This is a genomic window from [Eubacterium] eligens ATCC 27750, from assembly GCF_000146185.1.
GTDB classification, from domain to species: Bacteria; Bacillota; Clostridia; order Lachnospirales; family Lachnospiraceae; genus Lachnospira; species Lachnospira eligens.
Map to the genome: position 1 here is coordinate 1 of NC_012782.1, position 52,156 is coordinate 52,156.

The window sequence follows — 52,156 nt, forward strand, 5'->3', positions numbered from 1 at the left end:
TTATGCTACTAACTGCACATAAAGCCCCAGCTTTCTAGTACAGTACATATAATCCTCTAAGTAGTGGATCATACTTTCAGTATGTATCTCGGAACATTTCTCCCTAGATACATACTGAGTTTTCTCTACTACTATCCCCTCACTCAATATCGGTACTATAACTATAACCTTATCTGGGAAGATCTGTACCTGCTCTAAGTGCTCTAAGAGGTATTCTACTTTTAATTTCTCATTACCATCTACATATCTGGATACCTCCTCATCTATGTTAGCAAGTACCTTATCTATCTCTGCAATATCTCCAGAGTTAGCCTTATTCTTTTCTGTTTCTGCTTTGAGCTGGATGATCCTCTCATCTAACTCCTCTGCTTTTTTCTGGTATTCCTGTTTATTTAGGATCCCATCTAAGTAGGCATCCAGTAGCTTACTTTTTCTGGAGAGCTCACGCTGTAGATCTGCCTCTGTATGCCCTCCATTTGCCTCTAGGAGCTGTTTTCTGAGCTTAGTAAGCCAATTTATCATATCATGCTTTATTGTGTCTGTATTTGCCTGTAATCGCTCTGATACTACCCCCATTATCTCCATGAGGGAGTTATAAGAGATATTTTCATTATCACAGCCTAAAGGATTTATCTCTCCAGCTTTCCCCATCGTGCTATCTCTTTTTCTGGTTCTCCTGCCTTTAGTCTGCTTTGTACTGCATACCCAGTACTCATCCTTAGATACTCTCTGTTTCCTCCAGTAAGGAGCCCCACAGATACCACATACCAGCTTACCACTAAAAGAGTATCCGCTGGTTTTCTTGCCTCTCCTGTCGGATCCTGTGGCTATTACTCTCTCCTCATGGATCTTACAGATTAGATCCCACTCCTCCTGTGTGACTATCGGAGGGAGAGCGTTTTCTACATATACCCACTCCTCCTTAGGGAGTTTTATAGTTTGCTTACTCTCAAAATCGTGTCTTTCTTTGTTTATAATCATGGTACCTACATTTTTACAATCATATACAAATTTAGGTATATCCATAGGTTTCCACGGTTTCCCTACCGTGTTACGGTATCCAGCATCATTAAGCTCCTTAGCTATGAGGGTAGAGCCTTTTCTTGCCATAATTCCCTCACACATGAGCCTCCTTACCTTAGCCTGTTCTGGATTTATATAATACTTACCATCTTTTTTATCCCATCCATACACGTTACCGCTACCCTGTAAGGCTATCTCCTGCCCTTGTCTGGCTTTCTCTATTCTGTGATCGTGGTAATTATGGAGTTTCTTACTAAGATTTCTACTAAACTCCTCCGCTATGATCGCTCGTACACCTGTGATAAGAGCATCATCTGGGGAATAAAATTTCCCATCCATGTACATAAACAGGAGCTTTCCTGTTTGTACTACCCTGTTAATAAAGAGGTACCAATCCAGAGTATTTCTCTGGAGCCTCTCTTGATCCTTGATTACTACAATATCAAATAAATCCTCATACAGATCCTCATAGAGCCTCTGGTAATCATCTCTGCCCTTTACCATCGTACCGCTCTTACTACGATCAATATACTCTCCTACCAGTTTCCAGCCATGATCCTTAATACATCCTCTATTCTCCTCAATCTGGAGTTCTATAGCGTTTAGTTGTTCCTCCTCCGCTGTAGATACTCTGGCATAAAATACCGCTCTCATACCAATAGTATCTCTTATATCCGTTATTTTCCTGTATGCCATCCTGTTTACCCTCCTGTAATAGTCCTGTGAGCTCCTGTGTGCCTCATACAGCCACTTTTATATATTAGGTGTAGACTTCTTACCCTCGATAAAATAGAGGGCTTTATGAGGCTGTTTTTCAGTTTCTATCTATTATACACCCCTTATATACTAGATACAACTAAAAAATGAGGGCTACCAGCATTTTACAGCCAGTAGCCCTCTATATGAAAAAATATTAAGGAGTGCCTAAAGGATTAAGGTAACTTGATTACCTGTCCGATGTTAATAAGGTTTTTATTTTTGATACCATTGAGCTTAACCAGAGTATCTACAGTAGTTCCATACTTTTTAGCGATCTTGCTAAGAGTATCTCCCTTAACTACTGTGTAGGTCTTACCAGAAATATCTCCAGCATTTACCCAGCCATATACAGTAGAGCCCTTACCAGAGATAGCCTGTAAATGATACGGATGTACCGCACCCTTAGCCTTGTTAGTTACCTTAGCCTGTCCTGCCTTACAACCGTATGCAACGCCACTAGCTGTAGAGCTGGTATAGTGGAGGCATCCTGTAAAGTTTACAATATCTCCAATATTGTAAGAGCCCCCTCCGTTACCAGATGGCTTAGGAGCCTCCTCTTTAGTAGCCTTAGAGCTGTACTTAGGAGTAACAAAGCCTCTGATATACTTACCGTTTACAGCAAGCTCTCTATATCCTACAGCGTTACTCTTGTTACCCTCGATAACCTTAATAACGCCTCCAGATACAGATACTACAATACCGATATGATCCGCACTACCTGTATTATCTCCTACTCCGTTATCATCCCAATCATAAAGGATCATATCCCCAGCGGATGGAGTGTAAGCATCATTCTCTACCCAGATACCCATATTCTTAGCAAGCTGGATAAACTGATTACAGCTACACTCTCTAGGGATAATATCTGTAAGCCCTGCCTTGATACCTACAGCGGATGCAAAAGTAGCACACCACGCATCTGTATACTTTACAGCGTAACTTCTAGGGAGTGGCTTACAAGCGTTATAAGTATCAATAATCTTTTTATGGGATCCGTCACTCTCTTTACAGCCTAACCAACCCTTAGCGATCTCAACAACCTTTGATCTGATTTCTTTTTCTGTCATAATAATACCTCCGATCTAAATACTTAAAAAGGAGAGCCCTGTAAAGGCTCTCCCTGTCTGTCTGATAAATATATTTACTGTGGAGCTGTATAGCTCTTTGCTCTGGCACTATCGCCTAATCCCTTTGTAGTCGGATCGTTCAGAGTGTTCCAAACCGATACCGCCACTAAAGAGAGTACATAAGGATTAGAGACAGCTCCTACAATGAGCTCCCCTACCTTACTCCATGTGGTAAGATCCTGTGCTGTAAGTCCTGCATACGCAAGCACAGGAGTTAAAATACTAAGTACAATCTGTACCCAGAATACAGGATTTTTTACTCTAACTTTTAAATTCATACTGTACCTCCTTGTGAGTTTGTTAATAGTTGCTACGATACCTCAAAATGAGGTAAAGAGATAAACTGGATCACCTCCTTACTTTAATCCTACAGAAACCGCTAAGTATCCTAAGATAAGTGTTACAAGCCCTGTTACAATAAGCCACTTGAATTTATCCCACTTATCCCCATCCTTACCCTCCAGCTTGTTAAGCCTCTCAACGGTTTCATTCAGATCCCCACGCATATACTTAACCTCAGTAGCCAGCTCCTTTATAGCTCCGATCATCTCACTGTTACTTTTGAGTATCTCATCATGCTCATTAAGTCGATTAGTGTTACTCTTTGCTCGCTGTTCTACCTCAGTAAGTCTGTGCTCGATGTTAATATTTGCATCTGTAGCCATATCCATAAGATCCTCCTTTCCGCCATAATAAAAGGGAGAGCATTTAGCTCTCCCCATGTGGCTTACTCTGCAAGCTCTGGTAAATCAAGATCAATGAGGATCTGCTTAACCTGCTCTCTGATTACAGGCGGTGCATCATTGATCGTCTTTTTGCCCTTTACAATAAGGGTAGCGTAAATTACTGCCATAGCTTTTACCTCCTTTCTGAGTATTGTTTTTAAGATAATATTGAGTAACATACTACTCATTATCTCCGTCTAAGATTTTTTGTACGGCTTTTCTGAGATCCTTTGGTATATTATCAATAGTCCTTAACCCTTTGCGGATCAAAGTAGCGTAAACCTGTGCCATAATCTTTCTCCTCCCTCTTAGTTAGCTGATAACCCTAACATCTGCTCATACACATCTACTAAGGCTAACTGTAAATCTGTAGCCTGCTCCTCTAAGGAGCTGTTTTTCTCTGCCATTAGCTGGATGTACTCATCTTTCTCATAGATCTCCTGTGTTTCAATTTCAAACCCATCAAACCCAGAGCTAAGATCTCCCTCCTTAGCCTCCTCATGGATCTCTTTGATACCTGTATTTACATATACATGGTAATCATCAATCTCAAGAGGCTTTACGCTCTCCGCTGTAGTTCTTACGTTTACAAATTTCTGCATTACCTTTTACCTCCTTTAAGTAATAATTGTGCGTATATTCTACATTAGGCTCTACATATTTCTGGTATAGCCTAAAGCTATCACAATGCTGTAGCCAGCCCACATAGCTATTAAATGAGCACCACTCACTATAAGTAGGGCTCACATTGTTTTCTCTTTTACTGGAGATGCTAAGCATCCTACGCTTAAATGTTTTGCAAGTCGATTTTCTGAGTAAGGTATACTCTCCGAAAAATCTATAGCCTACAAAATCTACACCTCTTACCTTAGTAGGAAATACCTGCCAGTTATGCTTAAGCACCTGCTTAAGATTTACCGCCATAAACTCATCTAACTCTCTTTTGAGTTTGTGTAATTCCTCTTTACTGCTACCGAAAATAACCATATCATCCATGTATCTAAAGTAGTACTTAACGCCCTTAACCTCTTTGAGCCAGTGATCTACTACAGATAGATTAAAATTACCGTCATACTGGCTAACATAGTTTCCAATGGGAATACCTACGCCATCCACAAACTCTCTACCGTTATCGTCTATGATAATATTTACCGCCACACCTAGCCTCTGGAGGATCTCTATATTTTCCTCTGTGGCTGGACAAGTACTAATACTATCTATGATCTCATCCATTAACCAGATAAGCTCCTCATCCTTAAAGAGCTCTCTATACTTAGCCTTTAGTACATCGTGTACAATGCTGGGATAATACTTTCTTACATCCAGCTTTAAACAATACTTTGTAGCCTCTGGATCTGATACTAAAATACTGGGTATCCACTTCTCCGATACTACTTTTCCATCTTTCTTAATCTTTTTCTTATACCCTCGTAATTGATTGATAATAGGCTGGATCCCTCTGTTAGGGATTGCACTATAGGTATCTTTTGTCATGGAATTAAGTAAGTAGGGCTCTATAACCTGTAAGATAGCCCATTGACATATACGGTCTGGATAGTACGGTAACTTATAAATCTCCCTCTCCTTACTTCCCTCTTTTCTTACAAAAGTTTCATAGTCTGAGGTATGATACCTGTGTTCTATTAGATTTTCCTGTAGCCTCCTTAGGTAATGATCCAGATCTTTCTCTATACGCTTTACCTCTGCATACCACCCTTTACCTCTCTTTGCGTTCTTGTGGGCTTTTCTAAGATTATCCATATCGCATATCTTAGAAAATAAATCTCCAGTATCTTTCATGTGTTTTGGCACCCACCTTATCATAATTTTGTATGTGCATAAGAGGGAGCTAACTACCTGTTGTAGTACCCCTGTGCTATCGTTCACATAACAATCAGTTCTTAGCTTGCTAGGCTAACATGGTTTACGGATCTCCCCGCACATAAGCACCCTCTTAGCTATTTTTTACCGCTCCTCATAGAGGAGTTTTATGTTTTGGCAAGAGCCACGGTAGCTAAATCTCACTTATATAAATAAGTGTCATGGTGTAACACACTTTTACTATTTTTCTTTTTATATGCACATATAGTAAGTGACTGCTGATATTCCGATTGCGATTAGAGGAGGTATTATTCAGATTAAGATACCATGCACCACATTTAGTACCATTATTCCATTTACCACCTAATTTAGTAACACGAAACGCCTTTTAGCTACCGACAAAAAGGGTAATAAAAAAGAGCTTTACAGCCCTCTCTATTACCCTCTTTGATTTCTTTATTTTGTTGAGTTTATGATGCTATTGTTATGCACTAATCTTTGTCTGAGGCACATACAGCAAGCGACCGCCGACACTCCGAACGCGATCCGAGGAGGCATTACCCAGATGAAGAAACCATGCACCACACCTAGCACCATAAGTCCATCTACCACCCAATATAGCAACACGAAAACCATCATTGTTATTCCAATAATAATCTCCTACTGGGAGGTTAGATGCACCGTTATGCTCCGCACAAAGGAAAAGATCTGGATGATCCTCATCGTATCCAAAGCCACTAATATAGCCCTCTCCTGTGGCAATATTAAAATCTAAGGCTTTGTATCCATCGGCTGTAGTATCATCCTTACACTCTCCATAAGGCTTAACAAAAGCATTGTATACTCCGCTTGCCTTATCGTTATAAATATTGATAGCATCCAGCCAAGTCCAGATATTACCCCAGAGGTTTTCTTCTCCTCTGTAAGATACTGAGCACTTACCATCTACTCCAGCGTTAGGATCAATACCAGATCCATTACCTAAACCAGAGGTAGCACCTGTTACTACAGCCATGTTAGTAGATCCATCGTCTGTAAAAGTACTTACACCCTGTCCGATAACGCTTTGAGCGTTCATAGAGGCATACTCTACTAAGATAAGCCACTGAGTAGCTGTAAGAGCGAAAATGTTATGAGATTTCCAGCCCTTACCTCTGTTAGTACAGAGCTTTCTTACGTTTGCTCTAGTGAGGTTCTGTGTAAGTCCACTGGCTGGCTTAGCACCTGCAATAGAGGAGAGCATATCTGTAGCAAAATCCGCTACCTGCTCATCCGCCTTAAGGTATGCTCCAGCGGAGGTATCAAAGATAGATCCCTCAAAGGCTGAGAGGTAAATCTTATCCTGTAAGATACCGTTATCATCTAAGAAACCATCCACAGGCTTAAATCCTGCCTTAGGTGTAGGGCTGATATAAAATCTAGCCTTATCATATTTCTTACCTCTACCAGAGGAGGAAACGCTGGATTTTACAGGCACAACCTTAGTATAGAATAAAGGCTGTTCTACCATAGTCTGTACCTTAGTACCGCTAGGATATTCTGTAGTACCCTTTGTAATGGTAGCTGAGGTAGCTCCTGCCTCTGAGTAACCTGTTTCCCCTCTGTAGGCTACCATAACGCCCTCATTAGTAAGGTTACATCTCTTTCTACCACCCCACGGAGCGAGCTTATCAAAATCTGCACCAGAGGTAAGATTTTCTGCTCCTGCTAATCTTGTAAATTTCTTATTTACAAAATCTACCTCTACTCCGTATACATCGGAGCTCTCATAGCCTACAAAGCTCTTAACATCGTTAATCTGCTCCTGTAAATTAACGATCTGGGCTACAGTAGCTCCAGCGGTAGGATCTACGTTTACCTTTACGCTAGAGGCATTAGATACCGCTGTTACAAGATCCACCATAAGGGAGCTCACACCGATACCATTAAATGGAGGCATATAATCCGCTGTAGCGGTACTCTCATCTGCCACTGAGATACTGTAGAGGATCTCTCCAGCCTGTGGATCATTTGCATAAAGTCCTAAGTTTCTTACATAATAACCCTGCCCTAAGGTCTGATTAGAGAAACTAGCGGATACTGTAACATTAGATCCATTCTTTCTCACTACAGAGGCTACCTTTTCCTCCTGTTTGATAGTACCGATACCTGTCATACTTGCCAGATCCCCAGATAACTTAGCATCGGATACCTTGATCTTAGTAAACTCCAGCTTAGTAGTACCTGCTACCACTTTTGCTAAGAGTTCCTGTCCTTTTTTTGTGATTACTGCACTCTTAAAAGCACCCATTTTATCACACTCCTTTTCTTTAATTTATTGTAATAACTGTAGCTGTGTTTACAGGGCTTGCTACAGTAGTATTACCGCTGTTAGTTGCTTTGCTGTTAATATCGTGGGTAATGATTTTTGTAAACGCCATTCCAACGCCTACTCCCTCATAATGAGGGCTTTCTACCTCATCCTTTACAGCTATATCCATTGTGATAGCTCCAGAGGAGCCTCCTGTAGATAATGCCTGTGCTACATTGAGATCTGAGCTCTTATTTACAGTACTCTTTATATCGTGAGTGATAATGTGAGTACCAGCTCTGCCTAAGCCTACACCGTAGTACATAGGGCTCTCTGTAGCTATCTTAGGGTTAATATCGTTTGTGATCTGATACCTCATAGCCACACAGGATACTACCGCCACACTAAAAGGAGTTGTATTTCCCTCCTCCAGAGTGTTTTTAAGATCCAGCACCAGATTACAGGGGATCATATCCTGCAAAATAGAGGAGATCGTATCAAACGCCCCCTCTATCCCTAAATGAGTTATAATCTCTACAAAATAATTTTTATAATCTGGATTAACGCTAAAGTTATCATCTCCACAGATACTAATAAGCCTGTTATAAAGCTCTTTCTCCGTATAAGGTACTTTATCATTCCACTTAACCAGCACATTAAAACGCCTTGTTTCTAGGCTGGCTCCTGCCTCTGGGTAAATACCCATCATATCCTCAAAACGCTTAATACCGTACTCATCCGCTGTTTCAATAAACATATTGTTAAGAGTACGCTCAATCTGTTCTAGGATGTACTTAAGCTCTGGCGTTTCCGCCTTTGCTATCTCCTTAAACTCTTTAAGCTGTCGGAGTACAGGCATCCAATAGCCTAATAGATCAATCTCTCTAGCCAATATAAACACCTCCTAACAGAGGTATCTCCTCCTGTGCTAAGGCTAAGTTACTGGCTACATCGTTTAGCTGTGTATCCGCCACATCTAAGATCCCATCCAGATTAAGGAGCCTGTTTTCTATCTGAGAGATACGCACTACTAAGTTACCTTTCTCCCAGTTCTTACGCATTTCTAAGAAATACGCCTCCAGAGTTTCCTCCGCCTTAGGTTTTACCTGTGACCACTGGTAGCCATCATTTAGAGTTATTCTGGATTTTATGCTTACTGTCTTACCCACAGCGGATACTACTGTTACGGTATGACCTATAGGAGCTATGCCACTACCTGTACCCTGTGGATCTGGATCTATAGCCTCCTGCACCGCTTTTACCAGTGTGCTAGATGCTACTCCAAAATCACTATTGATAATGATTAACTTAACAGTGCCTCCCCCATTCCACACAGGGATAACCACTGTACCGCCTACACCATCCAGAGCATCGGTTTTCTCTACATAATCCTGCTTATTACCGCCAAAAGGGTTACTATCAAAGGAGTTAAGGTATCGTGTCCTTAGAGCCTCTGTATCCTCCTCATCCTCCGCTGGGATAAGGAGCTCTGTAAGCTCTCCAGTAAGATCCTTATCAATGTACTCAATGGAGCTAAGCTCTCCAAAAAACTTATTGCCATTAGTACCCTCTGTTTCACACTCCATCTTATAATAAAAATAGCCATCGGCACTCTCTATAAATGCTGTGGCTACATAGTTAAGCTCATTCAGATTAAATCTGGATCCTATAGGGATCTCCATATTAAATTTACCCTTTAGAGTAGCCTTAGTAGCCTCATAAGGGATAATACCTCTTTCCTTACATCGGAGGATTAGAAATTCTCTTACTGCGGTATCTGCATACCCATTATTTACGATATTACCTAGTTGGATATATACATCTGCGTGCTCTGCGGATACAGGGGCTATAGCGTTCATAATAACGGAGCCCTCACGCTTATCTACATCACTTGCCACCCTTGCTAGGGATCTATCTAATATATTTTCGTATGTCTGATCCTCATACATCCATTTCCACCTCCTTACTACCTACATCTGTTACCAGAGTAAATTTTATGTGGAGTACATCTTTAATCTGGGATACCTCCAGATCTTGTACTCCTGTTATGTGCTCATTCTCAAATAAGCACTCCTCCATATACCGCCTTACCTCGCTATTAAGGTACTCCTCACTGTAGCTATATCCGATGAGATCATAAACCTCATCCCCATAACCCCAGCTATATATAATCCAGCGGTATCTCTTAGCCTTAAGAGCTAAGTAAGCCCACACACAAAGAGCATCTACACCAGTTACAATCCTCCCTGTGAGTGTGCCTTTTTCAAAGTCGATCTCATACTCACGGATAGAGGAGGCTGTTACCTCTTGATCCGCTAGAGTAAGATCCTCTGTTGTTGCAAAAGGAAATAAACTCATTTACGCCTCCACCACCCTTGCTATGATTACATACTTGTTATTATCATTAAGTTTCTGTACCAGCACCATATCCCCAGCTTTAAGCCCATCAGTATAGGTTATCTGGCTCTGTTTCCATGCCCTAGTATCTGGATCTGGGTTATCCTTACTGGCAAAACCGTTACTCTGTGTAGTATCCACAGATACTCCAGATACATAAGGTACTTTTATTTGTCTGGTATACCCTGCTACTAAATAATCTGCTATATACAGATCCTCAGCATTGAGTACCAGATCATCTATCTTTACGCTGTTAGAGCTTTGCATTATTCCTAGCTGGGCTAAGGTAGGATTATCTTTAGCTCCCTGTGATCGCATCATCTCTAGCACTTCTGCATATTGATGATCGTTTTTCATGTTATTCCCAGTACCAGCCATGCTATCCCTCCTTAGTATCCATCATTTGTTTTAGAGTTACTGTTAAGCTCATGGTAGCTACTCCATTTTGCCATGTATGAGTATCTGCATCTATCCACACTACACCGCTGAGCCCTGTAGAGCTATCTCTCACTACCGCCCCTGCTCCTGTTACTGCCTCATTGAGGTTTACACACTCCAGAGTAAAGGTTTTCTCAACCGTCTTAAACATACTCTTAGCTGTGGTAGTAGCATCCTTGCCCTCCTCTTTAGTGTAAGTCTGCTGGAATATACCGTACTTTTTCACATCTGCATCATTTTGTACTACTCCCTGTGGTTTACCCTCTCCGTCATAAATACGAACCTTATTAACCATGTTAGTAATGCTCTCTTTATAGTTAGAGCTGGTAATATTGCTATCCTCTGTGATCTCAATACTGCATACCACCTTACCCATTTCCTCTACATTGAGGTAGCCTTTTTTAGCTACCACCCTGTAGCTTACTCCGTTCTGTTGATATGCCTGTGTATAGGCTCTCATAATAATCTCATAGATAGATACATTCTGTACTATGAGTTTCTGTGTTAGCCCTGTCTGAGCTAAGGAGCCTACAGGGATCTCCATATCATCACACACCATCTGAGTTATCGCCTCCGCTGTTTTAGAGCTAAAATTGTAAGTGGCGTTACTCTTGATGGTATAGAAAAGAAGATCATAACAGGTATAAGTAACTGTACCTGTGGTACTGCTTGCCTCCCTCTCTACTACATAGCCTCTAAAAAGCTCTGTTTTTCCATCATCCTCAAATAGATAAACAGGATCCGCTAAGTTTATGGTAAGAGGAGTAATATTTTTATCTAATGGAGCGTTTACAATGTGTAGCTCTAACTTTCTGGCTACCTCTGTTTTACTACCGCCCCAGCTCATAGAGGATACATACTCTGTTATGTCTGTATTCTTATGCACTACTATCACTCTTTACCACCTCCTAAGGGATCGTTAATACTTGATTAGGATAGATAAGATTAGGATTTTTTATCTTATCCCTGTTAGCATTATAGATCTTAGTGTACTGAGCTCCACTACCGTAAAACTGTTTAGCTATTTTCCAGAGGCAATCTCCACGCTTTACCGTGTAGGTTCTGGCTGTATTAGTAGCCTGTGGCTTTGTAGCCCTTACTGTAGGCTTTACAGTAGCTATAGTAACGGTAGCTCTCTTTGTCTTTATCTTTTTGTACTCCTTTATATTACAGGTATAATAAATATCTCCTGTAGCATCCTGCTCTCCCCACACAAAGCTCTCTACTGTAGCCTCCATGTTAAGAGTGCCTGTAATGATAACCCTAATAGGAGTACCAGACTTTCTCCAGCTCTCGATCTTCTCTACATAAGTTAAGGGCTGTTTACGCCCTGCATTATTGCTAAAGTTATAATCTTTTGCTGGAAAAAAAGACTTAAGAGAAATTTCTCTTAAGCCTGTATTACCGATAAGGTTTACATCTCCCACCTGTATTACATTGACAACCGTATTTTTATGAGCTACGGACACCGTGTAATCAGAGGGCTTAACTGGGAGTTGAAACTTATCGCTATTCTGTTGTAACCAAAATTCCATTAAGTATCCTCCTCCCTGTTAAGTCATATTAGGTAACAACTTTTTGAATTTTGCCACCATATCAGAAACAACCTTATCTGTATCTGCCTCTTTCTCAATGATTACCGTATCCGCCAATTTTTCAATCGTTACGGATCCGATACCACCGCTCTTAGGCGTATCTCCATCCTGTGGATTTCCTGTACCTCCTGTACCGCCTTTATCATCCTGTGGATCTGGATCTCTATCTATAGGCTTAACATCGCTAAGCTGTACGCCCCTTGTGCTCATAGCCCTATCATATTGATCCGCTTGATTTCTTGTTAAGACTTTCTCGCCTTGATGGAGGATAGCTGGGTAATTGTCATACGGTACTCTGTCTTTACCATAAGCAAAACCTAAAGCACTCTTAACCTTGCCTCCGATACCTCCTACAAAGTCCTTAGCCTTTGAGATTGCACCACCAATCTTATCAACAAAACCACTGATAGCATCTATCGCTCCGCTTATTACACTTGTTACGGTTCCGATCGCTGTAGATACAGCACTGGAGATACCACCGAAAATAGTGGATACCGCATCAAATAAGCCTTGAAATACACTCTTAATGGTTTCTACGATAGTGGTAATCGTAGAGCTTGCACTGTCGAAAAATCCACAGATACTACCCCAGATTTGAGAGATATATGGAGCTAAGAAATTGAATACCGTTTCAATTCCTGTAAGAAGTCCATCCACTACAGTAAGGATCACATCTACTACTGCACTGATTATAGGGGCTAAAGTCTGCCATACAGTAGATACTACTGTTACTACTACAGATACAATAGTTTGAAATAATCCCATGTGATTTCCGATCACTGTAAGTACTTGCTGGATCACATTTCCCACAAAAGTAAAGATAGAGCTCAATGTAGGCATAATAGCTACAATCGCATTTATCACTACTGTAATGATCTGTTGGATCACTGGCATAGCTGTTACGATGATATTAGTAATAGTCTGGATCACTGGCACAATATAAGGGATGATCTGAGATACACCGCTCAGAATCGTACTAATTACCTGCCCTACTACAGGAGCTATCTGTTGTACCGCTGAGATAATCGGAGGGATGATAGGTAAGATCGTATTGATCGCCTGTACTATTCCATCCTTAAGCCCAGAGAACATACTAGCAATACCGCCACCGTCTACCTTTACATTAAAAAGCTGATCGAAAATAGCTTGCAATGCTCCAGTATCAATACCGATATTACCCAGCCCTGTAAAGATTGCATCCTTGATAGATGTAAGGAGTGGTAATACATTTTCCTTAATCTGAGGAGCTACCTTTTCTACCGCTGTTCCTATTGCTGTAGGCAAGTTGCTAAAAATCGTCTGGAGCATCGGTATAAAGTTACCAAAGAAAAAGGTACTTGCACTCTCTACCAGCTCTCCCATACTTCTAGCTACTGCCTCTCCATCCCCTATAGATAAATTACCTAAGAGGTTAGTAACTGAGGCTTTCATCATCGCAAAAGATCCGCTAAAGGTCTGCTCTGCCTCTCTTGCTGTGGTTCCTGTGATATTTAGTTTATCCTGTATTACTCCGATAGCTGTATATACATCCGCTAAGTTGTTTATATCGTACTTAGTACCAGTGATAGCCTGTGCATCCTTAAGGAGCCTATCCATCTCCTCCTTAGTACCACCATAACCCAGCTTAAGGTTATCAAGCATCGTGTAATTTTGCTTTGCAAAGCCTTGATAAGCGTTCTGGATGGATCCCATATCAGTACCCATCTTGTTAGCGTTATCCGCCATATCTATCATAGCTTTGTTAGCAATCTCAGCGGATTTATTTGTATCCCCTGCACACGCACTCAATAGAGAGGCACTAAATGAGGTAACATTTTCCATATACTCATTAGCGGATAAGCCTGTTGTTTTATACGCTTGATTAGCATACTGTAACATCTTATCTACCGCTGAGGTATCTGTGCTACCGTCACTATTAGTTTTTGTGTACAGTGTTTCCACACCGCCTATACTTTGCTGTAGTTTAGCTCCCTCTCCTAAGGATTTACCCATAAGAGCTGTAGCTCCTGCTCCTGCAATTCCTACAGCGATTGTTACGCCTTTTGCAAGGCTCTTAAGTGTACTACTGATCTTACCCAGTACAGCACTAGCTCCATCCTTTACAGCTACCATAGCCTTTACAGACATATTACCGATGGATTTTAAGCTACTGCCTATACCGTGGAGGATCTTACTAGCACTGTCTTTTACTGCTATAAAAGGTTTTGCTACCGTCTTTCCTACGGATTTCAGTACACCGCCTACCTTACCCAGAGGAGCACTTGCTTTATCCCTCAAAGTAACAAAGGGCTTAGCTACTGTTTTCCCTACGGATTTTAGGGAGTTTCTAACCTTTGTGATCCCTCTAGTGGCTCCATCCCTAACAGAGATAAAAGGCTTAGCCACTAGCTTTCCTACTGTTCGTACACCTACCCTTATTTTATTTAATCCAGATGTAGCTCTATCATGGATTCCTACCGCTACTGAGGTTACTTTATCTCGTAGCCCCCCTAAGGTATTTTTAATCTTAGCTAAGCCCTGTGAGGCTAGATCTCGGATCTTTACAATAGGAGTAAAAGTAGTGGCTATTTCTTTAAGCCTCTGCTTAATTTTTCCCACTGTACTAACCGTGAGATCCTTTAGCTTAATCACTGGAGAGAATACCTTTTTAGTAAGATCCTTGATCCTCTGGGTTATTCTCTCTACCTTTTCTGTAGCTTGATCGTCTACCTCCGCTCTGGTTAATGCTCTCACATTCCCCAGCCTATGCACTCTACTCTCTACCTCGCTGATAGTAGGAGAGGCATTATCCTCTACCTCCACCTCTGGAGTAGCTGTGGTAGTATTGACGGTATCTAAGGTATCCTGTATAGCACCAATAACCCCAGAGGCGTTATCCTGTAAGGATACCTCTGGGGATACTGTTGTATTGCCTACATTCTCTACAGTTTGTCTAACGCTCTCTACTACTCCAGAGGCGTTATCCGTAGCATTGATAGTAGCATTAACCCTTGTACGCCCCATCTGTTGCATACTCGCATTAGTTTTATCTATCTGCTCCGAAAATTCACGCTGTAAACCTAGATTTTTCTTAAGGGTAGCATACATATTATCTTTTAAATAAAGTTTTGCACCAAACTCTACCGCCATATATGCCACCTCCTCTATGTGAGTAGATTGATATTGTACATAACACTATTACTCTTATTTGCCCTCTCTAGCTCTTTGTTATTATCATCTATCTCCTGCTCATAAAAAGCCTGTAATACTAAGAGCTCTCCTCTAGGCAATTTATAAAATACAGATGGGAGTACTCTACCGTGTTTCCAGTAGTAATACATCATCTGGGTAAGCCCATCTGTACTTATGAGTTTTTTACTTCTTTAACCGCATTATCTCCGAAACCTGCCAGCTCAGAGATCTCTCCGTAAATCTTAGCGATCTCTCCAGAAAGTAAGATCGCTCTTACCAGATCCTTAGGAGTAGATACCTTAAACTTACTCATAAGCTCCTTATTTTTGAACATCGGAGCACCTGTAGGATCTACAACTCCCTCAATTACTGTAAAGAGCTGGAGCTGTGTAATATCAATATCTGCATCCTTGCCCTTTACATCAATGCTCATATCCTGTATCTCCTCAAACTTAGCTGGAGTAATCGCCTTAATTGTGAGGATAAATGGAGAACCGTATACCTGTGATAATCTGGTAATCTCTACCTCCTTAGTAGGGAGCTTAATTTCTCCTACATCAGATCCTAAGAGGAGATCTAAGATATTAACCGCCTCTTTCTTTTCTGTTTCCTCTGCCTGTACTGCCTCTACATTTACATTCTTTGTAGCCATTGTTATAGCCCTCCTTAATTTTTCATATAATAAAAATAAGGGGAGGTTTTACCCTCCCCAACCTGCACTCTTATAACTCTTACTGAGGAGTAATCTGATCTAAGTACTCGTAACCTGTAAAGGTAAACGGAGCCTCTGTTTCAAGAGGTTTCTGAGCCTCCCAATCAAAGAGAGTAAGATCATCCATCTGTACTCCTGTGATAGATACACGCTCTGCACCGTAAGCATCTGGATCCGCTAACTTACTGATAAGCGTAAAGCGTACATCCTGCTTATTTCTAACCATATTAGCTACCTTAATAGCCATTCTGGAATTTACCTTGTGCATAGTAAGAGATCCTGTACCCTTACATCCGACAACCTTGTTATCAGTGAAGAAAGTACCGCACTGTTTAATCTCCTCTTTTGTAAACTCTACCTTTGCCTGTGCCTTATAACACTCTCCTACATAATCTCCGTCTAACCAGAGCTCTCCAAAGGTACCGTTACAAATTCGCTTTGTTTCTACTGCCATCTGTAATTACCTCCTTAATCCTTATTGATGAAAATATCTACATCCTCGATAGCATCTAAGATAGAGATAGTACCCTTAAGGAATACATGAGAGCCTGTATTAGCCTCCTTAATAGCCTGCTCATCCATCTCAGAGGTATCTACTCCGATACTCTCTAAGTACTGTTTCTGCTTAGCTACATTGATCTCCATAGTAGAGCTATCAGCCTTAAGCCAGCCCTTACCACCCTCTGTAGCCTCCAGCCCTCTAAGGTAGCCCTTGATAGCTGTAATCAGTAAGCACTTATTATCATAAGAGTTACTGTAGTTACCGATGTAGCTCTTGTTAATAGTGCTGTAAATATCTCCCTCAATCTGATCCTGTATAGCATTGATCTTGATTTTCTGGAGATCCGCTGTTTCTACCTCTGTAACTGTAGTGAGGGAGTTTACACCTCTTGCAATTACAACACGCTCTCCATCGTTATAGAGAGTGAGCTTACCGGCATCAATAGCGGTATCTACTTCCTCATCGCTATCTACCAGAGGGATAGCTGTTACCTCAGTAAGAGGCTTATAGGTAGCCGATACTCTGAGATCTAAGCCAGCTAACAAGCCAGCAATTCTACTACAGTACTCCGCCTCTGTATACTGCTTTTCTCCTACCTCGATCTTATTTGTAGCGGAGCTGTTTACTACCTCAAAGTTAATAACGCCCCTGCTATCTCCAGCGGTCTTAGGGAGTACTGCTACAGGTCTGCGTACAGAGTTCTTTCTGATACCCTTAACCCATGTAGCCAGCTTAGTAGCCTCCTCTGTGGTAAGATCTGGAGCTCCTACAATGTAATTTACTTTCTGTGTAGCAAAATACTTTGTAGCCTCATCGTAACTCTCTGCTGTTGTATCCATCGTGTAGATAATTACCTTAGATGGAGAGCCGATAAACGCTCTCTCAATATAAGCGGTATTCTCTTCACTAAAAGCACTATCTCCAGTAGGGATCTCATCCACACTACGGAGCACCATAGCTCCCTTGTTTTTGGCATCCTTAAGCATAATACCTACAATGCCTGTAGATCCGTTCTGGATGGCTGTTACTGCCTTTTTGGAAAACTCAATAATAATATCTGGTAATCCCATTCTGTTTAACCTCCTATCCGTTTGTTACTGTCTTTGTTTCAATATCCACATCTCCAATAAGCTCATAGTTATCCTCTACAGGTACATCCTCTGTAAAGTTGAGAGTGATCTTTACATATAAAGCTCCCTCACTAACCCTCACATCATCGGAGTAGTTTTCTATCTTTGCATATCTAGGCTTTTCCTTTACTCCAGCTAAAGGGATCACAGGTACAACCCTCTTAAGGAGGAAAAGCCTTTTAAGCTCCTCCTTTACCTCATAGAGCTTTTCCGCTACCACTTGATTAGCCTCACTTCTTTTTGCAAAGTAAATGATCTGAAATATCGGATCATCCTCATACACATTGATATTTTTTAGCTCGCTACTGCCTGTAGCCAGCGTTACATAAAAGCTGTTACGCTCAAAGTTATTAGGAACCTCCTCTATATGCACTGGCACCCCAGAATAAGCGGAGGCTATAACCCTGCATACGCTGTTAAGCAATCTCATAAGCTACCTCCCTCTATCTCTCTGCCTATTTGCTGTAAAAAGCTCTCTACCAGCCTGTTAAGTCTGGGCTTAGCATCATGCATACCTTTTTCCATAAAAAAAGAGCCATTTACATAGCGCTCTTTTAACATGATCCCTTTTTGGTTCCTGTTCTTAAGGTATTTAGCTTTTCCGCCCACACTCAGCTTATCCGCTGGTAAAAATCTCTTATGCTGTACATGACCATCATTTACATACAGAGCATACTCTACATTAGTTCCCACCTCTACAAAATCGTGAGGTATCCCATCTCCGAAAATGGTAATACTATCTACTAACCGTGAGGTATCTACTGGCACATGAGGTATAACCTCGCCATGATAGATATTAGCCATCCTCTGGAGTAGGATCTTTTTCTTATCCGCCCATTTATCCACAAACTTACTAAAGTTCTCTACAAAATCATCCCAGCCCTCGATAGTAAAGCCCTCCACTATACCTCCTCCTCACTGAGGAGCGATACAATGAGCTGAGTACGCTTTTTGTAAGGCTTATCTGCAATAGCCTTAAACTCCGTACTCATAATAGGCTTATCGTACTCATCCAGCTCATAGATATATAAAATATCTCCCCTTTTGATAGGAGCCTCTGGATCTGTGTAGAGTGTAAGATCTGTGGTATTCTTTTTCTGTGGCTGGAGCTGTGCTGTGGTAGTACTACTCTCTGCGGTATGGCACTCATAAGTACCAACCTCTACAAGAGTTTTATTAGGGCGATTAAACTCTCCTAAAGTTGAGGAGTATCTTTTTACTACCACTTGCTTATCATAGAGAAACTGCATACTTTAGCCCTCCTTATATCCGCCTACTGGATCATCCAGCGTATAGGATCTAGGGAATAGCTGACGGTATGGGTACAGCTTTTTTTCTACTGATACAGGTAATGGATCATCAAAGGTTACACTCTCATCCGCTAAGGTATAAGAGCTCTCCCCCTCAGCCCCCAGCTTTCTAAATCGCTGGATAGCTAAATCCTCCTGCACATTCCTAAGCTGTTTAGGGAATACATCCGCATACCCTGTAATAATGCCCTCATCGTTAGTAAGAGCCTCTATAAAGGTATCTCTGCAAAATGCCTCTATATCCTCTCTTGCTTTCTCTAAGAGCACACTCAATAGCCCCAGCTTTTTTGTGTTATCCTTTGATATTCCACAAAGGATCCTACAACGCTCTAAGCTATCCATAGGAGATCCCTCCTTATTCCTCTACAAGCTCTACGCCCTCTAATCCAGCCAGATACTTAGCTACTGCTAAATTGTCTGTACTAGCCTTACCATCACTGAAATACACGCCTACAGCGGATACAGTTAAGTAAGGATTTTCAGAGGTAAAGTGATACACCTTTTTAGGCTTATCCTCTTTCTTTTCCTCCTGCTCTGGAGTTACCTCTGGGGATACAGCACCCTCTGTACCCTTTTCCTGCTCCTGTTTTTCATCGGCTGGAGCATTTACCGCATCTTTCTTTTCCTCCTGCTCTGGAGTACTCTGTGCTTTTCTAGGCATATCCTTTTACCTCCTTACCAAAAATTAAAGACTTGCCTCTGTGATAGAGATCTTAGATCCTGCATGGCTGTTAAGGAGCTTGATTGTACTCTCATTAAGTACATGACCTTTGAAATAATCTCCAGCCTTAGGGAGATCCTCATAGAAAGTACCTCTAAGCTCTGCGATCTGTACCTCTCCTAAGTCTACTGTAAGAATAGTCTTAGTATCAGCGTAACGATCCAGTACTAAAGAGATTTCTCCAAAGTCTGTTACGATCTTCTGTACTCCGATACCAAGTACATTCTGCATAGATCCGTTATCGCCCAAGAAACGTACATTGTTACCTGCCTTAGCAAGATTGTTAATCATACGCTTAATATTTGCATTTACAAAAGAGAAATACTCTCCCTGTGCTCCATGATCCCACATCTTCTGGAGTGCATCTAAGAAGTGATCCTCCGTAAGCGCTCCCTTTGTTTCTACAACATTGTTAGCATTTACCAGATTTACAAGTCCGTTCATCTGTCTAGGAGTAGCTCCGCTCTCCAGAGCCTTAGTACCGTTAAGGAAGTACCACTCCATATCTCTCTTAGTTTCTACTAAGCGATCCTGTACCTCAGCGTTAAATACATCGTTGATACCCATAGGATTGAGGGATCTAGCTGTACCAGATACCTGTGTTACCTTTTCGATAATCTGACACACATTAGAGAGTGTTTTTCTGCTAGAAGTGATAACCTCCCCTGCCTCAGAGCCCTCTAATTTAAGAGTACCTCTCTCAGAATTAAGCTCTTTCTCTCTCCATGTTACTGTAATATCCTTTGCTGGTACTACCTGCCCTCTACTCATAAGCAAAGTAGTAAGCGGAGTATCTGTAGGAGATGTCTGCTTAATCTCCTCTGTGAGGTCTACAACCTCATTTTCAAGAAAATCTTTTCTTTTAATCATGTCTGCCATTTCTTATTACCTCCTGTTTGAGTTATTTGTTTTGAGGAGCTGGCTTACTCCTCATCTCTGTTTCTGTAGGCATTGAGTTTTTCACTAATCATGCCCTTTACATTTCCAGCCTTTTTGTACTCATCATACTTAGTTTCATCTTTCTTGTTAGATGAGGATCCTGTAGCTGGAGTGGATCCCTTGAGAAACTCAGCTTTAGCCTTTGCAACTTCCTTAGCCACCTCAGCATCAAAGAGCTTTTTCATACCCTTTACTCTCTCAGTGAGTTTAGTTTTACGCTCATCCTCATCTGTGATAGTTGCTAAATCCTCTACAGCGATAAGGTTTCTAAAGCCAGCATCCAGCCCCATCTCCTGTACTGCATCTACTACATCCAGCTTTAAACCCTTGATAGTAAGATCCAGATCTCTCTTAGCCTGTGCCTGTAAGCGTTCCTGCTCCTCCGCCTGTCTACGCTCATCCTCTGTCATTTTTTCCTTAGCCTGCTTATCCGCCCACTCTTTTTCCTTTTTCTTAATGGCATCCGTTACTCTCTTATCTGCCATCTTTTCATACTCTTTCTGGAGTTCTGCTCTGATCTCCTCCTCTGTCTTTACCTTAGGAGTGCTATCTGCACCTGCTCCAGTAGTGTTAGCGTTAGCTGTGGTATTAGTCTGGGTACCGTTACCCTGTTCCTGTGTCTGTGTAGCTGTGTTTGTGTTTACATCTGCCATAGTTGTTATCCTCCTTAAAATGAGTTATATAATGCTGATCCCTCGTAAGTTATCTGCAAAATATCCCTACTGTTTCTACATAAGTTAGGGTAAATATCTGGAGAAAATATGTATTTACTATGTAATCTTTTTTCAGTTTCTTTAGATTTTTATTTCAGAGCAAAAAAAAGAGGCTAACAAGTTTTTACACCTGTTAGCCTCTCCTGTGAGTTAATCCCACATATCATCCTCTGGTAAATCCTCCAGCACTTTATAAAAGTTAGGGATCTCTGCTATCGTCTTACCCTCTTTAATCTGAGTAAGTACCTCTATCTTTTCATCTAAGAGCTCATCACTATCCAGATTAAAATATTTCATCTCTGGAATACCGATAGCATAAGATAAAAGATCCATAATCTGTATTTTCTTTTCCTCCATTACTTAGGCACCTCCTTTAACATAGCCTCCACGCATCCTCTCAATGCTGTTACAATCTCTGGATAATCCTCAGCTAAAATATCTATAAGCTCTGGATGTCCTACGCAAAGAGAGGCATAGTTAGCTAAACTCTCTGAGCAATTAGGATTAGTCCTACGCCTATCTGTATAATAAGCGGATCCGTGACCGCATGTAACCTGTCCAGTATCTCTAAAAGTTCCCTTACTTACTGCATCGTAAATATCCTGTAATCCAGATACTCCGCCTCCAAAAAGAGCCCTACACTCATTATCTGCCTCCTCATTAACCTCTTTTGAGAGTTTCTTATAAAGGCTATTGTATTTTTTCCAATCAATCTTTCCAGATCTATACTGCTCTTTAAGATCCTCATGCTGTGTATTAAAGGTTTCTTGTTGCTTTTTATATATTATATCACACTCTTTGGCAAAATCCTCAAAGAGCTTTTTAGCCTTATCTCCGATAACTGGAGTAGCCTTATCAAACGCCTCTACAAGAGGTTTATAAGACTGTGAAAACATTTTACTAGGTAACCTATCCTTATTATCCTTAACAGTTATCAGCATATCTAAAAAGTGCATCTCCTCATGTAGGTTAGTATCATAGGTGCCGATATAATTAGGATTTATTTTAGGGATACCTACATCAAAAACATATTCAAAATTTCTATTCCATGATCTTTTAACCCTGTGCTCTCCATGTGTTACCTTTAATACTACCTCATCGGATAGCCCATCACACAATTTATCCATCTTAGTATATAGTGCTACCACATTAGGATCTACGGATGTTTTAGAGTTCATATAATCTAATAGAGCTTGTGTATTTTTAGCCTCTGGCTTAGTTGCATAAAAAACTTGTGGGTAATCTGTGAGCTTAATCTGCTCTGGTACAGGAGTAGGATTTTCTTTAAGTTCTTTCTCTACTGTCTTTGTATTAACCTTTTCTACAATTTTTACCTCCTCCTGCTTTTTAGCCTCTGCCTCTCTCCACTTCTCATAGTTCTCAGCACCTCTAACGGATCCTGTAAGCTCATTAAGCTCATTATCCTCAAAGGTATCACTTACTACAGGAATATACACACATCTACAGTTAGGATGGCGTGGGAGAGTAGGCTCCTCTCCCCTTTTGAATACCTTACCATTATCCGCCCTGCAATACTGGCAAGTTCTACTATCTCCACCATTAGCACAGCGGTATTTAAGCTCCTCTACTCCAGTATCTTTATATACATCATCGTGAGCACAGTAAGTAACTCTCTTTGTTTCTGTCCTTGCTACCCTCTCAGCGTTATATCTAGCTGTATCTATGCCCTTATTGATCCTATCCGTGATCTGAGGTATTCCCTCTCCTAAGATCATGCTCTGAGTAAGTCCTACACGGAGATTTCTACCCAGCCTCTCCTTGTCCTGCCAGAGCCTATCTGAGAACATAGCACCGCTCCACGGATAATCTAAGGTTTTCTGTATCAGAGCTGGATTAAGCCTGTTAAAATTAGCCTTTACTGTTATGCTCTGCCCCAGATCGTACACCTGTCTTAAAAACTGATCCGTATAGATATTACTAAGCCCCTGTCTAAAAGTAATCTGCTCTTTCTGTCCTAAGGCTTTTATCTGCTCTCCGATCTGCTCAAATAATCCTCTACTCCGTGTGAGTGCTGATTGATTAGCATAACTCCACTCTCCCCCAGCCTTTTGTACCTTTGCTATAGTTTCTGTTACGCTGGCAAGGATCTCTTTCTGGCAACTAGCGTAAATAGAGGCTAAGACTTTCTCCATCTTAGCCTCATCCTCAAACGCTTTGAGATTATTTTTAAGTACTGCATCCTCACGCTCCTTAATGAGCTTAGCTCTCCTCACACTGTCCTCATGGAGGATCTTTTTCTGCTCTGGAGTAAGCTCTGAGTATGGGATACCGTACATTTTCGCTACTTCTTTATTTATATAGCCTACATTAGCCACTCTTTACACCTCCTTACAGCCTCATATAGCCCTTTTACTGTTCTGGCTGAGGAATTGTAGCCCCCTGTGCATTTAAAGCCTCCTGTGGGCTATTCTGTGCGTTAAGGTTAGGGAATAAATTATTGCTATCCTCTGTAACATTCTGCATAGAGTAAGGATCTGTACTCTGTCTATCTCTTTCCTTATCTGCCTCCAGCTTTTCCAGCACTTCCTTAGGGTTATCAATGAATGGGAGTAAGCTGAGGAGCGTTTCCTTATCCACTTTTCCATCCAGCTTAGTTACTGTATCTACAATTTCTGTAAGATTGTTAGGTACATTTCTACTAAACTCCACTTTGAGGTTAAGTACATCCACCTCACGCCCTGTATTTACACGGATAGGCACACTAAGCACTCTTACCAGCTCCTTTATAGCCTTTTCCATCTTTCTCTCTTTGATAATACACTTAGTTTCCAGCCCAAAGAGCTTAAATCTGATAGCTACACCGCTAAGATTTCCTGCAAAGTTCTCATCTGAGAGATCTGGCACAGCGGAAAACTTGTGGATATTCTTCTCCAGCCTGTTAAGATGGTTCTCTAGTGCCTCCGTCTGGATCTCCTTAGTGATAAATTTAACATCTCCATTCTCCATTACCTCAATAATGCCCTCATCTTTGAGTTTTTGAATATTATCCCCACTCGCTGTCATGTTTTTAAGCATTAAATAGGCGTTTCTAAATGCCTCAAACTCATTAGACACATCGGAGAGCACCTTATCATAATCATTTACAAGAGTTTCTATCTTTTCAAGATCGCTCATCTGCTCCTCATTGTTATAAACAGTGATAATAGGGATCCTACCGAAAATGTGAGGCTCCTCTTTTACAAACTCATAGCTTGCAAACTGTCTAGCCTTGCCCTTACCTGTAGCCCCACAGGATCCATCATCTACACACTTAAAAGTTTCTATCTTAGTAGGGCTGTACACCTCTGCATAGTGGGTAGTTTTTTTAGTATCCTCTGTATCAATATCATACAGGCGGATCTTATAGGCTGGCTCCTTTGTTGAGCTGTTCTTGTACACCACAATAAGATCCTCTGGGGATACTCTCATCATCTTAGTGTGGCTCTCCTCATCTTGATATACTAAAATATGGGATAAGCCCTTAATCATAGCCTCCTTACCCCACTCTATAAAAAGATCGTCTTTATCATTATCGCTACAAATCTTATCTAACTCATCCTGTACCTTTGTATCCTCCAGCTCTGTAAGGTCTACTCCTACATCCGCTGGATCTGCCTCTACAGGTGCCTTATCCTTTTTAGGCTCTGTATAGTTAAGTACAATAGGATTACCCAGAAAATAACCTACTGTGTTATCAATCGTTTGTCCAAAAAAGTCATTTACCAGCTTGTTATTAGGCTTGTTTTTATCTTTTCTCGGTCTGTTCTGGATCTTATGCTTACCCTCGTACAGTTTTTGAAACTTTATATATCTGGGAGCGATCTTATTTACATGAGTATCTACCAGATCATTAAGAAACTCTGTACTAAATCTGCCTCCCTCAACTTCTACATTAAACTCTTTATCTATCGGTCTACTAAGCTCTGCCATTATTGCTTATATCCTCCTTTTCTGCATAAAAATAAGCCCTCACTTATTAGGGCTTTTACACTAAATTCTAAAATCTTCTCTTTTAAGTACTCTGATCTCATTACCGCCATCTGCCATAGTCATAGCAAAATCTAAGGCATCAAATAAATCATCGTGATCCACCTCTGGAAATAACAGTAAGCACTCCTCCAGATCATCCATACCCTCTCTGAAATATACCTTGTGATTTTCAAAGTTAGCCGATCTCCTCATAGCTCTTGTTACTTTGTCCTTAGAGGTATTGATATTGATAATAGGGAGTAAGGATAATCTCCTAAGCTCCTGTGCTAAGGATTTCTGATAGGCTACCGTTTCCACGCCTATTCTCTCCACCATCGGAAACTTATTTCTACCGTAGTCAATAATGGTATTAAGCTGGGTATTAAAGGTTAATCTCTCTTTCACATAATCCAGTACATACACATTATGATCTGCATCTACCCCTATTACCATGAGTACAAAATAATCTCCTTTATCCTGCTCTTTCTCAGATATTGCTAAGTCGCATCCAAAACAAAGCCTTACCTTGATCCACTGATCTATACCATCCTCTGTTTTAACTCGTACCTTAGCGGTCTGAAAATCATAATCAATCTTGTACTCCTCATAATATCTAAAGTACTGAGCCTTAAATATCTTACCCTTAGCCAGCTCTGTATCATTTTGATACTGCATATTAAAGATAATCTTACCGGACTGCTTAAGGATAGCCTCCAGCCTCTCTAAGCTAAATTTCTCCTCCCAGAGAGATACTTTTTTGCCGTTTACCACTCTTATAGCTCTCTGAGTGTTTACCTTGTAATCTCTGCTCTTTATCAGATCCTCATACAGATCTAATGGGTTATATCGTGTACCTAGTATATGGATCTCTCCATCCGGCTCCAATGTAGGAAAAAGAGAGCTATAAAACCACTCTTTTAGGTTTGCCCTCTGGCGTTCTGTTCTGGCGTTTTCCAGCCCTACTAAGTCATCGCCTATAATTACATCAAAGTGCTTAGAAATAACCGCTCCAGAGGCTCCTAGTGCTGTTAGAGTAGCCTCCTTTTTGATTATGGTACGCTTATTTACAGTAAACTCTCTATCATTCCATACATTATCCTTACTGGTTTTCCAATCTCCGAAAATTCTAATAAGATCCTCATTCTGCTCAAAGTGAGTACGAACCTCTTTAAGAAACGCCTCCGCCTGTGTTTGTGTTTTGGATCCTATCATAATACGGATATTAGGATCTCTGAGGATCCTTGTAATACAATAATCCACATCGCCTACAGTACTTTTACCGAAACCTCTAGGGGCTAGATCCAGCGTGCTCTTACTATTCGATATGTTAGAGATAATACTCTTATGGAGATCCATTACATTTCTCTTAGTAATGTAGGTGCATACCAGATAATACGCTATCTCAAAATCTGCCTCCTGTATGAGGTACTTTATCATAGCATCTCTTTCTCTCTGATCCTGTACCTCCCCTAGCTTATCCTCTACTAGGGATACTACTTTATAATCTAACACATCCGCCTAACCTCCTTTCTACGCATAATAAAAGGGAGCCTGTTAGCTCCCTACATCGTTACCAGTTTGATAATAAGTACTATAGCTACGATCCACAGCGTAACCACATTAAACGCCTGTACATTCTTATAACGGTTACTCTCTGGCATAGCATTAAACCAGAGAGTATCTACTACCGATAATCCTACTACCGCTATGGTACAGAGAATAAATACCAGCTTTAATAATCCTGCTACCATGTTCTACTCCTCCTCTCACGCTCCTTATACTCTGCCTCCTCTCTGAGGTCTTTATAAGTCCTACCACAGTATCTACACCTCCAGCCCCAGCCTTTTGTATATTCTGGCTTATGCTTAAGGATATAGAGTGTATGTTTGCATCTTCCTAAATCACTCATCACAGTACGCCTCCTTATATGCTCTCTGGATCTTAGGGATCTGTATAGCCATCCAATCTATCATCTCCTCATTTTCAGCCCAGCACTTACTACCGTAGGCATTTTGCCATAAACCACTCTCATAAAGAAAAGCGTGTACTATCTCATGGCGGAGTACCTTTTTCTGATATGCTATCAGATCCTTTACACTCTCTGCACTCTGCTTATAGTTAAAAATGAGGATCTCCTTTACACTAGGATCACACCATCCATCCGCCTCTCTATCATATCTGTAATCATCCTCATCTATGATACAGATACTGTATCTGGTTCCTAAAATATGTACCTCACTATTAAAAGCTCTGTGAGGCTGTGTACTGCCTGTACTCTCAATATCATCTAAAGATACGGTTATCTCCAGCCCTGTATCACAGAGCTTTACTGTAGCTGTACCCTTTTCAGTGCTATACCCTGTTACCTCTCCTACCATCTGCTTATATGCCTTAAGATATACAATCTCTCCAGTAATATCTCTGGTTATATCTCCGCTTACTATCTGCATTACTCTTTATCCTCCTTTTGCCTGTTCTCCAGCTCTAAGCTACTGTTATGGCTTGCCACACAAAGGCTCATCATAACAATTCCCACTACTGCTCCTGCCATAAAGCATCCGATCCCTACTAAGATAATCATATAATCCCTCCTAACTGAAAAGGAGAGCCTTTTACAGCTCTCCCTCCCTAACCTCTGCCTTTATTTAACTGTTTCCCACTCCATAGGCTCCAGATCATCAAATACCACAGGTACTCTCTCTCTAAGCTCCTTTAAGAGCGGTACTGCTACCTCTAACATCTGCGGATGAGGCTTTCCTGTAGATCCGCAAGCTCTGAGGCTTAAGAAGTGCCTCCACTCTCTAAGGTTAGCTGTCATTACTACCTCTGTTTTGAGGCTGTTAGGTAATACAGATCTTGCCTCCTGTGGAGTTCTTCCCTCACTAATCAGATAGTTATAGGTTTTCTCAGCTCTCATACAGCTTTCTACCCAATTATCCATCTCTGGAGTATCCTCCTCAAAGAATACAGGGCGGATAAAAGTTACATCTCCACTCTTATTGTAATTACAATATCTTGTACTCTCCTGTGCATAGCTGGCTACTCTGTGGCGTACAATCTCGTGGGATACACCTCTATCACAGATAAACTTTACACTAAAAGAGTAGTGCTCCAGCATCGCCATGTGATTACTCTTAATGAGAGCTCTTACCATCTTCTCAGCGGATCTCTCCGTGATTTTATCCTCACTCTTATAACATACTCTGGCTACTCTCTCGATCTTCTTTAAGATTTCCTCACCATTGAGGGGATCTAAGATCTCATATCCTGCATCTACAATTCTCATCTTATGCCCTCCTTACAGCACCATAGCTAAGCGATCCTTAAGCTCTTTCTCAATGTACTCTCTTACCTCAATCGGATTAGCATTACCTGTAATATGTACCTCTGTGTATCCGTTTCCCTCTTTGATCTCCTCCAGCTCTACTCCTGCCATACCAGAGATAATATCTTTAATGGTTTTATCTACGATCTCAGCAATCTCCTCATCGGTCTTACCGTTTCTCTTACCTGTGATCTCAATATGTCCTACTCCCAGCAAGCCATGTAACAAAGCATCCATAAAATCCTCATGCTTAGGCTTGTCTTTTCTCTCCGCTCTGGCTCCCTCGATAGCATCAATCTCAAACTGGATAAACTCCTGTGCTTTCTTAAGATCCTGTACAATATCGTCCTTATGCCCTGCTCTGGAGATGTACTTTACAGCACTCCCTAAGTTGAAATTTAAGCCCCACGCTCTGATTACATCCTTAGGCTGTGGGTTCAATCTGTTATAGTGTTCTGGGTTAATAGCATTACTCATATTATGCTTACCTCCTTATGTTTGATAAGTAACATAATCACATAAACCTTAAAAAGTTAGATTTATTTACCTTTTTTCTTTTCCTTTGTGCAATTCTTACAAATGGCTCTGTATTTTCCATAGGGAAAAACCTTATACCCATTGTGCAATCTGCACTACTTCTTAGCACTTTTCATAAGCTGAGCGATCTCGTCTAAGCGATCCTTAGCATCCTGTGAGAGCTCCTGTGTACCGCCACGCTCTACACGCTCTGTAGCCTCTCCCATAAGGAGCATATCCAGCTTAACCAGCCTCTCAAAATCGTTGATATTCTTTACTTTTACCTTGCCCTGTGCAATATCCTTACTAAAATCAGCCATAAGGTTATTGATAAGGATACGGTACTTAGTCCGTACATCCGTTAGTTCCGCTGTGATCTTAGCCTCGTTACTGTTCTGAGCGTTCTCTATATTTCTCTGTGTTACTCTGGCTACCCAGTTAAAAGCCCTGCTCCATCCTGCTACGGTTCTCTCCGTTCTTCCTATGGTTTCTGCTACCGCTCTAAGAGATCTCTTATCTCCTAAGCCATAATACAGCTCAAAGGCTTTCCTCTGGAGCTCATTCTCTTTACTCAATGTATTAGCCACCCTCGATCCGCCTCCTTTCCTTGCTCTTTGTGAATAGGAGGGAATTTCTACAGTTTTACTTACATTCCTGTATTTGTCCGTTAATTCCCTCTATTTTCTTTCTATCTATCTTCCTTACTATGTTTTCTTTTATAGTACTGAAATTAGTTTTTATATTTCTTTGTATTATTACATTAACTACTCTTATATGTTTATTTAGTATTATTGCTTTATTTAAGCCTCTTTTCCGCCCTCCTCCGCCTTTTCCTCATTTCATAGGAATTTCAGTAAGGAGAATGAAATTAAATAGAGCTACCTCTTACAGTAGCTCTTTCTCTCTTATATGAGTTGTTAATACTCTTATGATAGTTTCTTTCTCCGCCAGCTCCGCCTTTACGCCTCTTACCTCTCTGTATACTTCATCTCGGATCTTATTACAGGTATTTCCATGATCTGTAAGCATCTTGTTATATTTCTGTGTCATTCTATCTATAACATTCTGATCTACTCCCAGATCTACCAGATTTCTTATCTCCTCTGCTAAGGTCATTTCTCTTACACCGCTCATAACCAATTTTCCGCCTCTCTTTCTCAGCATCTTCTCCAGCACATCCATGTAAGATGTTTTTGCTATAAGCCTCTCTTTAGTAGCCATGTAATAAAGCCCTCATCTGGAGTACTCTCTACATACTCATTGTATCGGTTACTGAGCATTACCAGCTCATCCTCTGTAATCCTTACACTGTTTGATCCGAAACGGAGCATAGGGAGAGTAGTTTTCTCCTCTTTCTTCTTTTTCTCCTTAGGTACTTCTTTCTCTGTAAAGATCTCTTTAAGATCTATCTCTGTAAAGCCCATTACCTCTAAGGAATAATCTACCGCCTGTAACTCAAATAACTCTTTTTTGAGTAACTCATCATCCCAGTTACTTAACTCTGCCAGCTTGTTATCTGCAATACGATAAGCCTTTACCTGCTCTGGAGTGAGATCATCTCTTACTATGTATGGTACTCTATCCAGCCCTGCTAAGATACTAGCCTCTCTCCTCGTATGCCCTGCGATGATAACCATATCTGCATCTACGATAATCGGATTAGTAAATCCGTACTCCTTAATACTCTCCATAACCTTTTTTACTGCATAATCGTTAATTCTAGGGTTATTCTCATAAGGGATAAGATCCAGCGGATCTGTGTACTTTACTTGTAAATCTTTCATAGCCTCATGTACCTCTCTTTCTATTTATTTCCTAAGCTATGTAATTTTGTTTCATTAGTTAGGGTACATATCTGTAATTTTTATGCACCCTTTTACAGATCAAACTCTCCACGCTCTGTATAAGAGCCTCCTACCTGCTTAAATTGCACTCTCTGATAGCTATTGAGGTTACTAAGGGGGATCTCTGTTTCTCTCCTCCGCTTTTCCTGCTCTGGAGTTTCATAGGGATTACTCAGTTTCTTCCTCTTATCCCTATCTGATGATGTATAGTAAGGATCGTGCTCTCTTAGCCATTTATCCGCCTCATCTTCCTCACGCCTAAACTTACTCAAATCCCTCCACCGCCTCTCTGCATCTATCGCACACCATAGAGCCCTCTGGTATTATCTCCCCACACATTACACATCTGCTATCTGTAGGGATCTCTTTACTCCTTACTGCCTTGTACTCATAAATCCTTATGGTATCGTGTACTACTCCGCACTCATCTATAAAGCATAGAGGTGTTTCTCCTCTCGGTCTTTTCAATTCTATGTAGGATCCGTTTTCATCGGTTCCACACTTTATTAAACTCATCTAATCCTCCTCCATATAAGCTCTAAGCTCTCTCTGTATTCTCTTTATACCGCTGTTTATATTCTTACTAATCACACTCTGATCCACGCCCATTACAAACGCTAACTCATCCTGTGTATATCCCAGTACCAGCACATACGCTATACTCATATACTGATAGTGGCTTAACTTTCCTTTTCTGTATGCCTTATTAAACTCTGCTCTATCACTTTTATGGTATTTATCCAGATCAATACCTGTTACTGTCTTAAGATCTGTGAGGATACAGGTAGCTACTGTATCTCCTTTTTCACTTAAGCCCTCTAAGCCTCCCCAATTTCTCAAAAATCTCTTTATATTCTTAGGATCCTTATAGCTCAGCCTTAGTAATTGATCGTTTACTACATTTCTTACAATCGCTCCCAACGCTACCGCCTCCTCTCATTGCTTTTTCTATGTATCTTAGGTGTACCTCCGCTGTAATACCGCTGTATAACCCAGTGCCTTTTACTGTAGCTACACTCTTTCTAAGAGCTGTAATCTCTCCATAGGTATAATCATTATCCAGAGGACACATCCACTTAATGGCATCGCCTACCTTAAACATCGTGTACCTCCCTTTTAACAAGAAAAAAGGAGTATAGTTTTTCTCCTATACTCCTGCTTGATCCTGTATTATTCCTGTGTCAGTTCCTGTCTTAATTCCTGTGCTCTGGCTATTACCTCTCTGCTATATGCTGAGCTATAAATATCTTTAGCCCACAGCTTTTTAGCTCCGCTCTCTCCCATGTTATATACCATGAGTACACAATTTTCTCCGCTGGATGCTAAGTACTTATCCTGTATCTCTCTTAAACAGTTAAGCCCTACTCTGATATTTTGATATGGATTAAAGAGATCTGTTACTCCCTCCGCCTCCATCCGCTCTGTATGCCATTTCTCGTATATCTGCATATAGCCCTTACTATTTCCGTTATCTCCTACCTTATCCCAGTGATAACCGCTCTCCCTCTCTATGAGGGCTAGTACCGTATAATAATCTACTCCGTACTCTTTACACTCACACCAGAGGTAAACCTGTACTATTTCTGGAAAACATCCTCCAGCATCCTTATACTCTTGCTGGATTTCATAATATCTAAATCCATCCTCGTATACCTCTGATCCCCAGTCTGCACTCATCGTATTATACGGATATGTATAATTAAGATCGTGCTCCAGCTTTGCCTCCTGCTCTGTTTTCGTTACTGGCTCTGTGTTCTCAGCTTGCGGAGCTTGTAGAGTTTCCGTAATATAAATCTCCTCAGTAGGAGGCTCTTTATCTGCTCCCTTTAGATTTACACTCATTATCACAGTAATTACTCCTGCTATTACCGCTCCTACCAGTATTAAAGGCAATATTTTTACTCTGGCTCTCCTCTTTCTTCTAATTCTCCTTTTGCTCATCCTGCACCTCCTGTAAGATCCTGTTTAATCCTGCTATTACTTTCTGCATATTATCCACTTGCCCTACTAACCTGCTTAGGGTAGTGGATATATCATCTGGATCTCTGGAGTACCAGTAACCATAAGTAGAGCTACATATAGCCTCTCCATTCTGCCTCAGATCGCTTACAATGTTTCTTAGCTGTTTCTCATGTACATTAAACAGTACACACAGCTCTCTAGCCTTTACCGCTTTTCCCTCCGATGTATGAAACTCTTTAAGGTACTCAACTATATCACATCCTACCTCTGACACGGTTTTTACCTCCCTTTTAAATTGATATATAACCTAATCACTTTTGAGGAGGATTTTTAGATAAAATAGAAAAAAGTGGTACATCTTTTCTTACAAAATGTACCACTCTCTGTATTATTCCTCTACGATCTCTCCATCTTCTGTTACTTCTACAATTTCTCCCTCGATACAGCGGTAGTATGTATCCTCTTTAATATTCTCTCCATCTACTACTATCATCTTAGCTCCTGTGAGCTCCCAACTCTCCTTATCATAAGGATCCATATAATCTCCATCGCTATATCTGGCTCCTACATATTTCCAATCAGAGAGGATAAGATGAGCTCCCTTACAGCCCTTAGCTCTTGCCTCATGCCCCCATGCAACCGCTACACCAGTAGGATCACTAACAGATGAGGCTCCTTTATACCCTGTAGCAGATGAGGCTCCACAATTCCCTGTAGCAGATGAGGCTCCATAATCCCCTGTAGCAGATGAGGCTCCTTTATACCCTGTAGCAGATGAGGCTCCACAATTCCCTGTAGCAGATGAGGCTCCACAATCCCCTGTAGCAGATGAGGCTCCACAATTCCCTGTAGCAGATGAGGCTCCATAATCCCCTGTAGCAGATGAGGCTCCATAATCCCCTGTAGCAGATGAGGCTCCACAATCCCCTGTAGCAGATGAGGCTCCATAATCCCCTGTAGCAGATGAGGCTCCACAATTCCCTGTAGCAGATGAGGCTCCACAATCCCCTGTAGCAGATGAGGCTCCATAATCCCCTGTAGCAGATGAGGCTCCACAATCCCCTGTAGCAGATGAGGCTCCACAATTCCCTGTAGCAGATGAGGCTCCACAATCCCCTGTAGCAGATGAGGCTCCATAATCCCCTGTAGCAGATGAGGCTCCATAATCCCCTGTAGCAGATGAGGCTCCTTTATACCCTGTAGCAGATGAGGCTCCACAATTCCCTGTAGCAGATGAGGCTCCATAATCCCCTGTAGCAGATGAGGCTCCATAATCCCCTGTAGCAGATGAGGCTCCATAATCCCCTGTAGCAGATGAGGCTCCATAATCCCCTGTAGCAGATGAGGCTCCATAATCCCCTGTAGCAGATGCAAAACCGTGTCGCTCGTCTGATCCTGCCTCTTTGTTTACCTTACTCATAGTAAAATCAATAGCCATCTTTACAAATCCTGCAATAGATAATCTAGCTCCGATCTTAATATCAGTAGCACATACCTTAGTATTATCTCCGCTCTTATCCATCTCTCCAGATAACTCTACCTCATGGTATACGCTATGTGCTGGATCATAATATCCAAAACAATCTAACGGATACTCGCAAGCGTGAAAACCTGTATCACAGCACTCCGCTCTTTCTGTGTGAAATTCCTTACCCTCCTCATACTGATAACCTCTACAGGTAAGATCCTTGTTAAATCCTTTAAATGCTCTCATAGATTTTTCTCCTTTTCTGTGTGTGTTATTTTTATTGATAAATAACTTAATCCTCAATATGAGGAAAATTTAGATAGTTTTTGAAAAATATTTTATTTACTGTTTTCCATTCTTTCTCTAGTACGGTTTACCTTAAAGGTCTTAACCGCTAAGAGCTCATCCTCTGGGATCTGGAGGAGATACTTTACCTGCTCCAGCATTAACTCTACATCTGCGATCTCCTCTACTAAGTTATCTCTGGCAATAGCCTTTTTATCCTCCGCTACAGGCTGTCCTAAGCCTGTTTCTACTCTGCGGTACTTGTTTACCGCCTGTATAAGCTCTGCACACTCCTCTACTAACTGGTTACTCTGTGCCTCATATCCATAATACTTAGCTGTTTCTAAGTTCATCTCTCTAATTTTACACATATTACTCATATACCTCCTCTATAGTTCTTCTTACTTTGTCTATGGCTCTATTCCAGCCTAACTCTATATCTCCTACTGCTCCGTTTAGAATATCCTCAAAAGGGATCTCCTGTACCTGCTTTACTGCCTCTCTTGCCTTTAAGAGCTCCTCCATAAAACTATCCTCAATGAGGTAATAATCTTTAGGATCTCCAAAAGATACAGCTATTGCATAATCGGATTTTCTCATAGCTAAGCTCTGCTCCTTAGCCTTATCTATCCAGCTCTTTTTTACTGTAATACTCTGGCTAGGGTTCATCTTTGTTTTTGCCTCTATAAATAGATCTCCTGCTATTACATCCCCCTTTAAAAATGGAGTAGATCCAGATCCTACTACCTGCCTACCTCCTATAGCCTTAGCTATACGCTTTTCCTGTTTTGAGCTCTTAGCTCTTGTACTATCTTTCAATCTCTATCTCTGCCTCCATGTTTAAATACTGATCCCTAAGTTTTCTCCATAAAGCCTCTCTAACCCTGCCTCTAAAGAAAAGAGGCTTTACCTCATATACCATACTAATTACACTTATACTATTCATAGCATCTAACATACTCCATCTACCATCACAGGCTCTAGCGTTAGCCCACCCTGTAAACTCCTTAAATGTACAATCCTTAATTTTCTTTTTCATTTACTTACTACTGCCTCCCCTTATAAAGAAATTGATAACAAACATCACAAAGAAAATAACCTTAAAAGAAACTCCAATCCCTAACAATCCAGCTACAAAAGCTATTAAAAAGCTCTCTACTAGAGTTACTCCTGCTGTTACTAAAATCACAAGTAATACATATCCAAACATTACTCCGCCTCTCTTTCTTCTAATCTCACTCCGCCATACTCCCAGAGATCCTTTTTCATCTCATCCATATCTAGCTCTCCATTTTGCCAGCGTTCATAGTACTGTAATACCAGCTCTGTAAACTCTGGTATCTTCTTTGCATAGGTCTTTTTCCAGTAATGATCCATGAGTACCTCCATAGGGAGTACTAAGAATAATGTCATAGCTGTATTTATGGCATCCTCCATAGCCTCCTGTTTGATCCTCTTAAGATCCTCCTCTGTTACCTGCCTTACTGCATTATGGAGCTGTGATCTGGTTAGATTATAGGTTTTTACCTGCTTACCTTTCTGCTTTTCAAGCCTACGCCTCTCAGCTCTGCCCATGATATACCGCCTCTACTTTCCACCGCTTAAGAAACTCCTCCAGAGAGTTATACTCAAACTTATAAGCTCTTACCGATACCACCAGTTTATTTCCTGTGCATCTGGTTTTAATCGGATACACCTTACCGCTCTGGAGCTCACACTCTACCCCTATGTATCTAGCTTTTATCATCCTGCTCCTCCTGTATACTTGCATCTTTTTACATGGGAACATCTAAAAATACAGGAAATACCATAATCCATCTCTACAAAGTAATACTTTCTACCTACCAGAAATAAATTATCATTATCTCTTACATAATCTGTTCCGCACTGTCTAAGTACTCCTGTGTACTCACTTCCATCAAAAAGCGTAACTGTTACCTCAGTATCCAAACGCTCCTCTAAATCTTCTCTCCTCATCGGATCCTCCTCTCTTTTTCAGATACTTAACTTAATCACAATCGGTAAGTATTTTTAGAATAAAAAAAAAAGAGGATCCTAAGATCCTCTCTCTCTTTCTGGTATTAAAACTCCAGCACATTCTCCTCTATGAAAATATCCTTATGCACATCTGCCTTAAATGCTAAGAGTGCTCTGGAGGCTCTCAGCATTACCTCCTCATCTCCCATCATTTTAGCCCCTGTGTAGGTATTCTCCAGAAAGTCTATTACCTCCTGTTTCTGCTTTTCATTATCCATATATACCTCCTATAAATCCTCCCATCCAACATATCCCAGCTCTTTTAATTCCATCTTACTCTCCCAAATAGCATCCACTAGATTATCCGCCTCTATATCCTCTGGATCTGTGCTACACTCTAAGGCTACCTGTAACATTTTTATATAATCTATCAGCTCTTTTATACGCTCATCCATTAAGCCCTCCTATTTGAGTAAATCTTTTACTCCTACTGTAGTTTTCTTATATACAGCATTTTTTACAGCTCTCTTAGGGTTCTTTGCCAGCCCTACACCCTTTTTACCATACAGAGGATTGACTGCTTTCTTTACCGCTCTTTTAGCCTTACCTGTAGTACTTGCTTTGATAGCCTTTTTAAGGCTAGGTTTTCTTACTCCGATTTTCATATAATCCGCCTCCTACTCTATAGATCCATAGATACTCATATACTCTATATTTCCATTAAATTTACTGGTTTCTGTACTAAATCCGTCAAACTCTATAACCCTTGTAGCATCCGCTAAAACCTGCTCCCAGCATTTCTCTATATCGGTATCACTAAAAGGCTTTACAAATCTCAGAAACGCCTCCTTATACTGCTCCAGATCCTTACACTCTAAGTATACTGTTACCTTAGTTCCTGTAGCTGATATAGTAGTTTCCTCTGTTTTGAGTTTTATCTGATTTTTATGTACACTACCATGATGCTTATAGGGCTCAAACTGATCCGCTGTTATCTCCTGCCCCACATTAACCTCATTATACCTATTCAGATATAAATTGATCTCCTCATCGTCTGCATAGATTACAGATAGCTCCTCCGCCTCCTCTGTAGCTGTTTCTGGCTCCTCTGTTACCTCTGGGGTACTTTCTATAGCCTCCGTTACTTTCTCCGCCTCTATGGGCTCATTTACCTTAGCTGTATTTCCACAGGCTGATAAGGATAGTGCAATACCTAAAGCTATTATTACGCTCAATCTCTTTATCATGTAACCACCTACCTTTTTATATAGTGGTTATATTATAACTCATTTATGAGGCTAACTCAATAACCATCCTAGCCCATGCTCTAGCATCATCCTCCCCATACATCCTGTACACACAATCCTTATAAGGGATCCTGTAATCCGCCTTAGGATCATTCTCTACCAGTAAATACTTATACTGTGGCTCCCTTGCCTTATTTTGTAAGTGGTGCCTAAATTGATGGAGAAAACCCTCTAAGGATGGCTCCCCTAAGAAAATCTCCTTTGTAGAGTGTACATAGTTATCATCTCTTACCCACGCTGTAATAACAGGGATCTCTACGCTATATACCTCCGCTAGCTCTGTATCTAGCTCTCTGATTATCTCCAATCTCTGGAGAGGTGTAGCGGATTTATAACCATTTGCCAGAGCCATACTAACAGGCTCCAAAGCTTTACACTCCTTAAATAACACTTTATAGCTTTCTACTCTTTCTATTAGATCCATATGCTCCTCCTACTCTACCCACTCTAAACCGCCTGTATACCTGCCTCTGTGGGTTATTAACTTATCTGGATACACTCTCTTTAGATACGCTATATCCGTTCTAAGTGTTCTCCTAGATACTCCTAACTCCTCTTGTAGCTCCGCTGTATTTGTACACTTAGCCTCCTTAAGGATACTTATTATCTGGAGCTGTCTAGCATTTACTCCGTGTATACTCATCTCTTAGCCCTCCTTATGGAGGAGTTAATTAACTCCTCCCTTGTCTTTATAATTTTACCGCACCCACTTTACATCTCTGTAATATAGTCTGCTTAGTGCCTTTATAGTCGCTATGCTCCTTTACAGTTCCTCTCAATCTTACCTGTGATCCCTCCGCTATGTTGAAAAATGCTGAGGTGCTTTTCCAGATAAAACAGTTACCAGCATCATCTCTAAATACATTGATCCCTACCGTATCTGTACCCCATCCTGCATAGCTAGGGATCTCATAAGTAGATCTTTTCTTAAAAGTTACTACCAGATCTAACCTCTCTCCTACCTGCCCCACATACTGGCTAGGATCCTCCTCTGTAGGGATCTTACTGTTAAGTACTGCCTGTACCTCTGTAAGGTCTTTCCAGCTCATTGTACCGTACTCTGGATAGATATTAAGGCACTCCTCATAACTAAGCTCTATTGTAGGGTATCTATCCTGTTTCTCTAAGAAATACCAGTTAATCCCTCCTCTATACTTTGCTCCTGCCTCCCTAAGCTCCTCACGGATCTCATAGGTGTTACCTGTTACTACATAGATCTTACCCTCTGGATTAAATCCGTATTTCTCAGCTATTGCTAAACGATTGTTATTAAACTCCTCTACCTGCTTAGCCCTCTTAGCCTCTGCTCTCTTTCTAGCTCTCTCATCCAGCTTAGCTCTATACTCTGGAGTATATTCTTTTTCAATAACTGGAGTAGGTCTTTCTCCAGTTCCTCCGCACTCATAACAAGTCCAGCCTGTAAAAGCCCATTTATCAGATCCTCCAGCTCCTCCACATCTAGGGCAAGTGTAATTAGCATAATACTTAGTACCGTTTTTATCGGTTCTCAGATAAACGATCTTAGCCATCTTTACGCCTCCTCATAATCCATATCCCATACAAACTCATTCTCATCTACCCACTCCCAGCCATACTCTCTACAAAAGCTCTCAGCCTCCGCCTCTGTTTCAAACTCTGTAAAGTATTTCTTTGTGCCTCCAGCACTCTTAAGATAAACTGTAAACATATTTCCCTCCGATCTGGGAGCCCTTAGGCTCCCAACTCCTGTACATACTCCATACCATCAAAGCTACAAAAGCCTCCAGCATCTAAAATACTCTGTAAAGCTCTTTTCCCTCCACAGGGAATATATGGAGCTAAAATACCAAACTCATCTCTATCTGAGCTAAAAGCTATGTAGCCCTTGCCCTCCTCATAGAGGGCATATCCTGTAACTACTCTAGCTATTCTATCTGTACCAAACTTAGCTCCTTTTAATCTCTTAATAACCATCTTACTTACCTCCTGTTTTTCTTCCTCAGCATCTACCAGCTCAATCTTGCTGATTAAGGATCTCCAGTAAAATACTCTACCATCCTCTGTTACTAAAAACTCCTTATGGAGCTTGCTGTTTTCCTCTGTGAGATCATAGGCTCTACACTTAACACATTTCTTATCAATGTACTCTACTGTGTAATCTTCAAACTCTGCGTTTTCTTCCAGATAAGAGATAAACTCTTTAACTGTAAGCTGATCCATAAGCTCCTCTGTAGATCTCATAAACTGTACTCTGTATCTGTTATCATCACTGTTTTTATATCTCATATTGTTTACCTCTCTTTCAGTTCGTATCTAGTTCCTTACCTCACTTATAATATACACCCCCCTATATAATAATGTCAATTACTTTTTATATAACCCCTGTATAAAATAATAGAGGAGGCTTTTTACTGCCTCCTCCTGCTCTTATTTCCAGAAAAATCTATCTACAGATACTCCATAGAATTTAGCCAGATTGTAAAGTACTGTAGCCTTAGGGATCCGTGTACCTGTTTCCCATCTACTTATACTTACCTCTGTATATCCTGTACCTTTTACCACATCTTTTAGAGTGTAGCCCTTTTTCTCTCTTACCTCTCTAAGGTTATGTGCTAAGGTTTCCTCTATTTCTCTCATACCATCCCTGCCTCATATACCTGTTTTCTAAGATACTCCAGCTCCTCCAGATCGTTATAATAAAACTCCTGCACTCCATTAAAGCCCTGCATTTTCTGCTCTTTACCGTCTTTAAGAATAGCCTTAAACCACGCCCCAGCCTGTGAGATGATCCCCAGCATAATAGCCAGATCTAAGGTATCCTTAATCTCATCCACTCCTGTACTATAGTTAAGTGTGTAAGTCTGGAGCCTACGATCATTTTTAGTAACCTTATTTTTCTCCACTTTCACGCTTACCAGATTACCACTAGGGTTAGCATATCCGCTACTTACCTCTTTATACTTCTCATCCAGTAAGGATCCCTTTGTAAACCATAAGATCTGTGAGCACGCATGAGCTATAGCTGTACCACACGGGATCTTAAAAGGCTTGTATGGATTTCCTATATTTTCTCTTAACTGATTGATGAGGAGAAAAGTACACTCCACTTTCTTACAAAGCGGTACCGCCTTATCACAAAAGGCTTTCATAAGAGCACTGTTACCGCCATAGCTTTTCTCATCTAAGCCTTTTTCCTGTACTGCTTTAGGGATAATAAAGGGAGCACTATCTAATACTGCTAAGCCGATCTTACCAGATCTTATGTAGTCTAAGAGCATATCTAAGAGCTCCTCTCCGTACTCACTCTCTGGCTGGATAAGTATTACCTTACTCCAATCTACCCCCAGAGTTTCTCCCCACTCCTTATCTATCGTGTTTTCTGCATCCAGATATACACAGTACTTATCTGTATACTTTTTCTGGAAATTAGAGATAATATCCAGAGCTGTAGTAGTTTTTCCACTCTGAGGCAATCCTACTAGCTCTATGATCCTCCCTACAGGTACTCCTCCTCTGGTTAAGTAATTCATCATAGGAGAGGTGTAGGGGATAAACTCTATCCCCTTAAGATCCGATGCTTTACGGATTATATCCGTTTTGTATTTCTTATTTACCTCAGCTATGAGGTTATCTATCTCCGCCATTAAATATCTCCCTCCGCTCTATGATTAGCTCTCTCTCTGTATCAAATCCCTCTGGGTATCTGGCTTTGAGCTTATCAATATTCATCTGGAGGATCTCATCCAAATCGAAACCAAAACTATAACAGATCATAGCCATATACCACATTACATCTCCCAGCTCTTTTTTAAGATGCTCTCTATCAAGATCCTTTTCGTGGAAAATCCACTTTTTAATCATATCCAGAGTTTCTCCTGCCTCTCCTGCAAGCCCTAAGCATCCGTTAAGCACTCCTCCCAGATCCTCTACTACAGGCTTAAAGCACTTAGGCTTATCTGGTCTATGTAAAAGCTCAATAGCCTTTTCGATCCTACCTGTTGCGTTACCGTCATTAGTTCTCATAGCTAACTCTACATACTCTTTTCCTGTCATTTTAATTATCTCCTTTCTCACACCACTCATTACAAGTATCGTTATAAGCTGTAGGGCATCCGTAAGCATCACTAGCCTCACAGCTACATACAAACTCTCCACCATCGTAACAATTATTACCGCAAGTACCGCAACACTCCATTACTGCTCTCCTCCTAACTCCTGCATAATCCCTACCTCTGTATTAAAGAGGTTTACATCCGCATCCGTGATACCTAAGTTATAATTTAAATCAACTACATTTCTGATAATGGTTATATCTACTCCGCCTCCCTCATTAGGGCTAAAAAGTACAATCCCATCATCACACTTAAAAGCTGTTTCTCCAGAGATCTCTACTCCGTTCTCCTCCAGATATGCTAAAAACTTATCTAACTTTTCCTCCACTTCTTCTGTGCCTCCTTAAAATATTTCTACACTGTACATAGAGATCATCATCTATATTTCTGAGCTCATGGAGATCCCTATGTAACTGGCTCTTACTGATACAAAATTCTCTAGCCACTTTACGGATACTGTCCTTAGGATTATCTATTAGCCACTGTGCCTCCTGCTTACATCTATCCTCTATGGCTTGTCTCCTAAAGTACTCATAAGCCCACCGCTCCATAGGCTTAATCCTCCATAGGATCCTCTGGCTCTCTGGTATATTTATCCTTACTAAATCTATCCAGATCTACCTCTGCTATCCTCTTTGAGAGAGATTTCTTTAATCCGCTGTAGATCTTCTCAGCCATCTCTAACTTAACTTTGAGGCTGTTATAAGCTCTACGGTAAATAGCCTCTACTAAGGCTTTATCCTCCGTGAGCTGTTCTACTCTGGCTTTTTTCTCCTGCACAGTACCAGATACTTTTACCATCGCCTCATTTTGAGCACTTTTCTTAGCGTTAGAGGCTAGATCTACCTGCATACCCAGCTCCTCTACTCTCTGCCCTGCATAGTACATAAGAGCTGGGATCTTAACACAGTAGTACTCTATCTGGCTATCTGGTATATCCTCTATAGAGTTTTCTCCGATGCTTTCCATAATCATATCCAGCTCTGAGATAGCACTATCAAGCTCCTTACTAAAATCTGCTATTAACTCATTTGAGAGGGTTATTACAGGGGAGCTCTCCTCTTTTACCTCTGCTATGATTTTCTTTAACTTATCGCTCTGTACCATCCTCTACACCTGCCTCTGCTTTGATCTCTTTTACACAATCAGAGCAATAACAACCCTCATAGCCCTCAATCTTGTATAAAAAGCACATCCAATTTCTATTCCACTTTCCCTTATCGGAGCATCTCTTACATGATCCCTGCCCCTCTCCTGTACACTGAGTTACTTTCATTTCACACCTCCAAAATATCTACTTAACCAGCTCTCCAGATCGTAGCTGTATCTCACTCTTTTCTTTTTCTGTCCTATCTTTACTCCGTGATCCCTGCACCACTCTACAGGTATGCTCTTTCTCTCCTCCGCCTGAGTAAACTGGATCACATCCTGTACGGTTATGTAATATGTTTCCTCCAGCTCTCTAAAGTTGATTAAAAAGCCTCCATACACTCCCTCATAGTGAGTAGCTTTCTCCATCCCCTGTATCTGGTTAGGTCTGATCTTAGCTATCGGTATGCTCTTTCCCTTATGGGTTTTAAGCTCTACCATAAAGAGATAAGGAGATCTAAACAGGATATAATCACATGGATTAGATACTCCATAAAATCCGCTTGTATCATCCTTTAGGCGGTACAGGTAATAATCTGGAGGTACACACTCCTTAAACTCCTGCTCAAAGGTTTTACCGATGTTATTACTTGCCATCCTGTACCCCCTTAAATCTGCTAGGAGTAAACTTACATTTCTTTCTGCGATCTACATACATAGATCCCTCTCTATCAATGCTACAGTAGTAAGCTCCTATCTCTCTACCACAATGCTCACAGTTACCACATACCGCTCTCAACGCTGTATTTTGCCCTGTAGAGGCTTTTTTCTTTTTACCTGTAGACTTATTAGCCTTTTTTCTGTTTGTATCTTTCTTGGCTGTCTGAGGCTTTTCTGGAGGGTTAGGATGTACCCACTTACCAGCATCCACTAAAGCACACTCATTTTTATATCTACAGTATGTACACTTGCTATCATCTTTCTCTGGAGGGATCCCTGTTTTACAAGCATTGTTTACAGTTCGTATCTTGTTAAGTACTGCCTGTTTCATCTCATCGGTTATTTTCCAGAGGTACGGTTTCTTTTTACAGAAATTTCTATCCTCATAAAAGAAAAGGATATAATCTATCCCCAGCCCCATACCGTAACAAGTAGCTTGCCACTTATGATCCGCCTTAGGCTCATAACGGTTACTAAACTGATAAGTACTCTCTGTTTTAATCTCTAAGATTACATCCTTACCATTAAATCTAATAACTCCGTCTGGCTGGAAATAAATAGAAAGCTCATCATTTTTACATCTGCCCTCTGTGTGATCCTCATTCCAGCCTACAAACTCTGTTTTAATGCCTTTAGCCTGTGCCTCTTTTACCATTTCCTCCAGATCTAAGCACTCTACACCCTCCATACGCTCTACTATGTGCTGTATGTCTAAGTGCCTATCTGTACCGCTCTGGCATATCTCAATAAGATTTACCTCACTCTGCTCTCCATTCTGGGAGCCTCCATGTACTCTCTGGAAAAATAACATACGCTCACAGCCATACATAGAGGATGGGCGGATATACTCAGATGGGGCTATCTGCCTCTCCTCCAGCTCCTTAGCCTTTACAGCCTCCTCATAATTTTTAAGAAACTTATCCTCAAAGGATACGCTCTCTGCATTTTTTCCTTGTGCTACTGCTATTAAGCTCTTTAATCCCATTAGTGACCTCCTAACATAACTCCGATGATATAGAGCTCAAATAAAACTACAAAAATACTTACAGCTCCAATAAAATCTCCTACCAACTCACAGCCCTCTCTATGAGTTCTGTAAAATCTTCTCCATTTTCTTTTAATCTGTCTTACCATCCTTGATCCTCCTGTTTTGATTGATAAGTAACCTAATCACAAACGGTAAGTAAATTTAGATAAAAAAAAGAGGAGGCTTTTTACACCTCCTACAATTCTTATACCTCATTTCCCCAACAATCCCATCCATCTATACACTGTCTTGCAAAGAGCTCTATTTTAGGTAGCCCCCCCCCTGCCATTAACTTTACAATTCTATCTCTTGTTTCCGCTGGTTTTTTACTGTGCTCCTCTATGTGGCTCATAATTACACTATGTACTCCTGCATCCATTCTCTTAGGCTTTCCTCTTACACCTAATAAACATAACTCCGCATTAGCTCTAGTCCAATTACCCATACCCCAAAAGAGAGTATCTGCTTTCTTATTCTGCTTTATCCATGTAAAAGCACAGGTTTTATACTCAAATCCCCATGATCTCATCACATCAAAAGCCTCCTCTAAAAATGGCATTGTAACCCACATAAAAAGCACACTATCATCATCTGCTAACTTTTCTACAGGGAGAGCCTTTATATCCTCTAATCTGGTTACTGTATAATGGCATCCAGCCCCTCTCCCTCCTGCTACCGCCTTATCTCTATACAGCCATGCTGGATCTGCATAGATTATCTTATACTTGTTTTCTGTGTTAAAAATATCTACTTTCAATAGAAAAACCTCCTTTATGTTTTGATCGATCCTAATCACATAAAGGAGGTTTCTTTAGATTAAATTTTTACCAACATCTTCTCCACGGATACTCCCAGTAATTACCATATCCTATAGGATAATCACTATACCCTAAAGGTCTATTTACCCAGCTCCATGAGTTACCGTTCTGATCTCTTACCTCTGTACTATTCTGATAAATTACCTGCTTACCTGTACTCTCTGCATACTCAATCTCTTTCTTTGTACCCTTAGAGTTTTCATAATTCAAAAGAACATAAATAGCATCACATTGATCTATCATAGCCTTATTGATCTCGTAATAATCTGAGAGCCCCTCTGGTAAAAATGAGGGATTAAGTACTATATGCCCCAGCCCTCTTATATACTCCTCAGCCTCAATAAATTTCTCTTTATACTTAAACACTCCTGTCATAGCTCCAGCTATATACACTCTCATGCTTTTAATTCCTCCAGTACTCTAAAGTGGTGTACCTCTCTTGTATCTCCCTTTTTAACCTGTACTCTCCTTACAGATCCTACCTCTAACGGAGTTACGCACTCCTCCAGAGTTCTCTCTTTCTTATCTTCCTCATCATATACTTTATACCTCAATATTTTCCTCCTCCATATAAAACCATTTTACAATCTGAGTATTAGGAATTTGATATAACCCATACATCCACCTATTAGTATCAAACTCATACCTACACCCCTCTAAAATTCTCCCATCTTTAACAATAACACCAACTCTCTTACTTATCTCTTTTTCAAAAAGTGGATCTTTCTGTATGTCATCCCACTCATCATTAAAAACAACTCTGTTACTTAACACACTCATCTTAATTATCCTCCTTAATAATACAGTTTCCAGCCTACCTCTATATGGTTAGGATCCTGTATATTATTTAACTTTACTAACCTGTAATACTCTGCTCCAGATCCATACAAATTTTTAGCGATATTCCAGAGGCAATCTCCCTTTTTTACAATATAGATCTTTCCATTAAACAAATCTCTTACTCTATCATGTAAGGCTTTCTTCTTTTTAGGCTCCTGTTTCTTTTCTTCTCCAGAATAGTACCAGCTCTCCGCCTTACTGCCACAATATGTACATCTCGCCCCTATTGCTACCTCAGCTCCACAGTATTTACATTTTGCCATCTGGTTTCTCCTTTAATCCCATCACATAATCCATTGATAATCCTAAAAGGCTACAGATCTTAGCAAGCCTCATACTGCTAAGATCTGTACCGTTGTATAAAAAGGCGTATATTGTGGATCTACTTATCCCTGTTTTATCGGAGATAGTCTGGAGAGGTATATCCAGCTCCCAGATCCTCTCCATTACTCTCTCTCCAGCACTCATTATAGAGTAGGTTTTCCTCTGTGTCTTTTCGTGCTCTACTCTGATATGAGAGGGCTTTGTTAAGCCCTCATAATCTCTTATACCTCTGCTATATCTATGCTGTACGGTATCCAGCCTTATACCGCTCTCCTTAGCTATCTGATTTAGAGTTTTACCATCTACAAAGATCCTGTTAGGCTTACCCTTTAGCTCTGGTAAAGGAAAATATCCCATAGGCTCTACTCCTCCTCTAAATAATCATCCGCTAAGTTTTCTCCGTACCAATAATCATTTACCTCAGCATCTACGCTCATAGGGAGATCTATTAGGCTGTGTCCTACTCTTTTCATAGTATTTACTAAGAGATCTGCTCCCTCCTTAATATGATCCTCTGGTACCTCCATGATTAACTCATCGTGTACGGTTATTACCATGTGGCAATCCAGAGCCTTGTACTGTGGATCATTGTAAATAGCAATCATAGCTAATTTCATAATATCCGCACTGGATCCCTGTATTACAGCGTTAAGGCTCTGCCTGTGAGCCTCTTGATAGCGGTAATCATCGTGATCTGGTAACTGCATCTCTGGCAATCTTCTCTTTCTGCCCTGTATAGTAGTTACATATCCGTACTCCTCCGCCATCTTCTCTACCTTAAGGCGGAGCTGTTGGATCTTAGGAAAACTCTTATAAAAATCATCAATAAGTTTCTGAGCCCACTCTGCGGATCTGTCAAACTGCTCTCCGATGGCTTTAGCTCCACGCTCATACATGATACCTAAGAGTACACTTTTCATAGTTGTACGCCTGTGTTTACCCTCAGCATTTACCGTACCATCTGGATAAAACTCTCTACAATCCTCATAAGGCACACCGTACACCTTAGATCCCATGATAGCATACAGATCTTTACCCTCTCTGTATGCCTCCTGCATAGCCTCATCTCCAGATACATAAGAGAGTACTCGTGGCTCAATCTGGCTAAAATCTCCTCCCACAAACTTATAACCATCTCTGGCTCTAAAGATCTTACGGATGCTTTTCTCATGGCTAGGGATGTTCTGGAGGTTGATCTTAGTAACTGTATCAGAGCTACTAAATCTACCTGTTTTAGCTCCATACTGGTTATATGTGGTATGTACTGCATTAGTCTTAGCACACTTAACCTCTGGGATCTTATCTATGTAAGTTCCTAAGAGATTTCCGCACTCTTTGTATCTCTGGTAGTTATCTAAAAACTGGATAAACTCCTCTCCCTTTTTAGTACCTGCCTTTTTAGCCTTGTTTCTATGCTGTTGTACTATCTTATCTCCTGTGCCTCTCGGCTCTTTTCTGGATACGCTTTTCAGTTTGAAAATATCATAGAATAAACAAGCCACCTGCTGAGGGCTGTTATAATTGATTTTCTTAGTACCCTTAGTTAATCTCATAAGAGTAGGATTTTCTTCTATAAACTTATCAAACTTAGCTACATACTCATCACAGAGCTTTTCTTTCTCCGCCATCTCTGCATTAAATTTTACAGAGAGCTCCTTAGCATAATCCTCACGGATCTCTACACCTCTAAGCTCCATATCCATACAAACATCAATAAGAGGCATCTCAATATCTCTAAACACATGATAGAGCTTTCTGTAGTCTGCTCTCGGATGATCCTCTCTAAGATACTTTTTCTGGAATTGATACAGAGCCCATGTTTTAAAACCATCGTTAGCTCCATAAATAGCAAAAATATCAATAGGAATATAGTTACACGGGATACCCTCAAAGAGATCTCCAAAATCCTCATCTGAGCCCTCCCCATTGAGGATATACTTGTTATACATCGGTTTTAATCCGTGTTTCTCATTCTCATTGAGTACCCATCCAGCTATATTAGTATCCCACCATACATTAGCGATCCTCTGCCCCCACTGGAAAGTAACTACTTTATCATCAAACTTAATATTATGATTGATGCACTTAAGGGATCCGTTAGCCAGATAAGGGAGCATAACCGCCTTACACTCCTCCTCTGTCATTTGCCCCTCAACTCTCTTATTCTGGAGATCCGTATGATTAAACGGTACATAGAAACTAGGGAGATCTGGATTATATAAACAGATACCTACTAAAATATCGTTATACACATCCAGCCCTGTAGTTTCCACATCCAGTACATACTCACTTACTCCAGTTAAGTAGGTTTCCATTACCTCCTTAAGCCTCTCTGGAGTACGGATAATCTCATACTCTCCCTCAGCATGGAGCCTACCGCTCTTTACCAGCTCATTTATTACCTCCAGCCCTTTAAGTAAGGTATTCTGGTTTCTTTTCAAATTTATATTACATACTTTTTTATGAGCTAATCTACTACTAAGATCCTCCAGATCCACGCTCTCTCTACTCATATCTACCTTTATCTCTCTTGCCATCCTGTATCCTCCTGTTAAAAAAAAAACGTGAGGGGCTCTTAATTTTACCCCTCACTCTTACCTCATTTCCCAGCTTTATAGAGGTTCTCTCTCAATGAGCCCATTTTCTGTATGTTAGGATATATTTAGGCGGTAAACACTCACATTCACACTTATACCTATCAATCCGCTCCTTTATGTTTTGTCTGCCAAGAGATTACAACTTACTTAAAATACTCTTGTAGCTCCTGCTCCGCTGTCATTGTTACTATCGTTATTGTTACCCTTGTTAAGCTGTAATCTACCCTCGATAGCCTTAATCTGATCCTCACGATCCAGATCTAAGATAAGTGAGCCTACTAAGTTCTGAGGCTCTGGGATCTCCATCTCACTAGGATCCTTAGGGAAATACTGGTATGTAGTCTTAAGGCTACCCTTTGCTCCAGATCTCTTAATCTTAATATCTCTCTTAGTGAGATCTCCGTACTCTCCAGCTAAGCCGATAAGGTTCTTAATATCTGTTAAGCCTCTCTCCCAGAGCTGTACCTGCTTATCCTTATCTTTCTCATCCTTGTTAATCATCTGTAAGAACATTCTAAGCTGAGGCTTATTACCACTCTTACAAAACTCACAGCTCTCTCCTTTACAGAGGCAAGTACGATCTCTACCGCTACCGTCTACATCTAATTTGTGTACCTCGTAGATGGGAAAATCATAATCTGTTTCTCCATCCTTTACTCCTACCTCGCCCTTATGGAGGAGGCGTACTGTAGCTGTATCTCCATCATCCTTTAACTGAAACCAGCCTGTTTTAGAAAATCCTCCATTGTCATACTTGTTAATAAGATCCTGTAATCCCATTTCTGTATCCTCCTGTTTTTCCTTGATTATTTTTTTTCTATAACTACAGCATCAAAGCCTTTACAGCTCCTACCATGCTGTTGATAGCAAAACGCTTATCCACATTCTTTCCTACCAGCACATCCGCCTTATGCTCACTCTTTTTAGTAAGCACTACAGCCTCTCCTTTTAAGATGGCTAACAGGGTTCTTAAACTACTCATACCGCTTACCTCCTCGCTTTTCGTGATAAATAACTTAATCACATCCGCCCAGATTATTTAGACAGCATATTGATAACCAGCTAAAATAAATTTCTTTTTAAGGTTCTTGATATGCCAGCTCACGGTAGCATTAGTAATATTAAGAGCCTTAGCAATCTCTCCCTTAGCTCCTCCAGCCATGAGGATATTTACCGCTACCTGCTCCTTATCATTGAGCTGTAAACTATCTAAGAGATCCATAAACTCTACAGAGCTAAAATCCTTACACTCTACCTCAAAAGTGCTATCTGTTTCTGTACCACCCTCTTTATTGATCTCAGATAACCGATCTAAGCTATCTGGAGTGGTACCTGTAAATCTTTTCTGGCGTGTAGCCTCGTTGTATAAACGGTTAAGGTGCTGACGTACATAAACCTTAAGGAGAGTAGAAAAAGCTACTCCCTGCTCTGGATCGTAATCCTCTATAGCTCTAAGCATCGGTATATAACTCTCACTTGTAAGATCCTCTAACTCAGAATTAGGGATAGAGGTTAAATAAGGGGATACCAAAAGGTTAATAAGCCCCTTGTTAGCCTCTATGAGCTCTTTAAGATAGCTCTCATCTCTACTCTCTTTGTACGCTTTAATAAGTTCCTCATTTGTTCCTGTAATAAATCCTTTACTCATCCTGTTTTCCTCCTTTAATATCCTGTGAGATGGTCTTTCCAGCCATCTCCGTACTCTTTGACAAGATCGTTAATGTCCTTTAGGCTCGTATGCCATTTGAGGTTGATAAACCGAAAACCTTTAGGTATCAGTAACCTCTTGATCTGGGAGGCTCCTTTTCTCCCTGCATCATCGTTATCTGTGGCAAGTACGAACCGCCTAAAAGGTGTACGCTCCAGCTCTTTACACTGCTCCTCTGAGATATGTGATCCCATGATGGCTACCGCTGGTACTCCATAAGAGATAAGGCTGAGAGCATCTATCTCACTCTCTGTAATCCAAACCTCCTCTATCTGATCCGCTGTACCCCAGCTAAAAGATCCGTTAAGGATCTCCCAGAGCCCAAACACTACGGAGGTTTTATCTACCTCTTTTGCGTTATAAAAATGCTTTCCAGCTATGCTCCTGCCTTTGTAAAAGATCACTTTCCCATCCATGCCCCTTACAGGGAAAAGTACTGTTTTATCCTCTGGATCAAACCCCAGCTCATAAGCCTCTAACACCCAGTTAGCTATCCGCCTTTTATGTAAGTACCTACACGCCTCCTCACTCTGTAGGAGGTTCTGTGTGTACTGCTTTACTAAGCTCTCCTCCAGTACTGAGGATTTAGCTATGGATCCTCTGTACATATCCAGATCTGGGAGCTCTCTCTCCTCCGTCTGGTAGTTGTACTGATTTACTAGCCACTTAAAGCCCTCTACTGGGCTACTCAGCCCTAACAGATCTGCTACAAACTGAGGTAGATCCGCTGTGTATCCACAGGTGTAGCAATGCACCGTACCAGCCTCGTAGGTCTTATCCTTTGTTACCTTTTGCTGTAGGAGCACTCCGCAAGATGGGTTATGCTCCTTACCGTTTGCGTGAAAAGGGCAAGTACACATAAGATCCGATCCTGTGTTTTTAATCTCCTTAAGTAGCCCTGCTCCGTAGAGCTGGA

84 protein-coding genes (1 of these 84 cut by a window edge) are annotated in these 52,156 nt (G+C 40.8%); all 84 read right to left on the minus strand.

Annotated features, from left to right (window positions below; all coding sequences use genetic code 11):
• Nucleotides 1–1,719 (minus strand): recombinase family protein, encoded by a 1,719-nt coding sequence (locus EUBELI_RS09960; protein ID WP_012744421.1) that lies wholly within the window; start codon nt 1,717–1,719, stop codon nt 1–3.
• A gap of 236 nt (nt 1,720–1,955) precedes the next feature.
• Complete coding sequence (locus EUBELI_RS14815; protein ID WP_012744422.1) at nt 1,956–2,849, minus strand: CHAP and LysM peptidoglycan-binding domain-containing protein; 894 nt, start codon at nt 2,847–2,849, stop codon at nt 1,956–1,958.
• A gap of 74 nt (nt 2,850–2,923) precedes the next feature.
• Nucleotides 2,924–3,187: a phage holin family protein gene (locus tag EUBELI_RS09970; RefSeq protein WP_012744423.1), complete on the minus strand. Its 264-nt coding sequence runs from the start codon at nt 3,185–3,187 to the stop codon at nt 2,924–2,926.
• Between the two features lie 78 nt (nt 3,188–3,265).
• Nucleotides 3,266–3,574, minus strand: coding sequence for a DUF7365 family protein (locus tag EUBELI_RS09975; protein WP_242827281.1), 309 nt, complete (start codon nt 3,572–3,574; stop codon nt 3,266–3,268).
• Nucleotides 3,575–3,636: 62 nt separating this feature from the next.
• Entirely contained in the window at nt 3,637–3,822 is a 186-nt protein-coding gene (locus EUBELI_RS14820) for a CD1375 family protein (protein ID WP_012744425.1), read from the minus strand.
• Nucleotides 3,815–3,925, minus strand: a complete 111-nt coding sequence (locus tag EUBELI_RS14825) for a CD1375 family protein (RefSeq protein ID WP_015517587.1) — start codon at nt 3,923–3,925, stop codon at nt 3,815–3,817. Before EUBELI_RS14825 ends, EUBELI_RS14820 begins: the two co-directional genes overlap by 8 nt.
• 17 nt (nt 3,926–3,942) lie before the next feature.
• Complete coding sequence (locus EUBELI_RS09980) at nt 3,943–4,236, minus strand: hypothetical protein (RefSeq protein ID WP_012744426.1); 294 nt, start codon at nt 4,234–4,236, stop codon at nt 3,943–3,945.
• A complete protein-coding gene (locus EUBELI_RS09985) occupies nt 4,184–5,434 on the minus strand; it encodes an RNA-directed DNA polymerase (protein WP_041688877.1) in 1,251 nt (416 codons plus the stop codon). Before EUBELI_RS09985 ends, EUBELI_RS09980 begins: the two co-directional genes overlap by 53 nt.
• Nucleotides 5,435–5,939: 505 nt before the next feature.
• The gene (locus EUBELI_RS09990; RefSeq protein ID WP_012744428.1) at nt 5,940–7,745 is read right to left on the minus strand and encodes a phage tail-collar fiber domain-containing protein; all 1,806 of its coding nucleotides are present in this window, start codon (nt 7,743–7,745) and stop codon (nt 5,940–5,942) included.
• A gap of 19 nt (nt 7,746–7,764) precedes the next feature.
• Nucleotides 7,765–8,646, minus strand: a complete 882-nt coding sequence (locus EUBELI_RS09995) for a putative phage tail protein (RefSeq protein WP_012744429.1) — start codon at nt 8,644–8,646, stop codon at nt 7,765–7,767.
• The gene (locus tag EUBELI_RS10000) at nt 8,630–9,694 is read right to left on the minus strand and encodes a baseplate J/gp47 family protein (RefSeq protein WP_012744430.1); all 1,065 of its coding nucleotides are present in this window, start codon (nt 9,692–9,694) and stop codon (nt 8,630–8,632) included. Before EUBELI_RS10000 ends, EUBELI_RS09995 begins: the two co-directional genes overlap by 17 nt.
• Nucleotides 9,687–10,103, minus strand: coding sequence for a DUF2634 domain-containing protein (locus tag EUBELI_RS10005; RefSeq protein ID WP_012744431.1), 417 nt, complete (start codon nt 10,101–10,103; stop codon nt 9,687–9,689). Before EUBELI_RS10005 ends, EUBELI_RS10000 begins: the two co-directional genes overlap by 8 nt.
• Nucleotides 10,104–10,520, minus strand: a complete 417-nt coding sequence (locus EUBELI_RS10010) for a DUF2577 domain-containing protein (protein ID WP_012744432.1) — start codon at nt 10,518–10,520, stop codon at nt 10,104–10,106. It abuts the gene before it with no gap.
• A gap of 1 nt (nt 10,521) precedes the next feature.
• Entirely contained in the window at nt 10,522–11,475 is a 954-nt protein-coding gene (locus EUBELI_RS10015; RefSeq protein ID WP_041688878.1) for an XkdQ/YqbQ family protein, read from the minus strand.
• 13 nt (nt 11,476–11,488) lie between these two features.
• The gene (locus EUBELI_RS10020; protein ID WP_012744434.1) at nt 11,489–12,115 is read right to left on the minus strand and encodes a LysM peptidoglycan-binding domain-containing protein; all 627 of its coding nucleotides are present in this window, start codon (nt 12,113–12,115) and stop codon (nt 11,489–11,491) included.
• 18 nt (nt 12,116–12,133) lie between these two features.
• Nucleotides 12,134–15,304, minus strand: coding sequence for a hypothetical protein (locus EUBELI_RS10025; protein WP_012744435.1), 3,171 nt, complete (start codon nt 15,302–15,304; stop codon nt 12,134–12,136).
• 214 nt (nt 15,305–15,518) lie between these two features.
• Nucleotides 15,519–15,998, minus strand: coding sequence for a phage tail assembly chaperone (locus EUBELI_RS10035; RefSeq protein WP_012744437.1), 480 nt, complete (start codon nt 15,996–15,998; stop codon nt 15,519–15,521).
• Nucleotides 15,999–16,077: 79 nt separating this feature from the next.
• Nucleotides 16,078–16,512: a phage tail tube protein gene (locus tag EUBELI_RS10040; RefSeq protein WP_012744438.1), complete on the minus strand. Its 435-nt coding sequence runs from the start codon at nt 16,510–16,512 to the stop codon at nt 16,078–16,080.
• 14 nt (nt 16,513–16,526) lie between these two features.
• Nucleotides 16,527–17,630 carry a phage tail sheath subtilisin-like domain-containing protein gene (locus EUBELI_RS10045; protein WP_012744439.1) on the minus strand — a complete coding sequence of 368 codons (1,104 nt, stop codon included), beginning with the start codon at nt 17,628–17,630 and terminating at the stop codon, nt 16,527–16,529.
• Nucleotides 17,631–17,643: 13 nt separating this feature from the next.
• A complete protein-coding gene (locus EUBELI_RS10050) occupies nt 17,644–18,120 on the minus strand; it encodes a phage tail terminator family protein (protein ID WP_012744440.1) in 477 nt (158 codons plus the stop codon).
• Entirely contained in the window at nt 18,117–18,593 is a 477-nt protein-coding gene (locus tag EUBELI_RS10055) for an HK97 gp10 family phage protein (RefSeq protein ID WP_012744441.1), read from the minus strand. The genes EUBELI_RS10050 and EUBELI_RS10055 overlap by 4 nt, the downstream gene beginning before the upstream one ends.
• Entirely contained in the window at nt 18,593–18,940 is a 348-nt protein-coding gene (locus EUBELI_RS10060) for a hypothetical protein (protein ID WP_012744442.1), read from the minus strand. The genes EUBELI_RS10055 and EUBELI_RS10060 overlap by 1 nt, the downstream gene beginning before the upstream one ends.
• 3 nt (nt 18,941–18,943) lie before the next feature.
• Nucleotides 18,944–19,342 (minus strand): phage head-tail connector protein, encoded by a 399-nt coding sequence (locus EUBELI_RS10065; RefSeq protein ID WP_012744443.1) that lies wholly within the window; start codon nt 19,340–19,342, stop codon nt 18,944–18,946.
• Between the two features lie 13 nt (nt 19,343–19,355).
• Nucleotides 19,356–19,661, minus strand: a complete 306-nt coding sequence (locus EUBELI_RS10070; RefSeq protein WP_012744444.1) for a hypothetical protein — start codon at nt 19,659–19,661, stop codon at nt 19,356–19,358.
• A 24-nt stretch (nt 19,662–19,685) separates the two neighbouring features.
• Nucleotides 19,686–20,600 carry a DUF5309 domain-containing protein gene (locus EUBELI_RS10075; protein ID WP_012744445.1) on the minus strand — a complete coding sequence of 305 codons (915 nt, stop codon included), beginning with the start codon at nt 20,598–20,600 and terminating at the stop codon, nt 19,686–19,688.
• Between the two features lie 44 nt (nt 20,601–20,644).
• Entirely contained in the window at nt 20,645–21,313 is a 669-nt protein-coding gene (locus tag EUBELI_RS10080; protein ID WP_012744446.1) for a hypothetical protein, read from the minus strand.
• 210 nt (nt 21,314–21,523) lie between these two features.
• Nucleotides 21,524–21,730, minus strand: a complete 207-nt coding sequence (locus EUBELI_RS10085; protein WP_012744447.1) for a hypothetical protein — start codon at nt 21,728–21,730, stop codon at nt 21,524–21,526.
• Nucleotides 21,730–23,709, minus strand: coding sequence for a minor capsid protein (locus tag EUBELI_RS10090; protein WP_012744448.1), 1,980 nt, complete (start codon nt 23,707–23,709; stop codon nt 21,730–21,732). Before EUBELI_RS10090 ends, EUBELI_RS10085 begins: the two co-directional genes overlap by 1 nt.
• Before the next feature lie 34 nt (nt 23,710–23,743).
• Nucleotides 23,744–25,303 carry a phage portal protein gene (locus EUBELI_RS10095; RefSeq protein WP_012744449.1) on the minus strand — a complete coding sequence of 520 codons (1,560 nt, stop codon included), beginning with the start codon at nt 25,301–25,303 and terminating at the stop codon, nt 23,744–23,746.
• Nucleotides 25,304–25,363: 60 nt separating this feature from the next.
• The gene (gene terL / locus EUBELI_RS10100) at nt 25,364–26,854 is read right to left on the minus strand and encodes a phage terminase large subunit (RefSeq protein ID WP_012744450.1); all 1,491 of its coding nucleotides are present in this window, start codon (nt 26,852–26,854) and stop codon (nt 25,364–25,366) included.
• A gap of 50 nt (nt 26,855–26,904) precedes the next feature.
• The gene (locus EUBELI_RS10105; RefSeq protein WP_012744451.1) at nt 26,905–27,093 is read right to left on the minus strand and encodes a hypothetical protein; all 189 of its coding nucleotides are present in this window, start codon (nt 27,091–27,093) and stop codon (nt 26,905–26,907) included.
• Nucleotides 27,087–27,251: a hypothetical protein gene (locus EUBELI_RS14405; RefSeq protein WP_012744452.1), complete on the minus strand. Its 165-nt coding sequence runs from the start codon at nt 27,249–27,251 to the stop codon at nt 27,087–27,089. The genes EUBELI_RS10105 and EUBELI_RS14405 overlap by 7 nt, the downstream gene beginning before the upstream one ends.
• Complete coding sequence (locus EUBELI_RS13750; protein WP_012744453.1) at nt 27,244–27,792, minus strand: hypothetical protein; 549 nt, start codon at nt 27,790–27,792, stop codon at nt 27,244–27,246. Before EUBELI_RS13750 ends, EUBELI_RS14405 begins: the two co-directional genes overlap by 8 nt.
• The gene (locus tag EUBELI_RS14830; protein ID WP_012744454.1) at nt 27,792–27,923 is read right to left on the minus strand and encodes a hypothetical protein; all 132 of its coding nucleotides are present in this window, start codon (nt 27,921–27,923) and stop codon (nt 27,792–27,794) included. The genes EUBELI_RS13750 and EUBELI_RS14830 overlap by 1 nt, the downstream gene beginning before the upstream one ends.
• Nucleotides 27,924–27,983: 60 nt before the next feature.
• Nucleotides 27,984–28,628 carry an FAD-dependent thymidylate synthase gene (gene thyX, locus EUBELI_RS10115; protein ID WP_012744455.1) on the minus strand — a complete coding sequence of 215 codons (645 nt, stop codon included), beginning with the start codon at nt 28,626–28,628 and terminating at the stop codon, nt 27,984–27,986.
• 12 nt (nt 28,629–28,640) lie between these two features.
• Nucleotides 28,641–29,144 (minus strand): DUF3310 domain-containing protein, encoded by a 504-nt coding sequence (locus EUBELI_RS10120; RefSeq protein WP_012744456.1) that lies wholly within the window; start codon nt 29,142–29,144, stop codon nt 28,641–28,643.
• A 155-nt stretch (nt 29,145–29,299) separates the two neighbouring features.
• Nucleotides 29,300–29,770, minus strand: a complete 471-nt coding sequence (locus EUBELI_RS10125) for a hypothetical protein (protein ID WP_012744457.1) — start codon at nt 29,768–29,770, stop codon at nt 29,300–29,302.
• Between the two features lie 298 nt (nt 29,771–30,068).
• On the minus strand, nt 30,069–30,404 hold the full coding sequence (locus EUBELI_RS10130) for a hypothetical protein (protein WP_012744458.1): 336 nt from the start codon (nt 30,402–30,404) through the stop codon (nt 30,069–30,071).
• Nucleotides 30,380–30,967, minus strand: coding sequence for a ParB N-terminal domain-containing protein (locus tag EUBELI_RS10135; protein WP_012744459.1), 588 nt, complete (start codon nt 30,965–30,967; stop codon nt 30,380–30,382). The genes EUBELI_RS10130 and EUBELI_RS10135 overlap by 25 nt, the downstream gene beginning before the upstream one ends.
• Nucleotides 30,968–31,059: 92 nt before the next feature.
• Nucleotides 31,060–31,299, minus strand: coding sequence for a hypothetical protein (locus EUBELI_RS10140; RefSeq protein ID WP_012744460.1), 240 nt, complete (start codon nt 31,297–31,299; stop codon nt 31,060–31,062).
• Nucleotides 31,292–31,543 (minus strand): hypothetical protein, encoded by a 252-nt coding sequence (locus EUBELI_RS10145; RefSeq protein WP_012744461.1) that lies wholly within the window; start codon nt 31,541–31,543, stop codon nt 31,292–31,294. The genes EUBELI_RS10140 and EUBELI_RS10145 overlap by 8 nt, the downstream gene beginning before the upstream one ends.
• Nucleotides 31,544–31,948: a hypothetical protein gene (locus EUBELI_RS10150; protein ID WP_148231377.1), complete on the minus strand. Its 405-nt coding sequence runs from the start codon at nt 31,946–31,948 to the stop codon at nt 31,544–31,546.
• A complete protein-coding gene (locus EUBELI_RS10155) occupies nt 31,893–32,129 on the minus strand; it encodes a hypothetical protein (RefSeq protein ID WP_012744463.1) in 237 nt (78 codons plus the stop codon). Before EUBELI_RS10155 ends, EUBELI_RS10150 begins: the two co-directional genes overlap by 56 nt.
• A 68-nt stretch (nt 32,130–32,197) precedes the next feature.
• The gene (locus tag EUBELI_RS10160; RefSeq protein ID WP_012744464.1) at nt 32,198–32,968 is read right to left on the minus strand and encodes a transglycosylase SLT domain-containing protein; all 771 of its coding nucleotides are present in this window, start codon (nt 32,966–32,968) and stop codon (nt 32,198–32,200) included.
• Nucleotides 32,949–33,263, minus strand: coding sequence for a hypothetical protein (locus EUBELI_RS10165; protein ID WP_012744465.1), 315 nt, complete (start codon nt 33,261–33,263; stop codon nt 32,949–32,951). The genes EUBELI_RS10160 and EUBELI_RS10165 overlap by 20 nt, the downstream gene beginning before the upstream one ends.
• 114 nt (nt 33,264–33,377) lie before the next feature.
• Nucleotides 33,378–34,703, minus strand: a complete 1,326-nt coding sequence (locus EUBELI_RS10170) for a DUF7666 domain-containing protein (protein ID WP_012744466.1) — start codon at nt 34,701–34,703, stop codon at nt 33,378–33,380.
• 92 nt (nt 34,704–34,795) lie between these two features.
• A complete protein-coding gene (locus EUBELI_RS10175; RefSeq protein ID WP_041688882.1) occupies nt 34,796–35,113 on the minus strand; it encodes a nucleoside triphosphate pyrophosphohydrolase family protein in 318 nt (105 codons plus the stop codon).
• A 1-nt stretch (nt 35,114) separates the two neighbouring features.
• Nucleotides 35,115–35,561, minus strand: coding sequence for a hypothetical protein (locus EUBELI_RS10180; protein ID WP_012744468.1), 447 nt, complete (start codon nt 35,559–35,561; stop codon nt 35,115–35,117).
• Nucleotides 35,551–35,781 carry a hypothetical protein gene (locus tag EUBELI_RS10185; protein WP_012744469.1) on the minus strand — a complete coding sequence of 77 codons (231 nt, stop codon included), beginning with the start codon at nt 35,779–35,781 and terminating at the stop codon, nt 35,551–35,553. The genes EUBELI_RS10180 and EUBELI_RS10185 overlap by 11 nt, the downstream gene beginning before the upstream one ends.
• Nucleotides 35,782–35,952, minus strand: a complete 171-nt coding sequence (locus tag EUBELI_RS14410) for a hypothetical protein (RefSeq protein ID WP_012744470.1) — start codon at nt 35,950–35,952, stop codon at nt 35,782–35,784.
• Nucleotides 35,952–36,317 (minus strand): hypothetical protein, encoded by a 366-nt coding sequence (locus tag EUBELI_RS10190; RefSeq protein WP_012744471.1) that lies wholly within the window; start codon nt 36,315–36,317, stop codon nt 35,952–35,954. The genes EUBELI_RS14410 and EUBELI_RS10190 overlap by 1 nt, the downstream gene beginning before the upstream one ends.
• Nucleotides 36,304–36,489 carry a hypothetical protein gene (locus EUBELI_RS10195; protein ID WP_012744472.1) on the minus strand — a complete coding sequence of 62 codons (186 nt, stop codon included), beginning with the start codon at nt 36,487–36,489 and terminating at the stop codon, nt 36,304–36,306. Before EUBELI_RS10195 ends, EUBELI_RS10190 begins: the two co-directional genes overlap by 14 nt.
• Nucleotides 36,486–36,719 carry a hypothetical protein gene (locus EUBELI_RS10200; protein WP_012744473.1) on the minus strand — a complete coding sequence of 78 codons (234 nt, stop codon included), beginning with the start codon at nt 36,717–36,719 and terminating at the stop codon, nt 36,486–36,488. Before EUBELI_RS10200 ends, EUBELI_RS10195 begins: the two co-directional genes overlap by 4 nt.
• Before the next feature lie 104 nt (nt 36,720–36,823).
• The gene (locus EUBELI_RS14415; RefSeq protein ID WP_012744474.1) at nt 36,824–36,997 is read right to left on the minus strand and encodes a hypothetical protein; all 174 of its coding nucleotides are present in this window, start codon (nt 36,995–36,997) and stop codon (nt 36,824–36,826) included.
• A 9-nt stretch (nt 36,998–37,006) separates the two neighbouring features.
• Complete coding sequence (locus EUBELI_RS14420) at nt 37,007–37,174, minus strand: hypothetical protein (protein ID WP_012744475.1); 168 nt, start codon at nt 37,172–37,174, stop codon at nt 37,007–37,009.
• A 9-nt stretch (nt 37,175–37,183) separates the two neighbouring features.
• Nucleotides 37,184–37,384 carry a hypothetical protein gene (locus EUBELI_RS10205; protein WP_012744476.1) on the minus strand — a complete coding sequence of 67 codons (201 nt, stop codon included), beginning with the start codon at nt 37,382–37,384 and terminating at the stop codon, nt 37,184–37,186.
• Between the two features lie 12 nt (nt 37,385–37,396).
• Nucleotides 37,397–37,966 (minus strand): hypothetical protein, encoded by a 570-nt coding sequence (locus tag EUBELI_RS10210; RefSeq protein ID WP_012744477.1) that lies wholly within the window; start codon nt 37,964–37,966, stop codon nt 37,397–37,399.
• A 43-nt stretch (nt 37,967–38,009) separates the two neighbouring features.
• Nucleotides 38,010–38,450, minus strand: coding sequence for a hypothetical protein (locus EUBELI_RS10215; protein ID WP_012744478.1), 441 nt, complete (start codon nt 38,448–38,450; stop codon nt 38,010–38,012).
• Nucleotides 38,451–38,459: 9 nt separating this feature from the next.
• Nucleotides 38,460–38,669 carry an HTH domain-containing protein gene (locus tag EUBELI_RS10220; RefSeq protein ID WP_012744479.1) on the minus strand — a complete coding sequence of 70 codons (210 nt, stop codon included), beginning with the start codon at nt 38,667–38,669 and terminating at the stop codon, nt 38,460–38,462.
• A 46-nt stretch (nt 38,670–38,715) separates the two neighbouring features.
• Entirely contained in the window at nt 38,716–39,555 is an 840-nt protein-coding gene (locus EUBELI_RS10225) for a nucleoside triphosphate pyrophosphohydrolase family protein (protein ID WP_012744480.1), read from the minus strand.
• Between the two features lie 2 nt (nt 39,556–39,557).
• A complete protein-coding gene (locus EUBELI_RS14425) occupies nt 39,558–39,713 on the minus strand; it encodes a hypothetical protein (RefSeq protein ID WP_012744481.1) in 156 nt (51 codons plus the stop codon).
• 23 nt (nt 39,714–39,736) lie between these two features.
• Nucleotides 39,737–40,291, minus strand: a complete 555-nt coding sequence (locus EUBELI_RS14705) for a hypothetical protein (RefSeq protein WP_012744482.1) — start codon at nt 40,289–40,291, stop codon at nt 39,737–39,739.
• 141 nt (nt 40,292–40,432) lie between these two features.
• A complete protein-coding gene (locus EUBELI_RS10235) occupies nt 40,433–40,642 on the minus strand; it encodes a helix-turn-helix domain-containing protein (protein WP_012744483.1) in 210 nt (69 codons plus the stop codon).
• Nucleotides 40,639–41,649 (minus strand): P-loop NTPase family protein, encoded by a 1,011-nt coding sequence (locus EUBELI_RS10240; RefSeq protein WP_012744484.1) that lies wholly within the window; start codon nt 41,647–41,649, stop codon nt 40,639–40,641. The genes EUBELI_RS10235 and EUBELI_RS10240 overlap by 4 nt, the downstream gene beginning before the upstream one ends.
• Entirely contained in the window at nt 41,633–42,058 is a 426-nt protein-coding gene (locus tag EUBELI_RS13755) for a nucleoside triphosphate pyrophosphohydrolase family protein (RefSeq protein WP_148231378.1), read from the minus strand. The genes EUBELI_RS10240 and EUBELI_RS13755 overlap by 17 nt, the downstream gene beginning before the upstream one ends.
• A gap of 1 nt (nt 42,059) precedes the next feature.
• Nucleotides 42,060–42,200, minus strand: coding sequence for a hypothetical protein (locus EUBELI_RS14430; RefSeq protein WP_165437549.1), 141 nt, complete (start codon nt 42,198–42,200; stop codon nt 42,060–42,062).
• Complete coding sequence (locus EUBELI_RS10250) at nt 42,200–42,445, minus strand: hypothetical protein (protein ID WP_012744486.1); 246 nt, start codon at nt 42,443–42,445, stop codon at nt 42,200–42,202. Before EUBELI_RS10250 ends, EUBELI_RS14430 begins: the two co-directional genes overlap by 1 nt.
• A complete protein-coding gene (locus tag EUBELI_RS10255) occupies nt 42,426–42,668 on the minus strand; it encodes a sporulation transcriptional regulator SpoIIID (protein WP_012744487.1) in 243 nt (80 codons plus the stop codon). Before EUBELI_RS10255 ends, EUBELI_RS10250 begins: the two co-directional genes overlap by 20 nt.
• Nucleotides 42,669–42,672: 4 nt before the next feature.
• Nucleotides 42,673–43,224 carry a hypothetical protein gene (locus EUBELI_RS10260; protein ID WP_012744488.1) on the minus strand — a complete coding sequence of 184 codons (552 nt, stop codon included), beginning with the start codon at nt 43,222–43,224 and terminating at the stop codon, nt 42,673–42,675.
• Nucleotides 43,208–43,393, minus strand: coding sequence for a hypothetical protein (locus tag EUBELI_RS10265; protein ID WP_012744489.1), 186 nt, complete (start codon nt 43,391–43,393; stop codon nt 43,208–43,210). The genes EUBELI_RS10260 and EUBELI_RS10265 overlap by 17 nt, the downstream gene beginning before the upstream one ends.
• Complete coding sequence (locus tag EUBELI_RS10270; protein ID WP_012744490.1) at nt 43,390–43,863, minus strand: Holliday junction resolvase RecU; 474 nt, start codon at nt 43,861–43,863, stop codon at nt 43,390–43,392. Before EUBELI_RS10270 ends, EUBELI_RS10265 begins: the two co-directional genes overlap by 4 nt.
• Nucleotides 43,853–44,911, minus strand: a complete 1,059-nt coding sequence (locus EUBELI_RS10275; RefSeq protein ID WP_012744491.1) for a CRISPR-associated protein Cas4 — start codon at nt 44,909–44,911, stop codon at nt 43,853–43,855. The genes EUBELI_RS10270 and EUBELI_RS10275 overlap by 11 nt, the downstream gene beginning before the upstream one ends.
• Nucleotides 44,911–45,060, minus strand: coding sequence for a hypothetical protein (locus tag EUBELI_RS14435; protein WP_012744492.1), 150 nt, complete (start codon nt 45,058–45,060; stop codon nt 44,911–44,913). Before EUBELI_RS14435 ends, EUBELI_RS10275 begins: the two co-directional genes overlap by 1 nt.
• A 98-nt stretch (nt 45,061–45,158) precedes the next feature.
• Nucleotides 45,159–45,710 carry an MT-A70 family methyltransferase gene (locus EUBELI_RS10280; RefSeq protein ID WP_179965438.1) on the minus strand — a complete coding sequence of 184 codons (552 nt, stop codon included), beginning with the start codon at nt 45,708–45,710 and terminating at the stop codon, nt 45,159–45,161.
• Nucleotides 45,711–45,777: 67 nt separating this feature from the next.
• Nucleotides 45,778–46,170, minus strand: coding sequence for a DUF4406 domain-containing protein (locus EUBELI_RS10285; RefSeq protein WP_012744494.1), 393 nt, complete (start codon nt 46,168–46,170; stop codon nt 45,778–45,780).
• A complete protein-coding gene (locus EUBELI_RS14440; protein ID WP_012744495.1) occupies nt 46,167–46,325 on the minus strand; it encodes a hypothetical protein in 159 nt (52 codons plus the stop codon). The genes EUBELI_RS10285 and EUBELI_RS14440 overlap by 4 nt, the downstream gene beginning before the upstream one ends.
• The gene (locus EUBELI_RS10290) at nt 46,315–46,551 is read right to left on the minus strand and encodes a hypothetical protein (protein ID WP_012744496.1); all 237 of its coding nucleotides are present in this window, start codon (nt 46,549–46,551) and stop codon (nt 46,315–46,317) included. The genes EUBELI_RS14440 and EUBELI_RS10290 overlap by 11 nt, the downstream gene beginning before the upstream one ends.
• 14 nt (nt 46,552–46,565) lie before the next feature.
• Nucleotides 46,566–46,874: a LysM peptidoglycan-binding domain-containing protein gene (locus EUBELI_RS10295; RefSeq protein WP_012744497.1), complete on the minus strand. Its 309-nt coding sequence runs from the start codon at nt 46,872–46,874 to the stop codon at nt 46,566–46,568.
• Nucleotides 46,861–47,292, minus strand: a complete 432-nt coding sequence (locus EUBELI_RS10300) for a helix-turn-helix domain-containing protein (protein ID WP_012744498.1) — start codon at nt 47,290–47,292, stop codon at nt 46,861–46,863. The genes EUBELI_RS10295 and EUBELI_RS10300 overlap by 14 nt, the downstream gene beginning before the upstream one ends.
• A 5-nt stretch (nt 47,293–47,297) precedes the next feature.
• The gene (locus tag EUBELI_RS10305) at nt 47,298–49,472 is read right to left on the minus strand and encodes a DNA polymerase (protein ID WP_012744499.1); all 2,175 of its coding nucleotides are present in this window, start codon (nt 49,470–49,472) and stop codon (nt 47,298–47,300) included.
• A gap of 207 nt (nt 49,473–49,679) precedes the next feature.
• On the minus strand, nt 49,680–50,312 hold the full coding sequence (locus EUBELI_RS10310; RefSeq protein WP_012744500.1) for a hypothetical protein: 633 nt from the start codon (nt 50,310–50,312) through the stop codon (nt 49,680–49,682).
• A gap of 43 nt (nt 50,313–50,355) precedes the next feature.
• Nucleotides 50,356–50,514 carry a hypothetical protein gene (locus EUBELI_RS14445; RefSeq protein ID WP_015517536.1) on the minus strand — a complete coding sequence of 53 codons (159 nt, stop codon included), beginning with the start codon at nt 50,512–50,514 and terminating at the stop codon, nt 50,356–50,358.
• Between the two features lie 57 nt (nt 50,515–50,571).
• Entirely contained in the window at nt 50,572–51,180 is a 609-nt protein-coding gene (locus EUBELI_RS10315; protein WP_012744502.1) for a sigma factor, read from the minus strand.
• Between the two features lie 14 nt (nt 51,181–51,194).
• Nucleotides 51,195–52,156, minus strand: the 3' portion of a protein-coding gene (locus EUBELI_RS10320; RefSeq protein ID WP_012744503.1) for a toprim domain-containing protein. The gene runs 64 nt beyond the window's last position; 962 of the gene's 1,026 nt are visible here — the last part of the coding sequence; its start codon lies off the right edge, out of view — the gene reads right to left on this strand; the stop codon is at nt 51,195–51,197.

Excerpts from the sequence above, each read along its gene's own strand:
- EUBELI_RS09960 (WP_012744421.1), bottom strand. The coding sequence starts at position 1,719 with ATGGCATACAGGAAAATAACGGATATAAGAGATACTATTGGTATGAGA.
- EUBELI_RS14815 (WP_012744422.1), bottom strand. The coding sequence starts at position 2,849 with ATGACAGAAAAAGAAATCAGATCAAAGGTTGTTGAGATCGCTAAGGGT.
- EUBELI_RS09970 (WP_012744423.1), bottom strand. The coding sequence starts at position 3,187 with ATGAATTTAAAAGTTAGAGTAAAAAATCCTGTATTCTGGGTACAGATT.
- EUBELI_RS09975 (WP_242827281.1), bottom strand. The coding sequence starts at position 3,574 with ATGGCTACAGATGCAAATATTAACATCGAGCACAGACTTACTGAGGTA.
- EUBELI_RS14820 (WP_012744425.1), bottom strand. The coding sequence starts at position 3,822 with ATGAGTAGTATGTTACTCAATATTATCTTAAAAACAATACTCAGAAAG.
- EUBELI_RS14825 (WP_015517587.1), bottom strand. The coding sequence starts at position 3,925 with ATGGCACAGGTTTACGCTACTTTGATCCGCAAAGGGTTAAGGACTATT.
- EUBELI_RS09980 (WP_012744426.1), bottom strand. The coding sequence starts at position 4,236 with ATGCAGAAATTTGTAAACGTAAGAACTACAGCGGAGAGCGTAAAGCCT.
- EUBELI_RS09985 (WP_041688877.1), bottom strand. The coding sequence starts at position 5,434 with ATGAAAGATACTGGAGATTTATTTTCTAAGATATGCGATATGGATAAT.
- EUBELI_RS09990 (WP_012744428.1), bottom strand. The coding sequence starts at position 7,745 with ATGGGTGCTTTTAAGAGTGCAGTAATCACAAAAAAAGGACAGGAACTC.
- EUBELI_RS10000 (WP_012744430.1), bottom strand. The coding sequence starts at position 9,694 with ATGTATGAGGATCAGACATACGAAAATATATTAGATAGATCCCTAGCA.
- EUBELI_RS10005 (WP_012744431.1), bottom strand. The coding sequence starts at position 10,103 with ATGAGTTTATTTCCTTTTGCAACAACAGAGGATCTTACTCTAGCGGAT.
- EUBELI_RS10010 (WP_012744432.1), bottom strand. The coding sequence starts at position 10,520 with ATGGCTGGTACTGGGAATAACATGAAAAACGATCATCAATATGCAGAA.
- EUBELI_RS10020 (WP_012744434.1), bottom strand. The coding sequence starts at position 12,115 with ATGGAATTTTGGTTACAACAGAATAGCGATAAGTTTCAACTCCCAGTT.
- EUBELI_RS10025 (WP_012744435.1), bottom strand. The coding sequence starts at position 15,304 with ATGGCGGTAGAGTTTGGTGCAAAACTTTATTTAAAAGATAATATGTAT.
- EUBELI_RS10035 (WP_012744437.1), bottom strand. The coding sequence starts at position 15,998 with ATGGCTACAAAGAATGTAAATGTAGAGGCAGTACAGGCAGAGGAAACA.
- EUBELI_RS10040 (WP_012744438.1), bottom strand. The coding sequence starts at position 16,512 with ATGGCAGTAGAAACAAAGCGAATTTGTAACGGTACCTTTGGAGAGCTC.
- EUBELI_RS10045 (WP_012744439.1), bottom strand. The coding sequence starts at position 17,630 with ATGGGATTACCAGATATTATTATTGAGTTTTCCAAAAAGGCAGTAACA.
- EUBELI_RS10050 (WP_012744440.1), bottom strand. The coding sequence starts at position 18,120 with ATGAGATTGCTTAACAGCGTATGCAGGGTTATAGCCTCCGCTTATTCT.
- EUBELI_RS10060 (WP_012744442.1), bottom strand. The coding sequence starts at position 18,940 with ATGCAGTTTCTCTATGATAAGCAAGTGGTAGTAAAAAGATACTCCTCA.
- EUBELI_RS10065 (WP_012744443.1), bottom strand. The coding sequence starts at position 19,342 with ATGGATAGCTTAGAGCGTTGTAGGATCCTTTGTGGAATATCAAAGGAT.
- EUBELI_RS10070 (WP_012744444.1), bottom strand. The coding sequence starts at position 19,661 with ATGCCTAGAAAAGCACAGAGTACTCCAGAGCAGGAGGAAAAGAAAGAT.
- EUBELI_RS10075 (WP_012744445.1), bottom strand. The coding sequence starts at position 20,600 with ATGGCAGACATGATTAAAAGAAAAGATTTTCTTGAAAATGAGGTTGTA.
- EUBELI_RS10080 (WP_012744446.1), bottom strand. The coding sequence starts at position 21,313 with ATGGCAGATGTAAACACAAACACAGCTACACAGACACAGGAACAGGGT.
- EUBELI_RS10085 (WP_012744447.1), bottom strand. The coding sequence starts at position 21,730 with ATGGAGGAAAAGAAAATACAGATTATGGATCTTTTATCTTATGCTATC.
- EUBELI_RS10095 (WP_012744449.1), bottom strand. The coding sequence starts at position 25,303 with ATGGCAGAGCTTAGTAGACCGATAGATAAAGAGTTTAATGTAGAAGTT.
- EUBELI_RS10105 (WP_012744451.1), bottom strand. The coding sequence starts at position 27,093 with ATGGTAGCAGGATTATTAAAGCTGGTATTTATTCTCTGTACCATAGCG.
- EUBELI_RS14405 (WP_012744452.1), bottom strand. The coding sequence starts at position 27,251 with ATGAGTGATTTAGGAAGATGCAAACATACACTCTATATCCTTAAGCAT.
- EUBELI_RS13750 (WP_012744453.1), bottom strand. The coding sequence starts at position 27,792 with ATGCAGATAGTAAGCGGAGATATAACCAGAGATATTACTGGAGAGATT.
- EUBELI_RS14830 (WP_012744454.1), bottom strand. The coding sequence starts at position 27,923 with ATGATTATCTTAGTAGGGATCGGATGCTTTATGGCAGGAGCAGTAGTG.
- thyX (WP_012744455.1), bottom strand. The coding sequence starts at position 28,628 with ATGAGAATTGTAGATGCAGGATATGAGATCTTAGATCCCCTCAATGGT.
- EUBELI_RS10120 (WP_012744456.1), bottom strand. The coding sequence starts at position 29,144 with ATGAGTAATGCTATTAACCCAGAACACTATAACAGATTGAACCCACAG.
- EUBELI_RS10130 (WP_012744458.1), bottom strand. The coding sequence starts at position 30,404 with ATGGCTACTAAAGAGAGGCTTATAGCAAAAACATCTTACATGGATGTG.
- EUBELI_RS10135 (WP_012744459.1), bottom strand. The coding sequence starts at position 30,967 with ATGAAAGATTTACAAGTAAAGTACACAGATCCGCTGGATCTTATCCCT.
- EUBELI_RS10145 (WP_012744461.1), bottom strand. The coding sequence starts at position 31,543 with ATGAGTTTAATAAAGTGTGGAACCGATGAAAACGGATCCTACATAGAA.
- EUBELI_RS10155 (WP_012744463.1), bottom strand. The coding sequence starts at position 32,129 with ATGTTTAAGGTAGGCGATGCCATTAAGTGGATGTGTCCTCTGGATAAT.
- EUBELI_RS10160 (WP_012744464.1), bottom strand. The coding sequence starts at position 32,968 with ATGAGCAAAAGGAGAATTAGAAGAAAGAGGAGAGCCAGAGTAAAAATA.
- EUBELI_RS10170 (WP_012744466.1), bottom strand. The coding sequence starts at position 34,703 with ATGAGAGCATTTAAAGGATTTAACAAGGATCTTACCTGTAGAGGTTAT.
- EUBELI_RS10175 (WP_041688882.1), bottom strand. The coding sequence starts at position 35,113 with ATGTGTAAAATTAGAGAGATGAACTTAGAAACAGCTAAGTATTATGGA.
- EUBELI_RS10185 (WP_012744469.1), bottom strand. The coding sequence starts at position 35,781 with ATGAAAAAGAAAATTAAGGATTGTACATTTAAGGAGTTTACAGGGTGG.
- EUBELI_RS14410 (WP_012744470.1), bottom strand. The coding sequence starts at position 35,952 with ATGTTTGGATATGTATTACTTGTGATTTTAGTAACAGCAGGAGTAACT.
- EUBELI_RS10190 (WP_012744471.1), bottom strand. The coding sequence starts at position 36,317 with ATGGGCAGAGCTGAGAGGCGTAGGCTTGAAAAGCAGAAAGGTAAGCAG.
- EUBELI_RS10195 (WP_012744472.1), bottom strand. The coding sequence starts at position 36,489 with ATGATAAAAGCTAGATACATAGGGGTAGAGTGTGAGCTCCAGAGCGGT.
- EUBELI_RS10200 (WP_012744473.1), bottom strand. The coding sequence starts at position 36,719 with ATGAGGAGAGAAGATTTAGAGGAGCGTTTGGATACTGAGGTAACAGTT.
- EUBELI_RS14415 (WP_012744474.1), bottom strand. The coding sequence starts at position 36,997 with ATGGATAATGAAAAGCAGAAACAGGAGGTAATAGACTTTCTGGAGAAT.
- EUBELI_RS14420 (WP_012744475.1), bottom strand. The coding sequence starts at position 37,174 with ATGGATGAGCGTATAAAAGAGCTGATAGATTATATAAAAATGTTACAG.
- EUBELI_RS10205 (WP_012744476.1), bottom strand. The coding sequence starts at position 37,384 with ATGAAAATCGGAGTAAGAAAACCTAGCCTTAAAAAGGCTATCAAAGCA.
- EUBELI_RS10210 (WP_012744477.1), bottom strand. The coding sequence starts at position 37,966 with ATGATAAAGAGATTGAGCGTAATAATAGCTTTAGGTATTGCACTATCC.
- EUBELI_RS10215 (WP_012744478.1), bottom strand. The coding sequence starts at position 38,450 with ATGGATCTAATAGAAAGAGTAGAAAGCTATAAAGTGTTATTTAAGGAG.
- EUBELI_RS10220 (WP_012744479.1), bottom strand. The coding sequence starts at position 38,669 with ATGAGTATACACGGAGTAAATGCTAGACAGCTCCAGATAATAAGTATC.
- EUBELI_RS10225 (WP_012744480.1), bottom strand. The coding sequence starts at position 39,555 with ATGGCTAAGATCGTTTATCTGAGAACCGATAAAAACGGTACTAAGTAT.
- EUBELI_RS14425 (WP_012744481.1), bottom strand. The coding sequence starts at position 39,713 with ATGTTTACAGTTTATCTTAAGAGTGCTGGAGGCACAAAGAAATACTTT.
- EUBELI_RS14705 (WP_012744482.1), bottom strand. The coding sequence starts at position 40,291 with ATGAGATATAAAAACAGTGATGATAACAGATACAGAGTACAGTTTATG.
- EUBELI_RS10235 (WP_012744483.1), bottom strand. The coding sequence starts at position 40,642 with ATGAGAGAAATAGAGGAAACCTTAGCACATAACCTTAGAGAGGTAAGA.
- EUBELI_RS10240 (WP_012744484.1), bottom strand. The coding sequence starts at position 41,649 with ATGGCGGAGATAGATAACCTCATAGCTGAGGTAAATAAGAAATACAAA.
- EUBELI_RS13755 (WP_148231378.1), bottom strand. The coding sequence starts at position 42,058 with ATGACAGGAAAAGAGTATGTAGAGTTAGCTATGAGAACTAATGACGGT.
- EUBELI_RS14430 (WP_165437549.1), bottom strand. The coding sequence starts at position 42,200 with ATGGAGTGTTGCGGTACTTGCGGTAATAATTGTTACGATGGTGGAGAG.
- EUBELI_RS10255 (WP_012744487.1), bottom strand. The coding sequence starts at position 42,668 with ATGGAGCGGTGGGCTTATGAGTACTTTAGGAGACAAGCCATAGAGGAT.
- EUBELI_RS10260 (WP_012744488.1), bottom strand. The coding sequence starts at position 43,224 with ATGGTACAGAGCGATAAGTTAAAGAAAATCATAGCAGAGGTAAAAGAG.
- EUBELI_RS10265 (WP_012744489.1), bottom strand. The coding sequence starts at position 43,393 with ATGAAAGTAACTCAGTGTACAGGAGAGGGGCAGGGATCATGTAAGAGA.
- EUBELI_RS10270 (WP_012744490.1), bottom strand. The coding sequence starts at position 43,863 with ATGGCAAGTAATAACATCGGTAAAACCTTTGAGCAGGAGTTTAAGGAG.
- EUBELI_RS10275 (WP_012744491.1), bottom strand. The coding sequence starts at position 44,911 with ATGGGATTAAAGAGCTTAATAGCAGTAGCACAAGGAAAAAATGCAGAG.
- EUBELI_RS14435 (WP_012744492.1), bottom strand. The coding sequence starts at position 45,060 with ATGGTAAGACAGATTAAAAGAAAATGGAGAAGATTTTACAGAACTCAT.
- EUBELI_RS10285 (WP_012744494.1), bottom strand. The coding sequence starts at position 46,170 with ATGAGAGTGTATATAGCTGGAGCTATGACAGGAGTGTTTAAGTATAAA.
- EUBELI_RS10290 (WP_012744496.1), bottom strand. The coding sequence starts at position 46,551 with ATGAGTGTGTTAAGTAACAGAGTTGTTTTTAATGATGAGTGGGATGAC.
- EUBELI_RS10295 (WP_012744497.1), bottom strand. The coding sequence starts at position 46,874 with ATGGCAAAATGTAAATACTGTGGAGCTGAGGTAGCAATAGGGGCGAGA.
- EUBELI_RS10300 (WP_012744498.1), bottom strand. The coding sequence starts at position 47,292 with ATGGGATATTTTCCTTTACCAGAGCTAAAGGGTAAGCCTAACAGGATC.
- EUBELI_RS10305 (WP_012744499.1), bottom strand. The coding sequence starts at position 49,472 with ATGGCAAGAGAGATAAAGGTAGATATGAGTAGAGAGAGCGTGGATCTG.
- EUBELI_RS10310 (WP_012744500.1), bottom strand. The coding sequence starts at position 50,312 with ATGGGATTACAGGATCTTATTAACAAGTATGACAATGGAGGATTTTCT.
- EUBELI_RS14445 (WP_015517536.1), bottom strand. The coding sequence starts at position 50,514 with ATGAGTAGTTTAAGAACCCTGTTAGCCATCTTAAAAGGAGAGGCTGTA.
- EUBELI_RS10315 (WP_012744502.1), bottom strand. The coding sequence starts at position 51,180 with ATGAGTAAAGGATTTATTACAGGAACAAATGAGGAACTTATTAAAGCG.